Source organism: Pseudomonas sp. MWU13-2100, from assembly GCF_023242365.1.
GTDB lineage: Bacteria > Pseudomonadota > Gammaproteobacteria > Pseudomonadales > Pseudomonadaceae > Aquipseudomonas.
The window spans coordinates 114547-171197 of sequence record NZ_JALLIX010000006.1 but is presented as its reverse complement, the minus strand read 5'-3'; the positions used below and the strand labels follow the sequence as shown (position 1 = coordinate 171197).

The 56651-nt window shown below is 61.6% G+C and carries 51 protein-coding genes and 1 riboswitch (1 of these 52 running past the window's edge); of the genes, 32 read left to right on the top strand and 19 right to left on the bottom strand.

What is annotated here, in order from left to right; translation table 11 throughout:
• Positions 1-261: 261 nt before the first annotated feature.
• Positions 262-846, top strand: a complete 585-nt coding sequence (locus tag M5B99_RS06950; RefSeq protein ID WP_248803328.1) for a YajG family lipoprotein — start codon at positions 262-264, stop codon at positions 844-846.
• Positions 847-910: 64 nt separating this feature from the next.
• Here M5B99_RS06950 and M5B99_RS06945 read toward each other — a convergent pair whose 3' ends face one another.
• On the bottom strand, positions 911-1117 hold the full coding sequence (locus M5B99_RS06945) for a hypothetical protein (RefSeq protein ID WP_121134733.1): 207 nt from the start codon (positions 1115-1117) through the stop codon (positions 911-913).
• A gap of 133 nt (positions 1118-1250) precedes the next feature.
• Positions 1251-2417 carry a 1-acyl-sn-glycerol-3-phosphate acyltransferase gene (locus M5B99_RS06940; protein ID WP_248803327.1) on the bottom strand — a complete coding sequence of 389 codons (1167 nt, stop codon included), beginning with the start codon at positions 2415-2417 and terminating at the stop codon, positions 1251-1253.
• 143 nt (positions 2418-2560) lie between these two features.
• Here M5B99_RS06940 and M5B99_RS06935 point away from each other — a divergent pair, with 143 nt between their 5' ends.
• The 4 genes from M5B99_RS06935 to M5B99_RS06920 all read left to right on the top strand — a co-directional run bounded on the left by M5B99_RS06935 (position 2561) and on the right by M5B99_RS06920 (position 4633).
• Positions 2561-2743: a CPXCG motif-containing cysteine-rich protein gene (locus M5B99_RS06935; RefSeq protein ID WP_248798845.1), complete on the top strand. Its 183-nt coding sequence runs from the start codon at positions 2561-2563 to the stop codon at positions 2741-2743.
• Between the two features lie 13 nt (positions 2744-2756).
• Positions 2757-3017 (top strand): putative signal transducing protein, encoded by a 261-nt coding sequence (locus tag M5B99_RS06930; protein WP_100941256.1) that lies wholly within the window; start codon positions 2757-2759, stop codon positions 3015-3017.
• A gap of 69 nt (positions 3018-3086) precedes the next feature.
• Entirely contained in the window at positions 3087-3707 is a 621-nt protein-coding gene (locus tag M5B99_RS06925) for an SOS response-associated peptidase (protein WP_248803326.1), read from the top strand.
• A 107-nt stretch (positions 3708-3814) separates the two neighbouring features.
• The gene (locus M5B99_RS06920) at positions 3815-4633 is read left to right on the top strand and encodes a M48 family metallopeptidase (RefSeq protein WP_248803325.1); all 819 of its coding nucleotides are present in this window, start codon (positions 3815-3817) and stop codon (positions 4631-4633) included.
• Positions 4634-4821: 188 nt separating this feature from the next.
• Here M5B99_RS06920 and M5B99_RS06915 read toward each other — a convergent pair whose 3' ends face one another.
• The 3 genes from M5B99_RS06915 to M5B99_RS06905 all read right to left on the bottom strand — a co-directional run bounded on the left by M5B99_RS06915 (position 4822) and on the right by M5B99_RS06905 (position 7651).
• The gene (locus M5B99_RS06915) at positions 4822-5406 is read right to left on the bottom strand and encodes a TMEM165/GDT1 family protein (RefSeq protein ID WP_248803324.1); all 585 of its coding nucleotides are present in this window, start codon (positions 5404-5406) and stop codon (positions 4822-4824) included.
• 109 nt (positions 5407-5515) lie between these two features.
• Positions 5516-5614, bottom strand: a riboswitch (yybP-ykoY riboswitch).
• Between the two features lie 39 nt (positions 5615-5653).
• A complete protein-coding gene (locus M5B99_RS06910) occupies positions 5654-6652 on the bottom strand; it encodes a class I SAM-dependent methyltransferase (protein WP_248803323.1) in 999 nt (332 codons plus the stop codon).
• A gap of 33 nt (positions 6653-6685) precedes the next feature.
• Positions 6686-7651 (bottom strand): 2-hydroxyacid dehydrogenase, encoded by a 966-nt coding sequence (locus M5B99_RS06905; protein ID WP_248803322.1) that lies wholly within the window; start codon positions 7649-7651, stop codon positions 6686-6688.
• An 89-nt stretch (positions 7652-7740) separates the two neighbouring features.
• Between M5B99_RS06905 and M5B99_RS06900 the strand changes: the two genes are divergently transcribed.
• Complete coding sequence (locus M5B99_RS06900) at positions 7741-8370, top strand: LysE family translocator (protein ID WP_248803353.1); 630 nt, start codon at positions 7741-7743, stop codon at positions 8368-8370.
• Here M5B99_RS06900 and M5B99_RS06895 read toward each other — a convergent pair.
• Complete coding sequence (locus M5B99_RS06895) at positions 8354-9127, bottom strand: AraC family transcriptional regulator (protein WP_248803321.1); 774 nt, start codon at positions 9125-9127, stop codon at positions 8354-8356. The genes M5B99_RS06900 and M5B99_RS06895 overlap by 17 nt on opposite strands.
• A 106-nt stretch (positions 9128-9233) precedes the next feature.
• Here M5B99_RS06895 and M5B99_RS06890 point away from each other — a divergent pair, with 106 nt between their 5' ends.
• The 11 genes from M5B99_RS06890 to M5B99_RS06840 all read left to right on the top strand — a co-directional run bounded on the left by M5B99_RS06890 (position 9234) and on the right by M5B99_RS06840 (position 30434).
• Complete coding sequence (locus M5B99_RS06890; RefSeq protein WP_248803320.1) at positions 9234-10418, top strand: MFS transporter; 1185 nt, start codon at positions 9234-9236, stop codon at positions 10416-10418.
• A 148-nt stretch (positions 10419-10566) separates the two neighbouring features.
• Positions 10567-12249, top strand: a complete 1683-nt coding sequence (locus tag M5B99_RS06885) for a fatty acid--CoA ligase (RefSeq protein ID WP_248803319.1) — start codon at positions 10567-10569, stop codon at positions 12247-12249.
• Positions 12250-12585: 336 nt separating this feature from the next.
• Positions 12586-14445, top strand: a complete 1860-nt coding sequence (locus M5B99_RS06880) for a DUF1302 domain-containing protein (protein ID WP_248803318.1) — start codon at positions 12586-12588, stop codon at positions 14443-14445.
• Between the two features lie 29 nt (positions 14446-14474).
• Entirely contained in the window at positions 14475-15839 is a 1365-nt protein-coding gene (locus M5B99_RS06875; RefSeq protein ID WP_248803317.1) for a DUF1329 domain-containing protein, read from the top strand.
• A gap of 607 nt (positions 15840-16446) precedes the next feature.
• On the top strand, positions 16447-19194 hold the full coding sequence (locus tag M5B99_RS06870; RefSeq protein WP_248803316.1) for a LuxR C-terminal-related transcriptional regulator: 2748 nt from the start codon (positions 16447-16449) through the stop codon (positions 19192-19194).
• 344 nt (positions 19195-19538) lie between these two features.
• The gene (locus tag M5B99_RS06865; protein WP_248803315.1) at positions 19539-21233 is read left to right on the top strand and encodes a putative bifunctional diguanylate cyclase/phosphodiesterase; all 1695 of its coding nucleotides are present in this window, start codon (positions 19539-19541) and stop codon (positions 21231-21233) included.
• A 118-nt stretch (positions 21234-21351) separates the two neighbouring features.
• Positions 21352-25638, top strand: coding sequence for a PAS domain S-box protein (locus M5B99_RS06860; protein WP_248803352.1), 4287 nt, complete (start codon positions 21352-21354; stop codon positions 25636-25638).
• Positions 25639-25680: 42 nt separating this feature from the next.
• Positions 25681-26970, top strand: coding sequence for an MFS transporter (locus M5B99_RS06855; RefSeq protein WP_248803314.1), 1290 nt, complete (start codon positions 25681-25683; stop codon positions 26968-26970).
• A 254-nt stretch (positions 26971-27224) separates the two neighbouring features.
• On the top strand, positions 27225-28415 hold the full coding sequence (locus tag M5B99_RS06850) for a DUF262 domain-containing protein (RefSeq protein ID WP_248803313.1): 1191 nt from the start codon (positions 27225-27227) through the stop codon (positions 28413-28415).
• On the top strand, positions 28408-29508 hold the full coding sequence (locus tag M5B99_RS06845) for a DUF3696 domain-containing protein (protein WP_248803312.1): 1101 nt from the start codon (positions 28408-28410) through the stop codon (positions 29506-29508). The genes M5B99_RS06850 and M5B99_RS06845 overlap by 8 nt, the downstream gene beginning before the upstream one ends.
• 275 nt (positions 29509-29783) lie before the next feature.
• Positions 29784-30434, top strand: a complete 651-nt coding sequence (locus tag M5B99_RS06840; protein ID WP_248803311.1) for a hypothetical protein — start codon at positions 29784-29786, stop codon at positions 30432-30434.
• Between the two features lie 124 nt (positions 30435-30558).
• Here M5B99_RS06840 and M5B99_RS06835 read toward each other — a convergent pair whose 3' ends face one another.
• A complete protein-coding gene (locus M5B99_RS06835) occupies positions 30559-31101 on the bottom strand; it encodes a tyrosine-type recombinase/integrase (protein WP_248803310.1) in 543 nt (180 codons plus the stop codon).
• A 191-nt stretch (positions 31102-31292) separates the two neighbouring features.
• On the opposite strand from M5B99_RS06835, the gene M5B99_RS06830 reads away from it, so the two are divergent.
• Both M5B99_RS06830 and M5B99_RS06825 read left to right on the top strand, forming a co-directional pair.
• Positions 31293-31937, top strand: coding sequence for an MBL fold metallo-hydrolase (locus M5B99_RS06830; protein ID WP_248803309.1), 645 nt, complete (start codon positions 31293-31295; stop codon positions 31935-31937).
• A 97-nt stretch (positions 31938-32034) separates the two neighbouring features.
• The gene (locus M5B99_RS06825; RefSeq protein ID WP_248803308.1) at positions 32035-32850 is read left to right on the top strand and encodes an OmpA family protein; all 816 of its coding nucleotides are present in this window, start codon (positions 32035-32037) and stop codon (positions 32848-32850) included.
• 80 nt (positions 32851-32930) lie between these two features.
• Here the strand turns inward: M5B99_RS06825 and M5B99_RS06820 are convergent, their stop codons facing one another.
• Positions 32931-33365, bottom strand: a complete 435-nt coding sequence (locus M5B99_RS06820) for a YhcB family protein (protein WP_248803307.1) — start codon at positions 33363-33365, stop codon at positions 32931-32933.
• 149 nt (positions 33366-33514) lie between these two features.
• Here M5B99_RS06820 and M5B99_RS06815 point away from each other — a divergent pair, with 149 nt between their 5' ends.
• From M5B99_RS06815 to zapE, 3 genes are all read left to right on the top strand, one after another.
• Positions 33515-34144, top strand: a complete 630-nt coding sequence (locus M5B99_RS06815; RefSeq protein WP_248803306.1) for an alpha/beta hydrolase — start codon at positions 33515-33517, stop codon at positions 34142-34144.
• 14 nt (positions 34145-34158) lie between these two features.
• The gene (locus tag M5B99_RS06810) at positions 34159-35514 is read left to right on the top strand and encodes a tryptophan--tRNA ligase (RefSeq protein WP_248803305.1); all 1356 of its coding nucleotides are present in this window, start codon (positions 34159-34161) and stop codon (positions 35512-35514) included.
• 91 nt (positions 35515-35605) lie between these two features.
• The gene (gene zapE / locus M5B99_RS06805) at positions 35606-36700 is read left to right on the top strand and encodes a cell division protein ZapE (protein ID WP_248803304.1); all 1095 of its coding nucleotides are present in this window, start codon (positions 35606-35608) and stop codon (positions 36698-36700) included.
• Between the two features lie 43 nt (positions 36701-36743).
• Here zapE and M5B99_RS06800 read toward each other — a convergent pair whose 3' ends face one another.
• Positions 36744-37529: an MBL fold metallo-hydrolase gene (locus tag M5B99_RS06800; RefSeq protein ID WP_248803303.1), complete on the bottom strand. Its 786-nt coding sequence runs from the start codon at positions 37527-37529 to the stop codon at positions 36744-36746.
• 89 nt (positions 37530-37618) lie between these two features.
• Here M5B99_RS06800 and M5B99_RS06795 point away from each other — a divergent pair, with 89 nt between their 5' ends.
• Positions 37619-38593: a GlxA family transcriptional regulator gene (locus M5B99_RS06795; RefSeq protein ID WP_248803302.1), complete on the top strand. Its 975-nt coding sequence runs from the start codon at positions 37619-37621 to the stop codon at positions 38591-38593.
• Between the two features lie 134 nt (positions 38594-38727).
• Here M5B99_RS06795 and M5B99_RS06790 read toward each other — a convergent pair whose 3' ends face one another.
• The 5 genes from M5B99_RS06790 to M5B99_RS06770 form a co-directional block, all read right to left on the bottom strand.
• Positions 38728-39714 carry an asparaginase gene (locus M5B99_RS06790; protein WP_248803301.1) on the bottom strand — a complete coding sequence of 329 codons (987 nt, stop codon included), beginning with the start codon at positions 39712-39714 and terminating at the stop codon, positions 38728-38730.
• A 111-nt stretch (positions 39715-39825) separates the two neighbouring features.
• A complete protein-coding gene (locus tag M5B99_RS06785; RefSeq protein WP_412548698.1) occupies positions 39826-40992 on the bottom strand; it encodes a hypothetical protein in 1167 nt (388 codons plus the stop codon).
• Positions 40993-41003: 11 nt separating this feature from the next.
• On the bottom strand, positions 41004-41900 hold the full coding sequence (locus tag M5B99_RS06780) for a nitrilase family protein (protein WP_248803300.1): 897 nt from the start codon (positions 41898-41900) through the stop codon (positions 41004-41006).
• A 112-nt stretch (positions 41901-42012) separates the two neighbouring features.
• Positions 42013-43992, bottom strand: coding sequence for a flavin monoamine oxidase family protein (locus M5B99_RS06775; protein ID WP_248803299.1), 1980 nt, complete (start codon positions 43990-43992; stop codon positions 42013-42015).
• Positions 43993-44129: 137 nt separating this feature from the next.
• Positions 44130-45026 (bottom strand): GlxA family transcriptional regulator, encoded by an 897-nt coding sequence (locus M5B99_RS06770; RefSeq protein WP_248803350.1) that lies wholly within the window; start codon positions 45024-45026, stop codon positions 44130-44132.
• Positions 45027-45288: 262 nt separating this feature from the next.
• Between M5B99_RS06770 and M5B99_RS06765 the strand changes: the two genes are divergently transcribed.
• Positions 45289-46425: an acyl-CoA dehydrogenase family protein gene (locus M5B99_RS06765; protein WP_248803298.1), complete on the top strand. Its 1137-nt coding sequence runs from the start codon at positions 45289-45291 to the stop codon at positions 46423-46425.
• 188 nt (positions 46426-46613) lie between these two features.
• On the opposite strand, the gene M5B99_RS06760 is transcribed toward M5B99_RS06765, so the two are convergent.
• Positions 46614-47654: an NADP(H)-dependent aldo-keto reductase gene (locus M5B99_RS06760; RefSeq protein ID WP_248803297.1), complete on the bottom strand. Its 1041-nt coding sequence runs from the start codon at positions 47652-47654 to the stop codon at positions 46614-46616.
• A gap of 245 nt (positions 47655-47899) precedes the next feature.
• On the opposite strand from M5B99_RS06760, the gene rplM reads away from it, so the two are divergent.
• The 7 genes from rplM (at position 47900) to M5B99_RS06725 (ending at position 52830) form a co-directional block, all read left to right on the top strand.
• The gene (gene rplM / locus M5B99_RS06755; protein WP_191486125.1) at positions 47900-48328 is read left to right on the top strand and encodes a 50S ribosomal protein L13; all 429 of its coding nucleotides are present in this window, start codon (positions 47900-47902) and stop codon (positions 48326-48328) included.
• Between the two features lie 14 nt (positions 48329-48342).
• Positions 48343-48735: a 30S ribosomal protein S9 gene (gene rpsI / locus M5B99_RS06750; protein ID WP_103494515.1), complete on the top strand. Its 393-nt coding sequence runs from the start codon at positions 48343-48345 to the stop codon at positions 48733-48735.
• Positions 48736-49012: 277 nt separating this feature from the next.
• Positions 49013-49609 carry a ubiquinol-cytochrome c reductase iron-sulfur subunit gene (petA, locus tag M5B99_RS06745; RefSeq protein ID WP_248803296.1) on the top strand — a complete coding sequence of 199 codons (597 nt, stop codon included), beginning with the start codon at positions 49013-49015 and terminating at the stop codon, positions 49607-49609.
• Entirely contained in the window at positions 49609-50820 is a 1212-nt protein-coding gene (locus M5B99_RS06740; protein ID WP_248803295.1) for a cytochrome b, read from the top strand. The genes petA and M5B99_RS06740 overlap by 1 nt, the downstream gene beginning before the upstream one ends.
• The gene (locus M5B99_RS06735; RefSeq protein WP_248803294.1) at positions 50820-51602 is read left to right on the top strand and encodes a cytochrome c1; all 783 of its coding nucleotides are present in this window, start codon (positions 50820-50822) and stop codon (positions 51600-51602) included. Before M5B99_RS06740 ends, M5B99_RS06735 begins: the two co-directional genes overlap by 1 nt.
• A 185-nt stretch (positions 51603-51787) precedes the next feature.
• Positions 51788-52405, top strand: coding sequence for a glutathione S-transferase N-terminal domain-containing protein (locus M5B99_RS06730; protein WP_248803293.1), 618 nt, complete (start codon positions 51788-51790; stop codon positions 52403-52405).
• 11 nt (positions 52406-52416) lie between these two features.
• Entirely contained in the window at positions 52417-52830 is a 414-nt protein-coding gene (locus tag M5B99_RS06725) for a ClpXP protease specificity-enhancing factor (protein ID WP_121134656.1), read from the top strand.
• A gap of 75 nt (positions 52831-52905) precedes the next feature.
• Here M5B99_RS06725 and M5B99_RS06720 read toward each other — a convergent pair whose 3' ends face one another.
• The 4 genes from M5B99_RS06720 to M5B99_RS06705 all read right to left on the bottom strand — a co-directional run bounded on the left by M5B99_RS06720 (position 52906) and on the right by M5B99_RS06705 (position 56394).
• Positions 52906-53484, bottom strand: a complete 579-nt coding sequence (locus tag M5B99_RS06720; protein ID WP_248803292.1) for a BON domain-containing protein — start codon at positions 53482-53484, stop codon at positions 52906-52908.
• Positions 53481-54074: a phosphoheptose isomerase gene (locus tag M5B99_RS06715; RefSeq protein ID WP_100941292.1), complete on the bottom strand. Its 594-nt coding sequence runs from the start codon at positions 54072-54074 to the stop codon at positions 53481-53483. The genes M5B99_RS06720 and M5B99_RS06715 overlap by 4 nt, the downstream gene beginning before the upstream one ends.
• 137 nt (positions 54075-54211) lie before the next feature.
• A complete protein-coding gene (locus tag M5B99_RS06710; protein WP_248803291.1) occupies positions 54212-54583 on the bottom strand; it encodes a YraN family protein in 372 nt (123 codons plus the stop codon).
• Positions 54583-56394, bottom strand: a complete 1812-nt coding sequence (locus M5B99_RS06705) for a penicillin-binding protein activator (protein WP_248803290.1) — start codon at positions 56392-56394, stop codon at positions 54583-54585. Before M5B99_RS06705 ends, M5B99_RS06710 begins: the two co-directional genes overlap by 1 nt.
• Positions 56395-56630: 236 nt before the next feature.
• On the opposite strand from M5B99_RS06705, the gene rsmI reads away from it, so the two are divergent.
• Positions 56631-56651 carry the 5' end (the start) of a 16S rRNA (cytidine(1402)-2'-O)-methyltransferase gene (gene rsmI / locus M5B99_RS06700; RefSeq protein ID WP_248803349.1) on the top strand. It continues 834 nt past the right edge of the window, so only the first 21 of its 855 coding nucleotides appear in the window; the start codon lies at positions 56631-56633; the stop codon falls past the right edge of the window.

Here is a 56651-nt window from a genome sequence, read left to right as displayed (position 1 = left end):
TCGGGGGGAGATTGTAACTAAGAAACGGGGGGAAATGGTCGTGTTTAATGACTTTTATTCGACATCTGGTCAGATGCCGGGCGACGGCGTCGATCAGAGCCCGTGCTCAGGGTCGCAGGCCACTGTGACAGGTGTGTGACAGGAACGCCGGCCGGGCGTGCTTGTCAGACTTTTCAGCAGCCGGTGGTGGTGCTGGTGACCGACGCCCGGCCCCCGCTATACTCAGCGCCTGAATGATGCCTGGTCCTTGGAGAGATGAGCATGTTGCAACGCCTGTTGTTCGGTTTGATCACTGTAACCAGTTTGACGCTTGTCGGCTGTGCCAACAGCCCGCAACAACTCAGCCCGCAGCCCACCCTCACCACTCAACTGGCGCCGGTCGGCCATGGTCAGCCGGTGGTGGTTCGGGTGGTGGACGGTCGTCGCTCGCCGGTATTGGGCACGCGCGGCGGCCTGTACCCTGAAACCAGCGCGATTACCGTGCAAGGGGCCGACCTGATCCCGAAACTGCAGGCCCAGGCCGATGCGGCCGTGCGCCTGCTGGGCTTTACCCCTTCGCCCAACGGCATGAATGCGCCGACCCTGACCGTGACGTTGTCCGATCTGACCTATCAGTCGCCGAAAGAGGGTGTCTACGTGACCGAGGCGACCATCGGCGCCAACTTCCGTTCTGACGTGACCAACGCCAACCGTCATTACAGCGGTAGTTATGGGGCGTCGTTGAACCAGCGTTTCGGCATGGCGCCGAACGAAGAGGCAAACACCAAGTTGATCAGCGACGTATTGAGCGATGCGCTGACCCGGGTGTTCAAGGACCCGAAAATCGGCCAGGTGCTGGGCGAATAACCTATAGGAGCCGGCTTGCCGGCGATGGGGTCCCAAGGGCAGCCAAAGGTTTGGCGTGGCAACCTCACGCCGCTTCCACATAAAGATCCAGCATGCTGACCCCGGTCAGCAGGTCGGCTTCCGGCAGGTCGGCGTGCTGATGCCCTCCCAGGGCGCAATACACCAGCCAATGGCGGTCCTGGACGTTGAACGACATGGCGTCCACCAGGGCCTCCTGTTCGTCGCTGGGGGCGATCAGATAAAGACGATCCTGGTTCTCTGCGTGCAACATGACAAGCTCCGTGGGCTATCGAGGGGCGACAGACTGGCTTGTTAAGGTGACGTTCCGGTGACAATGGAAATTAACCCGACCAACAGAAACGACAACGGCGCCCGTGGGCGCCGTTGTCGTTTACAGATTGTGGCTATGGCAGTGCCAGGCCGGCCTTGACCCGGTACTGATTGCGCACTGGCGTGGCATATTGCTGCACCAGGTACGGACGGTGCTCGGCCGGGCAGGCCACCAGGCGGCTCTGCCATTGCGCCTCGGCCTTGGCCAGTTCGTCGGCGGCAAACACCTGGGCGGCACCCGGCACCTGCAACTGCGGATCGGCGCCGCTCCACTGGGCATACGCCAGGTAGTGCACCGGGAACAGGCGATAACCTTCGAGAATCTGCCGGTCCATTTCCGTGGCCAGGACCTTGGTGTCCTCGAATTCATCGGTCAGGGGCGCGGCGAAGTTCACATGTACCCGGCCCTTATAGCCGGTGATGCCCTTGGCGATGCTGACGTCATCCTCGCCCGGCGCCTTGGTGTAGCTACCGGTGGTGGCGCGGATATACAGTTCGCGGGCCTTGGCCTGGTCGCAGGGGTCATATTCGTAGCTGATGGACACCGGCGTCAGGTTCAACGAACGGATGACTGCGGCGAATGGCTCGTCCTTGCGGCTCATATGGAACATTTTCAGGATCGCCGATTCGGTACGGTCGTCACCGTCCTTGGCCCGTCCTTCGGCCTGGGCGATCCAGATTGACTGGCAATCATGGCGGATCGAATGGTTGATGTAAGCCGAGAGCAGCTGATAGGCGGCCATCTTTTCCCGTCGTCCGGCGATCGAGCGGTGCACGATAAAGCTCTTGTTCAGGCGCATCAGATCGCTGACAAAGGGCTTTTGCAGCAGGTTGTCGCCAATGGCGATACGCGGCGTGGGCAAACCGGCGTGATACACGGCATAGTTGACGAAAGCCGGGTCCATCACGATGTCGCGGTGGTTGGCCAGGAACAGGTAGGCCTGGCCTGACTTGAACTGTTCGACGCCGGTGTAGGTGACACCGTCGGTGGCGCGCTCGATGGTCTGGTCGACATAGACCTCGACCTTGTCCTGCAAGGTGGCGACCGACGTCACACCGGCGAACTCACGGCGCAGGCGGTAGGCGATCAAGGGTCTGAGCAGCCAGCCGAAGGCGCCGGCCAGGCGCGGGAAGCGGAAGTGGGTGAGGATATCTAGAAACGCCTGGTCGCCGAACAGCCGGGCCAGGACGGCCGGTACTTCACTGTCGTCGTAAGGTCGGATGGCATCGAATTCGCCCATATGCTCTCTTGTTGGAAACGGCTAGGGTAAGTAGAGGTTTGAGTGATAAATAACAAAGCCCGGTCTGGAAAATAAAGCCCAGACATAAAATAGCCTTGCAAATAGACCGGCGATTATACGCACAAGTCACTTCGGAGGCCGCGATGCTGGAAACTGAGCGTTACGAATGTCCTTATTGTGGTGAAATCGGTGAGGCGGTACTGGATCTGTCCGGCGGCGACCAGACCTATATCGAGGACTGCGCGGTGTGCTGTCGACCGATTACCTTTGTCCTGCAGACCGATGGCGAGGAATGGATGCTCGACGTTTACAGCGAGAACGAGTGATGAGGGCCTCCCTATGCAGCGTATCTACGAGCCGGAAAACCTGATGGAAGGCGAGTTGTTGCAGGGCATGCTCGCCAGCGAAGGGATTCAGGCACACCTGGTGGGGCGTGACCTGCTGGGCGGAGTGGGAGAGTTGCCGGTCTTCGGCTTGTTGGCCCTGGCGGTGGACAATGATCAGGCGCAATGCGCGCGGGAGCTGATCGCCGCGTACAATGCGGCGCTGCCGCTGGCCGGCGATGAGCCGGAGAGTTTCCCGGACGTGCTGGTCTGTTAGCCTGTGTGCGCTGCAAAGGAGCGCGTTTGTGCTGCTTGCCCGAGTTTTTGAAAAGAGCCGTATTGCCCCATGTGTGGACGTTATGCCCTGTTTCGCTGGAACCCCACCTTCGCGGCCTTGCCCGGCTTTCCCGCCGACCAGCAGGCGCAGTGGAACATTTCACCGAATGATTCGGTGCTGATCCTGCGTGCCGTTGACGGTCAGCGCGAGCTGGCCCGTGCCCGTTGGGGGCTGACTCCGGCCTGGTTGACCGACCTGTCGCGCACGCCGGCCCATGCCCGCGCCGAAACCCTGGCCGAGCAGCCGATGTTTCGCCAGGCGTTCCGTGAGCGGCGTTGCCTGCTGCCGGCCAACGGTTTCTACGAATGGCGCGGTACGCAACGCAAGCGGCCTTACTGGCTGACCCCGGCCGAAGGTTCGAGCTTGTTCTTTGCGGCAATCTGGGAGGCCTATCCGGTGGCGGGGCATGTCTGGTTGAGCACCGCCGTGGTGACCCAGGCGGCGGCCGGTCAGCGCCGTCCGCTGATCCTGGATGCGGCGGGGCAGACGGCGTGGTTGTCCGAAACCACCGCGATGGCGGATTTGCAGGCGTTGCTGGCCAGTCCCCAGGCGCCCCTGCGCGAGCGGGTGCTGGCCAACCTGGTGAACGATCCGAAGCTCAATGCACCGGAGTGCCTGACGCCGGGTTGAGGTACGGCGCGGTTCAAAACCGGCTGAGGTCCCGCGATGCGTCATTTGTATCTGGATTTGATACAAATCCCGGCCTAGGATAGCTGCAGTTTTCAGGGAGACTGTTCATGGCTAGAGCTTGGGTGTTGGGCGCGTTGAGCGCGAGTTTGCTGTTGGGTGGGTGCCAGGCCGTCAATACCACCAACGGTGGTGCGGTCGGGGTCGAGCGCAAGCAGTACATGTTCAGTATGTTGTCGAGCCAGCAAGTCGACCAGATGTACGCGCAGTCGTACCAGAAGACCCTGGGGGAGGCGAGTGGCAAGGGCGTGCTGGACAAGACCAGTGCCAATGCCAAGCGGGTCCAGGCGATTGCCAATCGCCTGATTGCCCAGGCACCGATCTTCCGTCCGGATGCGGCGCAATGGCAGTGGGAGATCAATCTGATCAAGAGTGACGAGCTCAATGCCAACTGCGGTCCTGGCGGCAAGATCATCTTCTATAGCGGTTTGATCGACCAGCTCAAGCTGAGCGACGACGAGATCGCCGCGGTGATGGGGCATGAAATTGCCCACGCCTTGCGCGAGCATGGTCGCGAGGCGATGTCCAAGGCTTATGGGATCGAGATGGCGAAGCAGGGCGCGGGGGCCTTGTTCGGCCTGGGGCAGGACAGCCTGGCGCTGGCCGATACCGTGGCCAACTACGGCATGACCTTGCCCAATAGCCGGGCCAACGAGAACGAGGCGGACCTGATCGGCCTGGAACTGGCGGCCCGTGCCGGCTACAACCCGAACGCGGCCATCAGCCTGTGGAACAAGATGAGCAAGGCGGCGGAAGGTGCGCCGCCGGAGTTCATGAGTACCCACCCGGCGTCCGCCAGTCGGATTGCCTCGCTGGAGGCGGCGATTCCGAAGGTGATGCCATTGTACCAGCAGGCCAGGAAGTCCTGAGTCACTACGTGCCTATCGGTGATGCAGCTTGTGGCGAGCGGGCTTGTCGGGACGCCGCAGCGCCCCGTTCGGCTTAAAACCAGCGACGGTGTTCTACCTGGCACTATGAAGTTGCTGATTTTAGGGCTGCTTCGCAGCCCAACGCGGGCAAGCCCGCTGGCCACACAAACCTACTCATCCAGACGGATCTAGATCCAGCCGCTGCTCTGCATCGCCTTGTACACCGCGACCAGCGCGAGGATGAAGAACGCCGTCGCCGCCAGGCGGCGGATCAGGGTCAACGGCAGCTTGTCGGCGGCGAAGTTGCCCGCCAGCACCACCGGGACGTTGGCGATCAACATGCCCAGGGTGGTGCCGATGATCACCAGCCACAGCTCCGGATATTGCGCCGCCAGCATCACCGTGGCGATCTGGGTCTTGTCACCGATTTCGGCGAGGAAGAATGCGATCAGGGTGGTCAGGAACGGGCCGAACTTGCGCGCCGTGGTGGTCTCGTCGTCGTCGATCTTGTCCGGTACCAGGGTCCACAGGGCGGTGGCGGTAAAGCTCGCCGCGAGGATCCAGTGCAGCACCGCATTGGAGAAGAAACTGCCGAACCAGGCCCCCAACGCACCGGCTGCCGCATGGTTGGCCAGGGTCGCGGCGATGATGCCGGCAATGATCGGCCAGGGTTTGCGAAAGCGTGCGGCCAGAATGAGCGCGAGCAGTTGCGTCTTGTCGCCGATTTCGGCCAAGGCAACGATCGCGGTGGGGACGAGCAGGGAATCCAGCATCAGGTTTTCCTAAGGGGCGGGTCGACACGGCTATGACACGTACAGCCTTCCCGCCCCGGGTAAGGTGTGCGTGTCATAGGTCTTGTCAAACCTCGGATCCGTCTGTGCGGACCCTGGGTCGCATGCGCCATGGTCTGTTGACCAAGTATGTTGACGCATGCCGGACGAGCGTGGCGCTCGTGGGAGACTACTCCCCTAGGACGGAGCGGATTCTGCCTAGGCAAAATCCATTGCGCAAGCCTTCTTTTCAGCCGCGTTTGGCGCTGTAGATCCGGAAACCCTGCCCCTCGGCCTTGGTCACGCAGCGTCCGAGATGCTCTTCGATCAATGGTTGGTAACGCAGGAAACTGTTCGCCACCAACCGAAGTTCGCCGCCGTTTTTCAGATGTTTGGCCGCTTTTCGCAGCAGATTCTCCGTCGCCAGGTAGTCGGTGTGGACCCCGACATGGAACGGTGGATTGCTCAGGATGGCACTCAAACCCATGGGGGCGGCATCGATACCGTCACCGGTCAGCACTTCGGCGTCGAGGCCATTGGCGGCCAGGGTCAGGCGACTGCTGGCAGTGGCAAAAGCGTCGACGTCGAGCAGGATCACATGGTTGTGCGGGTAACGCCGTTTCACGGCGGCGCCGAGGACGCCGGCACCGCAACCGAAGTCCAGCAGGTTGCCGCTCGGCAGTTTGTCCAGGTGCTCCAGCAGCAGGGCGCTGCCACGATCCAACCGGCCGTGGCTGAACACCCCGGGCAGGCTGACCACCTTGAGCGGCCCTTCGGCCAGGTCCAGTTCGTAATGTTGCGCCAGGCTTTCCAGCGACTTGGCAACCGGCGCTTCGGCCACGGTGACCTGCCACAGTTGGCAATGCCGGGCACTGTCGAGCTTGCGCGGCTTACCTAAGGGGTTGAGTTGCTTGGCCGCGCCTTCGATGCCGCTACGTTTTTCCCCGACCAGGAACACCTCGCCGCCGGGCAGGCGCGAGGCGACGGCGTTGAGCAGGTAGTCGGTCAGGTCCTTGGACTTGGGCAGGAACACCACGGCGCTGTCGAACGGGATCTCGGGGATATTCACGCCAAAATGGCTGCGCCCTTCGAAGCGCGCCTCCAGTGCCGCCTGATCGCCAGCATGCCAGCACCAGCCGTGGGCGTTGGGCAGGCGTCCGAGCAGGTCGTCGGCGGGCAGCCCGGCGAGCAACAACTTGCCCTGGAAATAATCGGCCTGACGAAGCAGTACTTCACTGCGCGGATCCATGGTCTGCTCCCTGAAAAAAAGTGCCGCAGTCTATCAACTGACAACCCGCAACGCTGCTCCGTTGAAGAATCCCAGGGCGTTTTCCGCCAACTGGCCGACAATTCGTTGTCGGGCTTCACGGCTGCCCCAGGCATTGTGCGGGGTGACGATCAGGCGTGGAATGTCGCCGGCCAGCAGCGGGTTGCCGTTGCTCGGCGGTTCGACGCTCAGCACATCGCTGGCGGCTCCGCCCAGGTGGCCGCTGCGCAAGGCATCGGCCAGGGCCAGTTCGTCGATCAGGCCGCCGCGGGCGGTATTGACCACAAAGGCCCCGGGCTTGAGCAACGCCAGTTCGGCGGCGCCGATGAAGTGGCGGGTGTATTCGTTGAGCGGGCAGTGCAGGGTCAGCGCATCGACTTGCGGCAGCAGTTGTTCCAGCGGCACGCGATCGGGTCGAGCCGGGCGCCCGGGAATCTGCCCGAGCAACACGCGCATGCCAAAGGCTTCGGCGAGCCGGGCGACCGCGCCGCCGAGTTCACCATGGCCGAGCAGGCCGAGGGTCTTGCCTTCCAGCTCGACAATCGGGAAATCCAGCAGGCAGAACTGTTTGGCCTGTTGCCAGCGGCCTTCGCCCACGGCTTTCTGGTAGTCGGTCAGGCGAGTGGCCAGGGCCAGCAGCAACATCAGGGTGTGCTGGGCCACCGACGGCGTGCCGTAGCCCTGGCAGTTGCTCACGGTAATACCCTGGGCACGGGCGGCAGCCAGGTCGACATTGTTGGTGCCGGTGGCGCTGATCAGGATCAGCTTCAACTCGGGGCAGGCGGCCAGGGTGGCGGCGCTCAGGGGCACCTTGTTGCTGATGGCGACACTGGCACCTTTCAGGTGTTCGATAACAGCCTGCGGCGCGGTGCTGGCGCACAGGCGCAATTCATCGAAGCAGGCCCGCAGCGGATCGAGGTCCAGATCGCCGAGATCCAGGGAGGGGTGATCGAGGAATACCGCGCGACGGGAGTTGCTCATCAACTGTACCTTTTGTGCTGTCGGGTGAAAGCGTAAGGTGGAAAGCCTAACAGACATATTCAGTTACCGAGGAGCCCATCGCCGTGTCCATCTACCTGGCGGAATTCTTGACCGTTGCCCTGATTCACCTGCTGGCGGTGGCCAGCCCCGGCCCGGACTTTGCCGTGGTGGTGCGCGAGAGCGTGACCCATGGTCGACGTGCCGGCACCTGGACCGCGCTGGGCGTCGGCACGGCAATTTTCCTGCACGTCGGCTATTCGCTGCTGGGTATCGGCTTGATCGTGTCGCAATCGATCGTGCTGTTCAACGCCTTGAAATGGCTGGCGGCAGCCTACCTGCTGTATATCGGTTTCAAGGCTATCCGTGCCAAACCGGCCAAGCCTGTGAGCGACGACCTGGCCTTGCAGGTGGGTGAGCGCACCGCTCGCGGCGCCTTCACCTCGGGCTTCGTGACCAATGGCCTGAACCCCAAGGCCACGCTGTTCTTTCTCTCGCTGTTCACCGTGGTGATCAATCCGCACACGCCGCTACTGGTCCAGGCCGGCTACGGCGTTTACCTGGCCGTGGCCACTGCCCTGTGGTTCTGCCTGGTGGCGATGCTGTTCAGCCAGCAGCGTGTACGCGCCGGTTTTGCGCGCATGGGGCACTGGTTCGACCGGACCATGGGCGCGGTGTTGATCGCCATCGGTGTGAAGCTGGCCTTCACCGAGATGCATTGATCGCGCTGAACTGATTCAAGGCATTCAGGTAGTCCCGCGGGTTGTCGCCAAGCAGGCGACGAAACATCGAACTGAAGGCCCGGGCGCTGCCATAACCCAACATCTTGGCCACGTGCTGTACGCTTTCCCCGGCGATCAGGCGTGGCAAGGCTTCCATCAGGCGCAACTGCTGGCGCCAGGCATTGAAGTTCATCTGCACTTGCTGCTGGAACAGCCGTGCCAGGGTCCGGGTGCTGGCGCCGACCTGTTGTGCCCAGTCTTCCAGGCTGTTGGGGTGATCCGGGGCTTCCAGCAGGGCCAGGCAGATCCGTTGCAGGCGCCGGTCGGTCGGCATCGGGATGTGCAGCGGCAGGTTCTCCAGGGCGGCCAGCTCCTCCAGCATCAGTTGCTGGATCAGCGGGTTTTTCGCCTGCTCAGGCCCTTGTACCGCACGCACGATCAACTCTCGCAGCAACGGCGTCACCGCCAGCACACAGCAGCCGTGCAGGTTGCTCGGCGAATACTCGGCGGCGACAAATAACGACCGCATGCGCACCTCGCCGCTCATGAAAATCTCATGCTCGACCCAGGGTGGAATCCACACGGCACGGGTCGGCGGGATGATCCACGCACCTTCGGCGGTGACCAGGCGCATCACCCCACACACGGCATAGAGCAACTGCGCTTCCTGATGGACGTGCAGTTCCTGGTGCGCGCCGTCGACGTAGTCGCGGGGGTAGGCGCTGATAGGGCCGTGTAGGAAGTGGCTGATTAACATATCCGATTCTACAAGTCTGTCTGGTTTGATGAGTTTGTTGGCAGAAATGCGTTTTGTCGCCAATTTAGCATAACGGACCGATAACAATCCTGACGTGTGTGCCGTGATGAACCAACCCCGAAACGTAATCCGCTACATCAATGCCGCCCATGTGATCGATCACATGTTCATGCTGATTTTTCCCGCCGCCGTACTCGGTATGGGCCAGACCTTCGGCCTCGACTTCGCCCAGATGATTGGCCTGTCCCTGGGCGGTTTCATTGCCTTCGGCGCCTGTTCGCTACCGGCCGGCTGGCTGGGTGACCACTGGAGTCGACGGAGCATGATGCTGCTGTTCTTCTTCGGGATCGGCGCCGCGTCGATCTTTACCGGCCTGAGCAGCACGGCGCCGATGCTGACCCTGGGGCTGACCCTGGTCGGTGTCTTCGCGGCGATCTATCACCCGGTGGGCACCGCGATGCTGGTCAGCTACGCACAGAACCGTGGTCGCGAAATCGGCGTCAACGGCATGTGGGGCAACCTCGGCGTGGCATTTTCAGCACTGGTCACCGGTTTTCTGGTGGCGCAATTCGGCTGGCGTTCGGCGTTTATCCTGCCGGGGGCGGTAGCGATCGTGCTCGGTGTGCTGTTTGCCTGGCAGGTGCGTGAAGAACCGATTCCGCAGCAGCCCCATGTGAAACTGCGCAACGCCAGCGGCCAGCAGATTTCCATGGTCATGGTGTTCAGTGTGCTGGCGCTGGTCACGGCCACGGGCGGGGTGGTGTTCAACGCCACCACCATGACCTACCCGAAGCTGTTCCAGGAGCGCCTGCACGAGTGGCTTGCCTCGCCGCAGTTGCTCGGTGTGATCGTCAGCCTGGCCTACGCCTTTGGCGCGGTGGCGCAGTTGAGCATCGGCCGGATGCTCGACCGCATGAGCCTGAAATGGCCGTTCGTGGTGCTGACCCTGTGCCAGGCGCCCTTGTTGTTCGGCCTGGCCTACGTCGATGGCCTGGCGGTGATGGTCCTGGGCGCGGCGCTGATGTTCGTGGTCTTCGGCCAGGTGACGGTGAATGACGCGATGGTCGCCAACTTCGTCGCGCCGCAGTGGCAATCGCGGGTCTTTGCCCTGCGCTACTGCCTGTCGTTCGGGGCCAGTGCGACGGCTATTCCGTTGATCGCCTTTGTCGAGCCACGGCAGGGGTTTGCCGGCCTGTACCTGATCCTCGCGGGCTTTGCCGCGCTGACGTTTGTCGCCGCGCTGGTGTTTCCGCGCACCCCGGCCCAGCAGCCCGCCGGGCAGCCGGCCTGAGCCTTGGCGGAGGTTTGCGTGGGTGCTGGCTGTGAGCTAGCACTCACGTTCGTCTGCAAATCATTCCTTTGGGTGATTTAGTCAGTGCGCGACGGCTCTAGAGTGCCTATCTTTAGCCACGACCGTGCAGACAGACCAAGGAAGCTCCATGTTGCAGACTCGTATCATTCCGCCCGCCGAAGGGGCTTATCAATACCCACTGTTGATCAAGCGCTTGCTGATGTCCGGCAGCCGCTACGAGAAAACCCGTGAGATCGTCTATCGCGACAAGCTGCGCTACAGCTATCCGACCTTGAGCGAGCGGATCGCCCGCCTGGCCAACGTGCTGACGGCGGCGGGGGTCAAGGCCGGCGACACCGTCGCGGTGATGGACTGGGACAGCCATCGCTACCTGGAGTGCATGTTCGCCATCCCGATGATCGGTGCGGTGATCCACACCATCAACGTGCGGCTCTCGCCCGAGCAGATCCTCTACACCATGAACCACGCCGAGGACCGCTTCGTGCTGGTCAACAGCGAGTTCGTCGGCCTGTACCAGGCGATTGCCGGGCAACTGACCACGGTGGACAAGACCCTGCTGCTCACCGACACCACGGACAAGAGCGCCGAGCTGCCGAACCTGGTGGGCGAATACGAGCAACTGCTGGCGGCGGCGAGCCCGCTCTACGACTTCGAGGATTTCGACGAGAATTCGGTCGCCACCACCTTCTACACCACCGGAACCACCGGCAATCCGAAGGGCGTCTACTTTACCCATCGCCAGTTGGTGCTGCACACCCTGGGTGAGGCGACCATCATGGGCAGCATCGACAGCGTGCGCCTGCTGGGCACCAACGACGTCTACATGCCGATCACCCCGATGTTCCACGTGCATGCCTGGGGCTTGCCCTATGTGGCGACCATGCTCGGACTCAAGCAGGTCTATCCCGGCCGTTATGAGCCGGAGCTGCTGGTGGAGCTGTGGCGCAAGGAAAAGGTCACCTTTTCCCATTGCGTGCCGACCATCCTGCAGATGGTGCTCAACGCCAAGGCGGCCCAGGGCACCGACTTCAAGGGTTGGAAGATGGTCATCGGCGGCAGTGCGTTGAACCGCACGCTGTATGAGAACGCCAAGAGCAAGGGTATTCAACTGACCGCCGCCTACGGCATGTCGGAAACCGGCCCGCTGGTGTCCTGTGCCCACCTCAGCGACGAGTTGATGGCCGGCAGCGAGGATGAGCGCACCAGCTACCGGATCAAGGCCGGCGTGCCCGGGCCATTGGTGGACGCGGCGATTGTCGACGAGGACGGCAACTTCCTCCCGGCGGACGGCGAGACCCAGGGTGAACTGGTGCTGCGCGCGCCCTGGCTGACCGAGGGGTATTACAACGAACCGCAGAAGGGCGCCGAGCTCTGGGCCGGCGGCTGGCTGCACACCGGTGACGTGGCAACCCTCGACAGCCTGGGGGTGATCGACATCCGCGACCGGATCAAGGATGTGATCAAGACCGGCGGCGAATGGATCTCCTCCCTGGCCCTGGAAGACCTGGTCAGCCGCCACCCGTCGGTACGTGAAGTCGCGGTGGTGGGCATTGCCGATCCGCAATGGGGGGAGCGTCCGTTTGCCCTGCTGGTCCTGCGCGAAGGCCATGCGATCGGTGCCAGGGAACTCAAGGAACACCTCAAACCGTTCGTCGAGCAGGGGCACTTGAGCAAGTGGGCGATCCCGAGCCAGATCGCTCTTGTTACGGAAATTCCCAAGACCAGCGTCGGTAAACTGGACAAGAAGCGCATCCGCATCGATATCGTCCAATGGCAGGCCAGCAACAGCAGTTTCCTCTCGACCCTTTGAGGTGTCCCCGCCACGCTCGAAAGGGCGTGGCAGCCCCGCCAGGCAAATGCCTGGCTTGTCGAACCCGAATTTTCAGTCATTCTTGCCCGCCGCGTTTCAGCGGCTTGGCGAACCCATTGTTTGTGCAGTGGCCCCAGGGTGCAAATCACACTTTAGAGGGATCAAGCGGTACTGGCTGCTGGCTATAGTCCGCTGACGGATTTTCAGGAGTGGGGCCGGCCGGCGATACGCCGCGCCGCCACCGCGGGCGATGGATGGGAGTGTCTGCTTCCCTTTCGCCCGGGGCGTTCCTGGAGGTACTCACTGCCATAACAATAAAGCACATGGAGTATGTCGATGATCGCGTTAAACCCGTTCTGGCGCCGGGCGAAACTGCCCTTGGCCGTCAGTCTCGCCTCTACGCTTGCCGGACCCGCCTTTGGCGTCAGTTTCAATGTCGGTGAAATCGAGGGCAGCTTCGACTCGTCTCTGTCGCTGGGGGCCAGTTGGTCGACGCAGAATCCCAACAAGAACCTGATCGGCGTCAACAATGGCGGCGCGGGGTTGTCGCAGACCTCCGATGACGGGCACTTGAACTTCAAGGCCGGCGACACGTTTTCGAAGATCTTCAAGGGCGTGCATGACCTTGAACTGAAATCCGGCGATACCGGCGTGTTCGTGCGTGGCAAGTACTGGTACGACTTTGCCTTGCAGAACCAGGACCTCGACTTCAAGAACGTCAGCAACGACGGCCGCCAGGAAGGCGCCAGGTCTTCCGGGGCGCAGATCCTCGACGCCTTCGTCTATCACAACTACAGCGTTGCCGACCTGCCGGGCACCGTGCGCCTGGGCAAGCAGGTGGTGAGCTGGGGCGAAAGTACCTTTATCGGTGGCGGGATCAACTCGATCAACCCGATCGATGTGTCGGCGTTCCGTCGTCCAGGGGCCGAGATCAAGGAAGGTCTGATTCCGGTCAACATGTTCTACATGAACCAGAGCCTCACCGATAACCTCTCGGCGGAAGGCTTCTACCAGATCGGCTGGGATTCGACGGTCACCGATAACTGCGGCACCTTCTTCTCGCAGTCGGATATCTCCTCGCATGGCTGTGATAATAACCTGCGGGTCTTGAATTCGACCGCCACGATCAGCCCGGCCCAGCAAGCGGCGCTACGGCCGTTGGGTGTCGATATCAACGGCGAAGGTGTCCTGGTTCGACGTACCCCCGACCAGGATCCCAGTAGTGGCGGCCAGTTCGGCTTGGCCATGCATTACAACTTCGAGCCGCTGGACACCGAGTTCGGCGCCTATTTCATGAACTACCACAGTCGGGCGCCGATCTTCAGTGCCAAGGGCGCCTCGCAGGCGGTCTTCAATAGTGCTCCGTTCCTCGGTACGGCGGCCCCCCTGGTGGTGGCGGGTAATTCCAGCTACTTCATGGAGTACCCGGAGAACATTCGCCTGTATGGCTTGAGTTTCTCCACCACCTTGCCCACCGGTACCGCCTGGAGCGGTGAATTGAGCTACCGGCCGAATGCGCCGGTGCAGATCAGTTCCACCGATATCCTGTATGCCGGTGTCACGCCATTGCCCGGCCTGGGGAATGCTTCGATCCTCAAGGGCTCGCCAGGTCAGACGATCAACGGCTATAACCGCAAGGAAATCACCCAGTTCCAGACCACCTTCACGCATTTCTTCGACCAGGTCATGGGCGCCAGTCGCCTGACCCTCGTCGGTGAGGCCGGGATCACCTATGTGGGCGGCCTGGAAAGCCGCGACAAGGTTCGCTACGGCCGGGATCCGGTCTATGGGCCCGGCACCTTGCCCAACGGTTTTTGCCCCGCCCTCAATGGCAGCACGATCGCTGGCGCGGGTCCCGGCGCGGATGCCAGCAACCGCAGCAGCAACTGCAACAACGACGGTTTCACCACCGCCACTTCCTGGGGCTATCGCGCCCGGGCGATCTGGGAATACCCGGATGTCTTCGCCGGGGTGAACCTCAAGCCCAACGTGGCCTGGTCCCATGATGTGAAAGGCTATTCGCCGGGCCCTGGCGGCAACTTCGAGCAGGGGCGCAAGGCCGTCAGCCTGGGCCTCGATGCCGAATACCAGAACACCTACACCGCGAGCCTGAACTACACCAACTTCTTCGGTGGCGACTACAGCACGGTGGACGACCGTGACTTCGTGGCACTGAGCGTTGGCATGAACTTCTAAGTACGCTGAATTTCAGGAAGAACAATAAGATGAAAATCACCAAGAATCTGTTGCAGGTCGGTGTACTCGGATTGTCGTTGCTGGCCAGCGGCGTGATGGCGGCGGTGTCCGCCGACGAGGCGGCGAAACTGGGCACGAGCCTGACCCCGATGGGCGCGGAAAAGGCCGGTAACGCCGCCGGCACTATCCCGGCCTGGACGCCGATGGCGAAGACCATCGGCACGGTCGACAGCAAGGGCTTCCTCTCCGACCCGTACGGCAGTGAAAAACCGCTGTTCATCATCACCGCGCAGAACGTCGAGCAGTACAAGGACAAGCTGTCCCCGGGGCAATACGCGATGTTCAAGCGTTACCCGGAGACCTTCAAAATGCCGGTCTATCCGTCCCATCGTGGCGCCACCGTGCCGGATGACGTGTTCGCCGCGATCAAGGAAAACGCCACCAAGACCAACCTGGTCAGCGGCGGCAACGGCCTGGAAAACTTCAAGACCGCGGTGCCGTTCCCGATTCCGAAAAGTGGCGTGGAAGTGATCTGGAACCACATCACCCGCTATCGCGGTGGCAGCGTGACCCGCCTGGTAACCCAGGCCACGCCCCAGGCCAACGGCTCCTACAGCCTGGTGTACTTCCAGGACCAGTTCGTCTTCCGCGACAAGATGAAGGACTACGATCCGGCCAACCCGGGCAATATCCTCTTCTACTTCAAGCAGAAAGTGACCGCGCCGGCGCGTCTGGCCGGTGGCGTGCTGCTGGTTCACGAAACTCTCGATCAGGTCAAGGAACCGCGTTCGGCCTGGGTCTACAACGTTGGCCAGCGCCGTGTACGACGGGCGCCGCAAGTCTCCTATGACGGCCCGGGTACCGCTGCCGACGGCCTGCGCACCTCTGACAACCTGGACATGTACAACGGCGCGCCGGACCGCTATGACTGGAAGCTTGAAGGCAAGCAGGAGATGTACATCGCCTCCGACAGCTACAAGCTCGACTCGCCGCAACTCAAGTACGCCGACATCATCAAGGCCGGGCACATCAACCAGGACCTGGCGCGTTACGAGCTGCGCCGTGTCTGGCACGTGGTGGCGACCTTGAAGGAAGGCCAGCGGCACATCTATGCCAAGCGTGACTTCTATATCGACGAAGACACCTGGCAGGCGGCGGTGATCGACCACTACGACGGTCGCGGTCAGCTCTGGCGTGTCGCCGAAGCCCATGCCGAGAACTACTACGACAAGCAAGTGCCGTGGTACGCCCTGGAAACCCTCTACGACCTGCAGTCCGGCCGCTACCTGGCACTGGGCATGAAGAACGAAGAAAAGCAGGCGTATGACTTCGGCTTCACCGCCACCACCAGCGACTTCACCCCGGCCGCCCTGCGCCAGGACGGCGTTCGCTGACACTGTGGAAGCAGAGCTTTTGTGGGGCGGTGCTTGTGTGGAAGCAGAGCTTTTGTGGGGCGGTGCTTGTGTGGAAGCAGAGCTTTTGTAGGGGCGGTGCTTGTGTGGAAGCAGAGCTTTTGTAGGGGCGGTGCTTGTGTGGAAGCAGAGCCTTTGTGGGGGTGGTGCTTGTATGGAAGCAGAGCTTTTGTGGGGGCGGTGCTTGTGTGGAAGCAGAGCTCTTGTGGGGGCGGTGCTTGTGTGGAAGCAGAGCTTTTGTGGGAGCAGAGCTTGCTCGCGAAGGCGCCCTTGAGGTCGCTAAAAGCTTCGCGGCGGTGCGGCGATCTGACAAGCGCCGCTCCCACAAGCACCGCTCCCACAAGCACCGCTTCCCCGCACAAGCATCACTCCCACTGAAACACCGCTTTCACTAGCGCAGGCCGCATCCTGCGTTGAAACGCCCCGGCTGATTCGGGGCGTTTTTTTGCTTGCGGGATATGTGTCGCTAAATATTTCAGAATCGATGCTTTTCGGCAAAATTACGACAATAAGCCTTCATTACGGCGCTTTTTACCGCTAGTCTGCGGACATTCGCCTGCCGATAACAGCCTTTCAACAAGAGCCGGCCATGACTGATCTGTCCCGTATGCAAGGTCCCGTGGGCCCGGCCATACCGGCCCTGGAAGGACGCTTCTACCGTCCGCCACTGCCGGACGGCTATGTATTGCGACCCCGCCTGTGCGAACGCCTCGGCGCCGGGTTGCATGGGCGTCTGTTGCTGGTCAGCGCTCCGGCCGGTTTCGGCAAGAGCTCCCTGGCGGTGGAGTTCTGCCAGGGCCTGCCCGGGCACTGGCAGAGCCTGTGGCTGGGGCTCAGCCCGCGGGACAACGATCCGGGACGTTTCCTCGAGCGCCTGCTCGACGGTCTGCAACATTACTTCCTGGGCGTCGGCAGCCAGGCGTTGGGCCTGTTGAAAATGCGCCAGCGCCATCAACCCTTTGCCTTCGAGGAATGGCTGGACGGCCTGCTCGACGAACTGGCAGAGCATCTTTCCAGCGCCACGCCACTGTTACTGGTGCTCGACGACTACCACCTGGCCCAGGGCCCGGTGCTGGACCGCAGCCTGCAGTTTTTTCTCAACCACCTGCCCGCCGGTCTGCTGGTGCTGGTCACCAGTCGGCAGCGGCCGGAGTGGCACCTGGCGCGCCTGCGGTTGTCGCGACAGTTGCTGGAGCTGAACGAGCAGGACTTGCGCCTGACCCACGACGAATCCCTGGATCTGTTCGCGCGCCACAGCAGTTCCTTGCATGGCGAGGCGCTGCACACCCTGATCGAACGCAGCGAGGGCTGGGTGGCCGGCTTGCGCTTCTGGCTGCTGGCCGCGGCGCAGGCCAGCAGCGATACAGCGTTGCCCCAGGTCTTGCAAGGTGGCACTGGGCTGATTCGCGACTACCTGCTGGAAGAAGTGATCGACTGCCTGCCGCCCGAGGTCCAGGCCTTTCTCTATGACACCGCGCCCCAGGAGCGCTTTTGCAGCGAGCTGTGCGATGCCATTCGCGAGTCCCACGACAGCGCGCAGATCCTCGGCTACCTGCAATCGCACCAGGTGTTCCTCGTGCCCCTGGACGAACACGGTCACTGGTTCCGTTATCACCACCTGTTTTCCGATCTGCTGCGCAGCCGTCCGCCGAGCAATGCCCTGGTCCCCAGCGCCAGCCTGCACCTGCGTGCCTGCCGCTGGTTCAGTACCCAGGGCTTGCTCGATGAAGCGGTGGAACAGGCCCTGCGCGCCGGGCATCTGGATGTGGCGGCCAACCTGGTGCAGAACCTCTCGGAAGAGCAACTGCTGGCCGAGCAGAACGTCGGCATGTTGCTGCGTTGGAAAACCGACTTGCCCGACCGCCTGCTGGTCAGCACACCACGCTTGATCGTGCTCTACGCCTGGGCCTTGGGGTTGGCCTGCCAGTTGGATGCGGCCGAAGAACTGGCCAGTCATCTGAGTCGCTTCCTGCCCGCACCCTCGGCCACGGCGCAGAAGTCCATGCTCGCGCAATGGCTGGCCCTGAGCGGGATCATCGCTCGCGGCAGGGGGGATCGCCAGAAAACCCAGGCCTATTGCGGCGAAGCCTTGCTCAGCCTGCCGCATAAACGCTATGGCCAGCGCCTGGTGTGCCTGTCGACCCTGTCCAACCTGGCGATTGCCGATGGCGATCTGTGGCGCGCCCGTGGCCTGAATCGTGAGTCGCTGGAGCTTGCCCAGCGGGTCGGCAACCCCTTGTTCGAGGCCTTGGCCCATTACGACCGGGCGCGCGTGCTCCAGGCCCGTGGCGAGGTGCTGCGAGCGCTGGATGAGGTCCGCCAGGGCTTGCAGCGTCTGGAGGGTTTGTCCGCCCAGCGGTTGTACGCCGCCCGTGCCCGGCTGACTTTGTATGAAGGGTACCTGCTGACCCTGCGTCTGCAACCCGAAGCCGGACGCCTTCGCCTGCTCGCCGGCCTTCACGAGGCGCGGGCCTGCCGGGATATCAGCGTGTTGCTCGGGCATTGCGTGATTGCCAGCCAGGACGGGCGCAACGGCGAGTTCGCCAAGGCCTTTGCCGAACTGGCCGAGGCCGAGCGCTTGATGCATATCTGGGATGTGCCGCCGATCTACTACCTGGCGATGATCACCCTGATGAAATGCCAACTGTGGCTGGCCCAGGGCCGTATCGACCTGGCCGAAGCCTGGCTGGGGCGCCTGGAGCAGACTTATAACGGCGATCAACCGGCCGCGGCGCCGGAGTTCCACCTGCAACTGCCCCTGCATATCCAGTTGCAGCAGGCGCTGCTCGAAGCGTTGCGCGGCAACCCGGCGGCCGCGCAGCAGCGCTTGGCGAGACTGGTGGAGCAGGGCCAGGCCAGTGGTAGCCAGTTGCTCAGCGTGATGGCCTGGAATCAGTGGGTGCTGGTGTTGCTGGCGACAGCGCGGGAGGCCGAAGCCCGGCCGCTGTTCGCCCGCGCGGTGGAGGCCACCACGGGCGGCGCGCTGTTGCCGTTCCAGGCCCTGGCGAAGGCGCATCCGCTGTGGATGCGCGAACAACTGCTGCTCGGCCCCGACACGCCGCTGCGGCAAAGCCTGCTGGCGCTGCTGCCGGCCCAGGGCGGGCGCGAGGCGGGGGAGTTGGCGCAGCCCATCGACAGCCTGAGTACCCGCGAACTGGCCGTCCTGCACCTGATCGCCCAGGGCTGTTCGAATCAGGAGATCAGCGACCAGTTATTCATCTCCCTGCACACAGTGAAAACCCACGCCAGCCATATCAACAGCAAACTGGGGGTCGAGCGGCGTACCCAGGCCGTGGCGCGGGCGCAGGAGCTGGGATTGCTGGGCGATTCCCGCTGAGCGGCTTGAACAGGGCACTGGAAAACGCCGCGATCCCTTGTAGGCGTCGGCCCGCTGGCGATGGCAATGTATACGGCGCAGATGATGTTGCGGATGTTCCGGCCTCATCGCTGGCAAGCCGGCTCCTGCGGGTTCGTGTTTGCCTGGATGCCGACCGTTGGGTCAATGCACCGCAGAAGAAGCTTCGGCGGGGTGGCTATGTGCCTTGCGTCAGCTATAACCAATAGACGTCCGCGCTCCCTTTCAACGCCGTGAACGACTGAAGGTTGGCGGGGGTGTAAGGAGCGACGCCACGTCAGCGCTCTTTGGTCATGAATTACAAAGGAATTGCCTGGGAGCAAGGAATGCGTGAGTCCACATTTAGCCCCGCTCCAGTCGTACTGATCGTTGACGACCAAGCGACCGACGCGATGATTCTCCGCGAGTCAGTGCGGGATCTGGCCCAGGTGCATGTCGCCACCAGCGGCGAAGAAGCGCTGCGAGTGGCGCGTCAATACCGTCCCGATGTGGTCCTGCTCGATATCGAGATGCCCGGCATGAACGGCTTCGATGTCTGCAAGGCGCTAAAGGCCGACCCCAAGCTGTCCGACGCGGCGGTAATTTTCGTCACCTCCCATGCCCAGGCTGACTATGAGCTCCAGGCCCTGGGCTACGGCGGCATCGATTTTATCCAGAAACCGCTGAATATCCCGGTGGCCCGGGCCCATATCAACGCCCATATCACCCTGCGCAATGAAGCCAAGCGTCTGGCCAACCATGATGCCCTGACCGGTTTGCCCAACCGCATGTTGTTGCAGGACCGTGCCGAGCAGGCGCTGAAAATGGCCCGGCGCAATCACGGGCGGCTGGCGATGCTGTTGCTGGACCTGGACAACTTCAAGGCCATCAACGATTCCATGGGGCATTCGCTCGGTGACCAGATGCTCAAGTATGTGGCGACGCGTCTGTCGATGCTGCTGCGTGGCATGGATACCCTCAGTCGCCAGGGTGGCGACGAGTTCATCATCCTGTTGTCGGAGGTGGATGGTTTCGAGGCGGTGGGTGACTTTGCCGAGCAGGTGCTGACGGCCATTTCCAGTCCCTTTTCGTTGCAGGGCACTCGCTACGACCTCAGTGCCAGCATCGGCATCGGGGTTTTCCCGGAAGACAGCGACGACCTCGAGTCGCTCTACCGGCACGCCGACGCCGCGATGTATCAGGCCAAGCAGGCGGGGCGCAACCGCTACCTGTTCTTTTCTCCCGGTATCGAAAGCGGCATGCGCGCCCGCCACCTGCTTGAACGGCATATGCGCGCGGCCATCGAGGACGGGGTGTTCGAGGTGTTCTACCAGGCCAAGGTCGATGCCCGGGACCACTGCGTGGTCGGCATGGAGGCGCTGATCCGCTGGCGCAATGGCGACGGCAAGCTGGTCTCGCCGGCGGATTTCATTCCCCTGGCCGAAGAAACCGGGTTGATCATCCCCATCGGCAAATACGTGTTGCTCCAGGCCTGCAAGGACACCTGCAAACTCCACGAACTGGGGCATCGGATCTGTGTGAGCGTGAACATCAGCGCGGTGCAGTTTCGCGAAGAGTCGTTCCTCGGGATGGTCAAGGGCATCCTGCGTGACTCCGGCCTGGCGCCGCAATGGCTGGAGCTGGAAATCACCGAAGGGGTCCTCGCCCGGGACATCGACAACGCCCGGGAAACCCTGATGGCACTCAAGGAGTTGGGTGTACATGTGGCCATCGACGATTTCGGCACGGGTTATTCGAGCCTGGCCTACCTCAAGCGTTTTCCCATCGATGTGCTGAAGATCGACCAGAGCTTCGTACGCGACATGCTCCTCGACAAGAGCGACCTGGCCATCGTCGAGGCGATCATCAAGTTGGGGCAGGCGCTGGGCCTTGAGCTGGTGGCCGAAGGTGTGGAGACTCAGCAACAGGCCGACCTCCTGCTGGAGCAGGGTTGTCGGATCATGCAGGGCTTTTTGTATTGCCGTCCGGTTCCGTTTACCCAGATATGCACCGTGTTGTCGTCATGGCCGCGAATGGCATGAGGGCAACAAACACGGCGAGTCGCCGAAGATCGACATCCTGACCCAGGGATAGCCGCATTGCTCAAAGGAGTCTGTATTGAAACGAAAGAGCCTGTCTGCCCTGAATGGGCGCGCTGCGATGATCCTGGCCCTTGGGGTGGTGGTGACGGTCATTGGATGTCTGATCCTGCAGAACATCAATGAGCAACGCGCCCGCGAAGCTCTCGGCGTCACAGCCGAAAGAGCGCTGCAGTCGGTGGTGACCCGGTTGGAGTTGTATCAATACGGGTTGCGTGGTACCCGTGGCGCGATTGTCACTGCCGGCGAGGATGGCATGACGCGGGAGATTTTCCACCGCTTCAGCCAGATGCGCGACGTGTCCAAGGAGTTTCCCGGTGCCCGCGGCTTCGGTTTTATCCGCCGGGTGTCGCCTCAGGACCTGGGTGCATTCCTGCAGCGCGCCCGGGCCGATGGTATGCCGGATTTCAGCATTCAGCAGTTTGCGCCCCATGAAGGCGACCTCTATGTGGTCCAGTACCTGGAGCCCAACACCGACCACTCCGCGGCGTTCGGCCTGGACATTGCTTCGGAGGCCGACCGGGCCGAGGCGGCACGGGCGGCCGCGCGCACGGGTGAAGCGCGGCTCACGGCGCCGATTACGCTGGAGCGGGCGCTGGACAAGCCGGAGCAGGCGTTCTTGATTCTGTTGCCGATCTACAAGCACGGTATTGTGCTGCCCACCGAGTCGGAGCGAGAAGCGGCGATTGTCGGTTGGGGCTTTGCGCCGTTGCAGATCGAGAATGTCCTGGAGGGGTTGGTGCCGCAAGGCGAGGCAGTCAACCTGCGGCTCAAGGACATCACTGTGCCGGGGAGCCCTGAGCAGTTTTACCAGACGACTTATGAGTCGGGCGCACAGCCAGCGGCCTTGATGACCCATACCCTGGAGCGGGATGTCTTCGGTCGGCGCTGGCAGATTGAAGTGCAGGCACTGCCGCTGTTCGAGCAACGCCTGCACCTGGTGTCGCCGATGCTGGTGTTTTTCCTTGGTGTCCTGGCCAGCCTGCTGCTGGCAGCGCTCGCCGCCATTGCCAGGGTCAGTTCCCAGCGGCGTCTGCAGGTGATCGCCGAGCAGGCCCGGTTGGCCTCGATCGTCGAAGGTTCGGCGGATGCGATCATCGGCAAGACCCTGGAGGGAGTGGTAACCAGCTGGAACCAGGGCGCGCAGGACCTGTTGGGGTATACCGCCGAGGAAGCGGTGGGCCAGTCGGTGGTGAAGTTGATCGTACCGCCCGAGCTGGCCTCGGAGGAGGTCGATATCCTGGCTCGGATCGCCCTCGGTGAGACGGTCACCAACTTCGACACCTTGCGACATCGCCAGGACGGTAGCAGCATCCATGTCTCGGTGAATGTTTCGCCGATCCGCGACGCCAATGGCCGGGTGATCGGCGCATCGAAGATTCTGCGTGACATTACTTCGCAGAAGGCCGCCGAGGCGCGGATTCTCGAGCTCAATTCGAGCCTCGAAGAGCAGGTGGCCGCGCGGACCTCGGAACTGCGGCGGATCAACCTGTTGTTCAGCAGTGTGCTGCGTTCGGCCTCCGAAGTGTCGATCATCGCTACGAATCTGGAGGGGGTGATCAGTGTGTTCAACGAGGGGGCCGAGCATATGCTCGGCTATCGCGCCGCAGAAGTGCTGGGCAAAGCCACCCCGGCGATCTTCCATCTGGAGCAGGAAGTCATCGAGCGTGCTGCCGAACTCAGCGCGGAGTATGGGCAGGTCATCGAGGGTTTCAGGGTGTTTGCCCACAAGCCGGAGTTCGAACACTCGGAAACCCGCGAGTGGACCTATGTGCGCAAGGATGGCTCCCAGGTGCCGGTCAGCCTGGTGGTGACCGACCTGCGTGATGACGAGGGGCAACTGAGCGGATATCTGGGCATCGCCGTCGATATCACCCAGCGCAAGGCCGCCGAGCATCAACTGGAAGTGAGCCTGCAAGCGAGCCGGGTGATTCGCGACCAGTTGCTGATGGCCGCCGATGTCGCCGAGTTGGGCATCTGGACCTGGACCCTGGCGGACAACGGGTTGCAGTGGAACGATCGGATGTTCGAGTTTTACAGCCAGCCGCTGAGCTTGCGCGATCACGGCCTGAACTATGCGCACTGGTATGAACGGGTTCACCCTGAGGATGTCGAGGTGGCTGCCGCACAGTTGGCGGCAGCCGTCGCCGGGGAGGGCGTGTATGACCCGATTTTCCGTGTGCTGGGGCCGGATGGGCGGATACGTTTCATCCAGGCCGGTGCCCAGGTTGAGCGTGATGCCCAGGGCCAAGCCCTGCGGGTGACTGGTATCAACCGCGATATCACCGCCCAGCGCGAGTTGGAATCGCACCTGCTGCGGGCCAAGAACCGTGCTGACAGCGCCAGCGCGGCCAAGTCGTTCTTCCTGGCCAACATGAGCCACGAAATTCGCACGCCGATGAACGCGGTGCTGGGGATGTTGCAGTTGGTCCAGCACACCGACCTCAACGCCCGCCAGCGCGACTACGTGGTCAAGGCCCAGACGGCGGCCAAGTCATTGCTCGGTCTGCTCAACGATATCCTCGACTATTCCAAGATCGAGGCCGGCAAACTGCGCCTGGACCCGCACCCCTTCGAGCTCGAGCCGCTGATGCGCGACCTGGCCGTGGTGCTGTCGGGCAACCAGGGCAGCAAGGAGGTCGAGGTGATGTTCGATCTCGATTCCAACTTGCCCGGCAGCCTGGTGGGCGACAGCCTGCGTTTGCAGCAAGTGCTGATCAACCTGGCCGGCAACGCCCTGAAGTTCACCCAGCAGGGCCAGGTGGTGGTCAGTATCCGGCAGTTGCAGCGCTTGCCGGGCGCGGTGAATGTTCGGGTCGAGATTTGCGATACTGGCATCGGTATCAGTGCCGAACAGCTGCAGCGCGTCTTTGACGGCTTCACCCAGGCCGAGGCCTCGACCAGCCGCCGTTTCGGCGGTACCGGGCTGGGCCTGGTGATCTGCAAGCGTCTGGTGGGCCTGATGGGCGGCGAGTTGCGGGTGGAGAGCGAGGTGGGGGTCGGCAGCCGGTTCTGGTTCGATATCAACCTGGACGTGGCTCGTGAGGAAGCCTTGCGGCTGTCCTGCCCGGGTGTCGATTCGACGATGCGCCTGCTGGTGGCCGACGACAACTCCATGGCCTGCGAACTGCTGCTGCGAACCGTGCGTTCCCTGGGTTGGAGCGCCGACACGGTGAGTGGCGGCACGGCGGCGGTCGAGTGCGTGCGCAAGGCGCAATTGCGCGGCGAGCCCTACGACGTGGTGCTGATGGACTGGCGCATGCCGGACATGGACGGCCTCAGTGCTGCCCGGTTGATCAGCTTGCAGGAACAAGCCGCGCCGCCGCCGATGGTGATCATGATTACTGCCTACGGGCGTGAGGTCCTGGCGGATGTGCATCACGAAGGTGATGCGCCCTTTGTGGGCTTTCTCACCAAACCGGTGACGCCGCGGCAGTTGGCCGATGCGGTCCAGCGCGCCTTCAGCACCAGCGAGTCGCTGCCCGAAGCCTTGCCCGGCCCCGCACGACCCCGGCGCCTGGCCGGCTTGCGCTTGTTGGTGGTGGAAGACAATGCCCTCAATCGCCAGGTCGCCGACGAGCTGCTGAGGGGCGAGGGCGCCCAGGTCAGCCTGGCGGAAGGCGGATTGGAGGGCGTCAGCCAGGTCCTGTCGGCTTCGACACCGTTCGATGCGGTGCTGATGGATATCCAGATGCCGGACATCGATGGCCTGGAGGCGACGCGGCGGATTCGCCGCCACCCGCATTTTGCCCTGTTGCCGATCCTGGCGATGACCGCCAATGCCTCCAGCAGCGACCGTGAAGCCTGCATGGCGGCGGGGATGAACGACCATGTGAGCAAGCCCATCGATCTTGAGCAACTGGTGCAGACCTTGCGTGTCCAGACCGGGCGCGAGGCGCCTCAGCCACTGATGATGAGCGAGGTGCGCAGTCATTCGACGGATGCGGTGATTGAACCGCGCCATTCGATCATGAGCCGCTTCGGTGGCAATCTCGAGCTGATCTGTACCGTCTTGTACTCCTTTGGCGCGGAGCTGGAAAAACAGCTGGCGTTGCTGCCGGAGCAACTGAGGGACCGTGACGGGCCGGCGGTGGCGGCGGTGCTGCATGCGATCAAGGGCAGCGCCGGCACCGTCGGCGCGCAAGCCTTGTCGCAGCGCGCCGGTGCCTTGGAACGCGAGCTTTTGTATGGTGATGCGGCGGCGGTGAGGCGCGTGCTGGAAGACCCGCAATGGTTGCCGGAGCTCAAGGAGTTGCTGGGACGAAGTATCGAGCAACTGAAGGCGACGTTTGGCACCGGGTATCGAGGGGATTCGCCCCGGGAGGCGGCTTCGGGGCCGTTCTCTTGACACCTGGCCTTGGTTTGGAGAGGGATCGGAGCCGCATGCTCGATGAAACTGTTTAAACCCTTGCTTCAGCGGCCGGTTGCGTTGTTGTGGGGAGGGTTGGCGCTCTCGGCGATTGGCGATGAGCTGTTTGCGATCGCCGTGGCCTGGATGGCGGTGCAGGTTGCCGGCAGCGATGCCAGTTGGCTCGGTGCCTTGCGCGGTGCCGCCGCCTTGGCGGGCGCCTTGCTGGGCGGTATCTGGGCCGAGCGCTGGGACCATCGCCGCACCATGATCGGCGCCGACCTGGTGCGCGCCGGGTTTGCCCTGGTACCGATGCTGGCCTGGGTGCTGGGCTTCATGAACCTGTGGACCCTGGCGGTGCCGGTCATGCTGATGATGATCCTCAACTCCTTGTTCGAACCGGCCTTGCGCGCCAGCCTGCCACGCATTGCCGCGGCGCCTGACCAGTTGCAGGCGCTCAACGCGCTGTTCGACGCGATCATCCGGGTGGCGCGGGTGATCGGGCCGATGCTGGCGGCGGCCATCACCCTGCTGATTCCACTGGAACAGCTGTTTACCCTCAATAGCCTGACGTTTCTGATCTCGGCCTGGGCGCTGATGAAGCTGGGCAAGGCCCTGCCGCGTCAACCGCTCAAGCTGACCAGCCGGCGTGCCGCCTTCAGCGCCGGCTGGCGCAGCCTGGTCGGCCGGCGGCGGATGCAGGCGGTGTATGTGTGCGCCGGGTTGGGCAACGTCGCCTGGAGCCTGGGTGTTTCCATTGGCATGGCGTTGGCCGTGACCCGCTACGACATCCAGGGCTTTGGCGTTCATGGTTTTGCCGTCTACGGCCTGATCATGGGGACCTATGGCATGGGCAACCTGATCGGCATTTTTGTCGTCGGCAACCTGCAACTGCGCCGCCTGTATGGTGGTTTCAGCTTTGGCTCGGTGCTCAACGGCCTGGGCATCGCGATCATCGGCGCGGCGGTGCTGTACCTGCCGACGGAGCACATCCTGGCCGGTATGATGTTCGGCGCCGGGTTGGCCGCACTCGGCGGTCCGGTGATCGACATCTCGTTTATCCTGCTGATTCAAACCACCTTCAGGCAGAGCGAAATCGCCGGCCTGGCCCGGCTGCGTTTTGCCGCGCTGGGGGCTTCGATCCTGATTGCCGGCGCCTGCGGTGCGGCGCTTTATGCCCGCTTCGAACCGGGCAGGGTGATTGTCGCGAGTGGGATTCTTGAAGTCATCGCTGGTGCGCTGGTATTGCTTGTTCCCAAGAGCCGTGACCGTGCCGGTGTCAACCACGATGAATCAAGCCAGGCACAGTATTGTTCCCAGTCGCCGGAATGAGCCTCAGGCTGATTCACACCCTATCAACTTCACAGTGAACACCTATGGACGTGCATCGCAGCACGATCACCGGGCCTCTTGACCACCCACCCTTTGCCCTGCGGAATGACTGTCGAAAAAGCGGCCAGATTGTTAGAATCACCCATCAGTTTATCAGCGCCTGGTAACTACTCAATGAACTTAGCGATCAGGTGATTCACGCTAACGTGCCGCTAGCCCGTACGGTAGGGTGACAGCCTAACGCAGGAATTACGATGACGACCGTTGATGTCCCCAATGTACCCACGCCGGCGATTTCCGAGGAGCGAAACCAGCTCGGCGAGAACATTGGTGTGGAGCTCGAGCGTGAGGACCAGTCCGGTTCTCCAGTCGATATTGGCGAACCATTCGATCCGGAGCTGATCGAGGTTCAGACTCGATCTATGACGATCGGACTGATGATTTCTCGACTGCGCCATAAGGCGGTTGATCTCGACCCAGAGTTCCAGCGTCGCAGAGGCATCTGGACAGACGTTCGCCAAAGCCGACTAATCGAATCCATCTTGCTTAAGATACCTCTGCCAACCTTCTACGCAGCCGAGGACGAAGAGGAGGGGTGGGCGATTGTGGATGGCATCCAGCGATTAACCGCTATCGCTCGCTTTATCGACCCGAGCACGATAGACGATGGCCAACTCAATCTAACTGGCCTTGAGTACCTCGGGCCGCAGTTCGGCGGAAAGACGTTCAACGACCTCACGCCCAAAATGATGCGGCGTTTGGAGGAAACTGAAATCGTCGTCCATGTGATCCGTCACGGCACCCCGGAGGTGGTGAAGCACAACATCTTCGCGCGGATTAACACGGGAGGTATTCCACTATCCGCGCAGGAGCTGCGCCATGCCCTCATTGGCGGTCAAGCCCGAAAACTCTTAAAGGACTGGGCCAAAGACGAGCGCTTCCTCAAGGCTACCGCCCACGCTATCAGCGATGACCGAATGAGCGACCGAGAACTGGTTCTAAGGTTTATCGCTTTCAGGCTGACCAAGGCCGTCAACTTCCGACCGACGGACTTTGATCGTTTCCTGGGGCAGGCAATGCGAGCGGTCAACACTTGGGACGAGAAGGAGCTTCTGTTGCAGAAGGAAGCCTTCGACAGGGCAATGGAGGTCGCTACCGAGATCTTCGGCGATGACGCATTTCGGAAGCGGTACAGGAAAGGTGATGGTCGCTTTCCTATCAACAAAGCCTTATTCGAAGCCGTGGCCGTTAACTTGTCAGAATTGTCAGCCCATAAACAGAACCTGCTAATTGCGCGGAGCGATCAAGTGAAAGATCGCTTCATTGAATTGATGAGTGATCGTGAGTTCGAGCGCGCGATTTCGCAGGGTACGGGTGACCAAGCGAAAGTGCGGCTCCGCTTTGATCGGATCGAACAGATATTCCGGAGCGTGGCAAATGCTTGAGGCGGTGACTCTGACGAATTTCAAAGGATTCAAGTCTACTGAAATCCCGCTTGCCCCACTCACCTTGCTTTCGGGACTGAATAGCTCCGGCAAAAGTACGGTGCTGCAGTCGTTGGGGATACTTCGACAGTCTGTAGACGCTGGCTTCTTAAGCACTGGAAGCTGGCTATTAAATGGACCCTTTGTCGAGCTTGGGGTAGGGTCCGATGTCCTACATGAAGACAGCGATATTGAAGAGCTCGGTATTGGCTTTGTTCAAGACGGTGTCCGGTTTACTTGGACTGTAGCTTACAGTCAGCAGGCCGATGTCCTAGAGGCGAGCACGGCCTCTACGGAAAGTGACTTGTCTGTGGTCCCGTTCTCGGATCGCTTTCAATTCCTTCGCGCAGACAGGGTCAATCCTCAGACCATTTCAGCCAAATCTCGCCACGCTGTAAGCCAGAATAAGTCGCTAGGCGCCAAAGGGGAGTTCGCAGCCCATTTTCTGGCCATCTTCCGTGATGAACCAGTGCCGGCCAATATCCGTTACCCGGAAGATTCTGAGGCTACACCGGGTTTACTGAGTCAAGTAAACGCGTGGATGCAGGAGTTTAGCCCCGGAGTGCGCGTCGATGTCCATGATGTCGCTGGAACTGACTTCGTTCGGCTAAGCTTCGCGTTCGGCTCGGGAATCAGCGAGTCCAACGCGTATCGTTCCACCAACGTGGGATTTGGCCTCGCTTACAGCTTACCCATTGTCATTGCGTGCTTAGCTACGCCAGCAGGCGGCCTCGTCCTCATCGAGAACCCAGAAGCTCACCTCCATCCGCGTGGTCAGATGGCGATGGGACGACTTGTGGCCCTAGCCGCATCTGCTGGGATTCAAATGATCGTAGAGACACACAGCGATCACCTTCTCAATGGAGTGCGACTGGCGGTGAAGCATGGCGAGCTCAATTCTACGGATGTGAACATGCACTTCTTCAGTCGGGACCCAGCGCTTCGTCGAAGCACATTCGTTAGCCCTGGCATACAGCCAGACGGAAGACTCACCTTCTGGCCCGAGGGTTTCTTCGACCAATGGGATAATGCATTGATGGATCTGTGTAGCTAATGCCGTTACTCGGGTTTTTAAATGAGCTCTCCACACCTACTGATGACTCTCCACGTGAGTTGGTGATTGAGCAGCTCGTTCTGCTTGCCAGATCAGTCCAATCGGTGCGTCGTTGGCGCCAAGATTTTGCTCTACAAACCCCAAATCCGATCCCGAGTTGGCGGTTTGGGGGAAATTATGGGTTTGGCGACTTTCTGCGCGACGCACGTACCAGAGAGGAAGCACGCTCGCTACTAAGTGCGGTGAATCGGGCACCACTACGACATGGGTTGGCGATGGCGCGCGACGCCGATGGTGACCTTGAATTCCGGTGTGGCGAGCAAGTCACCGAGGCTTTGGGGCTTGCCGACTTATTCGACGGTTTAGTGCTGAGCTTTAGCGATCCGCGCTGGCGACAGCGCCTCCTCAGTGTTGAGCGCACTGAGGTCGTGGAAATGCCTGAGGGGCAGTTGGAGCTTGTAACAACAAGTATTGAGGTGCGCAACGCATGTACTCCTGATGACGTTGATGCGCACCGGCCTTGGCTGGACACCGCAGGAAAGCCCCCTTTTGAAGACTTCGATAACTTCGAGGTCGATCGGGCCGACCGGCTCGCAAATCTAGACTTTCTCGGACGTGCGCTTGATCAGCTCAGAGCAATTGAGCCGACCCACCCTTGGTGGAGCGCTATCTGTGGCAGGCTTGACGAATTGCAGGAGGCAATGGTGGAGTGGGACCCGACTACATCACCAGAGCCACAGTGGCGAAGCCGCGTGACTGGCGAACATCAGCAACGTCGACGCCTATGCGATTTTACCGACCTTGATGGTGAGACGCGGTGCTTCGACCAACATGCTCGGTTCACACCTCACGCAGGCCGACTTCATTTCCGGCTGAACCCCGTGGGGCCTCGACTGATCGTAGCGCACATTGGCCTGAAGCTATGAAGCATCAAGATGTTGACAAGACTTGGCTTCCTCTGCGGTGGATAACCTTGTAGGGGAAAAATGAATGCCACGCACCGCTAATCGATTAATAGGGTTTGTTGAGGCTGCCAACGAAACAGGTCTTTCATGGGGCTCGTTCATCCACCAAGAGCCGATCGGCCTTGATACGTTTGTCGATCTTGTCCTGTGAGAGTTTCTTGTGTTTGAGGTGAATGTATAGACCTTCCGTGTAGGCGTTTCGTGCATCGGCGATAGCATTCGCAAATGCTTTGGTGATTGAGTCAGGCCTGCTCCGAAAACAGCGACCATCCTCTCGCTCAGTAAGATTGCTCAATATGTCCACTGCCTTGCTGGAGAGAGGAGCGCCGCGGGAAGAGCCGTTCTTGGTCATCGGCAGCAGAGCAACTCGTTTGTCTAGATTGACGTTAGTGCTTTGCAAGCCAGTTATTTCACTGCGGCGCATCCCTGTTTCTACAGCGAAGGTTATGATTTTGGGTAACTCGGTTGAGCGAGCGTAGCGGCAAATCATTTCGAGCTCGTCCACATGCTTGTACAACAGATTCCCGCCTTTTTGCGTCCAAACATCAGCGCTTAGAATCCGTCGCTCGCGTGCGTCGTCAACGTTTGGTTGGCGGATGAGTTCGACCGGATTGGTCAGAAACTCCATGCGCCACTCTTTTCGGGCGATGGTGAATACGTGAGAGATCAAGGCGAGTTCGCGGCGCACCGTGGAGGGGGCCTTCGATTAGTTCAGTTACACCACTTCCTGGGACACGATCGGGGGGCCTTTCTTCCTAAACGTCGTCATCGCTTTTCGTACTGTGCCAAAAATGTGCCATTAACTTTACAGGAACACCCATGGAAGCCGCAAAGCCCGCGCTAATACGAGAAACCTTCCCCGTCGGCCCGTTGCAATGCAACTGCACCCTGATCGGCGACCCGGTCACGAAGAAGGCCATCGTCGTCGACCCGGGCGGCAACCCGGAACTGATCCTCGCCCGGCTGGAAGCCCACGGGCTGAAACTGGTCAGCATCATCCACACCCACGCGCACCTGGATCATTTCCTGGCCTCCGGCCAACTCAAGGAAAAAACCGGCGCGACCTTGCATCTGCACAAGGAAGACCAGTTCCTCTGGGACAACCTGGAAATGCAATGCAACCTGTTCGGCGTGCCTTACGTGCCGGTGCCGGCGCCGGACCAATGGCTGGCCGACGATGAAGAACTGGCCTGCGGCTGTGGGGTGGCACTGCATACACCGGGGCATACACCGGGGTCCATGAGCTTCTGGTTTGCCGAGGCCAAGCTGTTGATCGCCGGTGACACGCTGTTCCGTCGCGGGGTGGGCCGCACCGATTTGTGGGGCGGCGACCATGCCACCCTGGTGCGTTCGATCAAGCAGCGCCTGTACACCCTGGACGAACAGGCGATCGTGGTCACCGGGCATGGTCCCGAAACCCGCCTGGGCGAGGAAATGCGCGAAAATCCGTTTATTCGCGCCTGAGAAGTTTCATGGAATTTTTGCCATTCGTCATGTTCCAAGGCAAGCAGGAGTCTATTGTCAACGACTGTTGCACCTTAAATGAGTAGGAGCTTGATTCATGTTCACCTCGCGTCGCTTGATTATCGTCGCTACCGCCGTCGCCCTCGTGTCCGGCTGTGCGTCGCAAAACCCGTATGACAGCCAGGGACAGGCACAACAGCCACCGAGCTCGGGGGGCATGAGCAACACCGCCAAGTACGGCGGTATCGGTGTGCTGGCCGGTGCCGCGGCCGGTGCGTTGATCAACCACAAGAACCATGGCCAAGGGGCGATGGTCGGTGGCGCCCTGGCCGGTCTGGCCGGTGCCGGTTACGGCTACTACGCCGACCAGCAGGAAAAGAAACTGCGCGAGAGCATGGCCAATACCGGGGTCCAGGTGCAGCGCCAGGGTGATCAGATCAAGTTGATCATGCCCGGCAACATTACCTTCGCCACCAACTCCGATGCGATCGCCAGCAGCTTCTATCAACCGCTGAACAACCTGGCCAACTCCTTGAAGGAGTTCAACCAGAACCAGATCGAAATCGTCGGCTATACCGACAGCACCGGCAGCCGCCAGTTGAACATGGATCTGTCCCAGCGTCGTGCCCAGAGCGTTGCCAACTACCTGACCTCCCAGGGCGTCAGCGGTGCCAACCTTTCGGCTCGCGGTGCCGGCCCGGACAACCCGGTGGCCAGCAACGCCGATGTCAACGGTCGGGCGCAGAACCGTCGGGTCGAAGTCAACCTGAAGGCGATTCCCGGCCAGCAGTACGGCCAACCCCAAGGTCAACAGCCCTATCCGCCACAAGGCCAGCCGCAATACCAGCAGCAAGGTCAACCGCAATACCAGCAGGGCCAGCAGTATGGTCAGCCGGTGCAGCAGTACCCTTGATCGCCTGACTGAACCCCAGGCGTAAAAAAGCCCGCCCGATCACTGATCGGGCGGGCTTTTTAATGACGTTGGAAACCGGCTTACTTTTTCAGGCCGTAGTGCTCATCCAGCATGCCGGGGGCATTCGGTGCCTTGGGCGCGTAGTCGCGCGGCGGCTCCTGGCTGCGCGGTGGCGTCAGGCGTTCCCGTGGGCTCTGTACCGCGTCGGCGTGCAGGGCGGCGAGCAGGCGTTGGCGGGTCTGTTCGTCGAGAGCCAGGCGGTTGGCGCCCTCGGCGAGATGGTCTTGCACTTCCTGATAGCTCTGGGTGAGCTTTTTCACCAGGTTCGCGGTGCTGTTGAAGTGGGTGACCACTTCGTTCTGATAACGGTCGAAACGTTCCTGGATATCGTCCAACTGGCGCTGCGTGCTGCTCGGGGCGGCACTCGGTACCAGACGGGCGACCAGGAAACCAATGGCGACACCGGCAACCAGGGCAAGAGTCGGCAACAACCAAACTAAGAGCGAGTGTTCCACGAGTCCTTCCTCTATAAACGGCTTTGCTTTACGTTAACGGCTCGGGCCTGCGCTGTATACCGCGATCTTAAGGTCGCGGTCATGTCAGGCACAGACTTTAAGCTAGACGAGTCGACCCCTTGAGAGGTCACGGAGTTCTTTCCTTGCTGATGCGTGAAACCCCTGTAATGATCGATGGCCCTGTCGGCCAACTGGAAGCCTTGTACCTGGACATGCCCGAAGCGCGTGGCCTGGCGCTGATCTGCCACCCCAACCCGGTGCAGGGCGGCACCATGCTCAACAAGGTCGTTTCGACCCTGCAGCGCACCGCCCGCGATGCCGGCCTGATCACCTTGCGCTTCAACTATCGCGGCGTTGGCGCCAGTGCCGGCAGCCACGACATGGGCCATGGCGAAGTCGATGACGCCCAGGCCGCCGCGCAATGGCTGCTCGAACGGCACCCGGACTTGCCGCTGACCCTGTTCGGTTTTTCCTTCGGCGGTTTCGTCGCGGCGAGCCTCGGCGGCCGCCTGGAAGCCCAGGGCCGGAACTTGCGGCACCTGTTCCTGGTGGCGGCGGCGGTCATGCGTTTGCAGGCGGTTGACCGCCTGCCGGAAAACTGCCCGCTGACCCTGATCCAGCCGGAAACCGACGAAGTGATCGATCCGCAGCTTGTCTATGATTGGTCCGCCGCGCTGGAACGTCCCCATGAGCTGCTGAAAGTGGCAGAATGCGGACACTTTTTTCACGGCAAGCTGACCGATCTCAAGGATCTGATCCTGCCGCGCCTTTCGAATTGAACAAGCGATCATCCATGACCACACGTACGCGCATCCTCACCGGTATCACCACCACGGGCACGCCGCATCTGGGCAACTACGCCGGCGCGATCCGCCCGGCGATCCTCGCCAGCCGTGACAGCAATGCCGATTCGTTCTACTTCCTGGCCGACTATCACGCCTTGATCAAGTGCGATGACCCGCTGCGCATCCAGCGCTCGCGTCTGGAAATCGCCGCGACCTGGCTGGCCGGTGGCCTGGATGTGGACCGCGTGACCTTCTATCGCCAGTCGGATATCCCGGAAATCCCCGAGCTGACCTGGCTGCTGACCTGCGTCGCGGCCAAGGGTCTGCTCAACCGCGCCCATGCCTACAAGGCCTCGGTGGACAAGAACGTCGAGAGCGGCGAAGACCCGGATGCCGGGATCACCATGGGCCTGTACAGCTACCCGGTGCTGATGGCCGCGGACATCCTGATGTTCAACGCCCATCAGGTGCCGGTTGGGCGCGACCAGATCCAGCATGTGGAAATGGCCCGGGATATCGGCCAGCGCTTCAACCACCTGTTCGGCCAGGGCAAGGAATTCTTCGTCATGCCCGAGGCGTTGATCGAGGAAAGCGTCGCCACGCTGCCGGGCCTCGATGGGCGGAAAATGTCCAAGAGCTACGACAACACCATCCCGTTGTTCAGCAGCGCCAAGGACATGAAGGACGCGATCTCGCGGATCGTCACCGACTCCCGCGCGCCAGGCGAAGCCAAGGATCCGGACAACTCGCACCTGTTCACTCTGTACCAGGCGTTTGCCACCCCGGCACAGGCCGCCGAATTCCGTGGCGAACTGCTGGCGGGCCTCGGTTGGGGCGAAGCCAAGAATCGCTTGTTCACCCTGCTGGACAATGACCTGGGCGAGGCCCGCGAGCGTTATCAGGAGCTGATGACCCGCCCGTCGGACCTGGAAGATATCCTCCAGGCCGGGGCGAGGAAGGCCCGCAGCGTGGCCACCCCGTTCCTCGGCGAGCTGCGCGAGGCGGTGGGCCTGCGCTCGTTCGTCAACCAGACCCAGGTGGCCGCGAGCAGCAAGAAGAAAGCCGCCAAGGCCGCGCGTTTTGTCAGCTTCCGGGAAGACGACGGCAGTTTCCGTTTCCGCCTGCTGGCCGCCGATGGCGAGCAACTGCTGCTGTCGCGGCACTTTGCCGATGGCAAGGCGGCGGGCGCGGTGACCAAGCAATTGCAAGCCGGCCAGGCCCTGGATATTCGCAGCGAGGCCGGGAGTTTCAGTATCTGGCTGGAAGGCGAGTGCGTGGCCGACAGCGCCGAGTTCGCCGACGAAGTGTCGCGTGATGCGGCCATCGCGGCGTTGCGGGTCGCGCTGACCCCGGCGCAGGATTGATTCGAGGCCTTCCCCGACCAAGGGTTGATTGCCATTCCCCCGGGCCGTCGCTAAAGTGACGGCCCGTTTTTGTTACCTTGCTAACGAAATTATGACGCCCCTAGAACGATATCAAGCTGATCTGAAACGCCCCGAGTTCTTTCACGACGCGGCCCAGGAAACGGCAGTGCGCCATTTGCAGCGCCTGTACGATGACCTGATCGCGGCCTCGCAGAACAAACCGGGCCTGCTCGGCAAACTGTTCGGCAAGAAAGACCAGGCGCCGGTCAAGGGCCTGTATTTCTGGGGCGGCGTCGGTCGCGGCAAGACCTACCTGGTGGACACCTTCTTCGAAGCGCTGCCGTTCAAGGAAAAGACCCGCACGCACTTCCACCGCTTCATGAAGCGGGTGCATGAGGAAATGAAGACCCTGACCGGCGAGAAGAACCCGCTGACCCTGATCGCCAAGCGCTTTGCCGCTGAGACCCGGGTGATCTGTTTCGATGAGTTCTTCGTCTCCGACATCACCGATGCGATGATTCTCGGCACCTTGATGGAAGAGCTGTTCAAGAACGGCGTGACCTTGGTGGCCACCTCGAACATCGTGCCGGACGGCTTGTACAAGGATGGCCTGCAACGTGCGCGGTTCCTGCCGGCGATTGCCCTGATCAAGCAGAACACCGAGATCGTCAACGTCGACAGCGGCGTCGACTATCGCTTGCGGCACCTGGAGCAGGCCGAACTGTTCCATTATCCGCTGGACGAAGCGGCCCACGAGAGCTTGCGCAAGAGCTTCCGCGCGTTGACGCCGGAGTGCACCCAGGCCATCGAGAACGACGTACTGATGATCGAGAATCGCGAGATTCGGGCGATCCGCACCTGTGACGACGTAGCCTGGTTCGACTTCCGCGAACTGTGCGACGGTCCGCGCAGCCAGAACGACTACATCGAACTGGGCAAGATTTTCCATGCCGTGTTGCTCAGCGGTGTCGAGCAGATGAGCGTCACCACCGACGACATTGCCCGCCGATTCATCAACATGGTCGACGAATTCTACGACCGTAACGTCAAGCTGATCATTTCGGCGGAAGTGGAACTCAAGGACCTCTACACCGGCGGGCGTTTGAACTTCGAGTTCCAGCGCACCTTGAGCCGTTTGCTGGAAATGCAGTCCCACGAGTTCCTGTCGCGGGCGCACAAGCCCTAAGCGCGATAGCTGGCGCGGCCCTCGCACCGCGCGGTGTTCGCGGTTACCCGGTGGTGGGGAAGGTCAGGACTTCTCCGTCCCGGGGAATCAACAGGCGTGCTTCGACGCCGGCCAACTGCGCCGCGTCGGCCAGCGCGCGGCGTGTCACCGGGCAGTGGCTGAGGGCTTCCAGGTGATTGGCGATCACCAGGCCTGCTGACAGCTGGGTGAATTCGATCACCTCTTCAACCCCCATGATGATGTCCCCGCCCAGATCGAAACGCGCGCCGCCCGCCGGTACGACGGACAGCTGTGGCCGATGCTCGGCGATGAACGCCTTGACCGTCGCGGTGAGCAGGGTATCGCCACTCAGGTACAGACTGGGTTCGCCCGGCATTTCGATCAGATAACCCACCCCGTGTTCCATCAGCTTGCCCACCAGCCCTTGCCCGTGGGTGCAGCGCACTGTGCGGATCTGCCCATCGAGGAAGGGACTGGGCTGTTCATGGTCGCTGGGCAATGGCTGCACATTCAGGTCGTGGCTGGTCAGATAGGCCGCGTCGTGGGGCGTGCAGATCACCGGCGTGCCGGTTTCGCGTAGCCATTTCTTCGCGGCGCGATCCAGGTGATCGAAGTGACCTTTCTGGCAGTGGGTGATCAGGCAATGGGTCACCGACTCGAGCGCTGCCGTTGCCGACGCCGGCAAGTCGACCAACGGGTTGCGTTGCCTGGCGCTGAATACCCGGAGGGACGGCAAGGAAAGTTTTCGCGCCAGCATCGGGTCGACCAAAATACGATGGCGGCCGAACTCCAGGATAATCGTCGCATTGCGTAGCTGATGGATGTGCATGCTCATACCTCGGGGAAGAGGTTGCATTGTGTTCGACCGGACGGTCACGCAGAATGGCAGGATTGGACATAATGGATTCTGTTTCTGCCATGAGCCGCCCTCTTCGAATCGGTTTGCTGCTTTACCCGGGTTGCCTGCCGGCGGGGCTGCTGGCCTTTGCCGACTTGTTGCACGCCGCCAATCGCCGCGCGGGGCAAACGCTCTTCGAAACGCTGTTTGTCGCCTTGCAGGTCGGCACGGTGGTGTGCGCCCAGGGGGTGTCGTTGCAGGTGTCCAAGGCTTTGCCGGAGGCCGACGTCGATGCGCTGCTGATCGCGGGTTTCTGGGCCGAGTCGTCGCGGCAGGTCGAGAAGGCCGTAAGCGATAACAAGGCCTTGGTGTTGGCCTTGGCGGCGTGTGCTAAACAGGTGCAGTTGTGGAGTTACTGCACGGGTGTCTGCCTGATCGCCGCGAGTGGCAGGCTGGAAGGGCAGGTGGCCACGGTGACCTGGTGGCTGGCGGGCGCCATGGCCCAGCGTTATCCCAAGGTGAACTGGCAGAGCCAGCGTCACTGGGTGATCAATCCGTCGACCGCGACGGCTTCCGGGGTCAATGGTTATTTGCCGATTGCGCAGGCGCTGATCGAGCGGGCGGTTGGCCAGGACCTGTTTCACGACCTGGCGAAACTGATGGTGCTGGCGCGTCCGGTTCAGACGCATCCGGCTTTTGCGGCCATGAGTCTGATCGAGCAGTCCAGTTCGCTGCTGCGGCAGTTGCACCGCTGTGTCGAGCAATTGCCGGCGGAGCAGATCACCGTGCAGCGGCTGGCGGAGCAGTTGGGGTTGTCCCCGCGTACGTTGGCGCGCAGGGTGAGTGCGCAAACGGGGGTTGCCGTGGCGGCTTATGCGCGTTGTATCAAGCTCAATCAGGTCAGTGAGCGGCTGATGCTGACTACCACTGCGGTCAATACCATCAGCGTCGACCTGGGTTTCAGCAGTGATTCGAACCTGCGGCGCATGTTCAAGGAGCTGACCGACCTGACCCCGCTTGAATACCGGCAGCAGTTTGGGCGGCGCTGGGGATAAAGTCGGCTGCGTATCAAGGCCCGTCAGTTGATGACGTGTGCAGCCGAGCGCGGTTTTGTGGCGTTCCGACAAGCCCGCTCGCTACAAAAAATGCGCCAGACTTGAGGGGCGGTAGTGGACAAGCGTCTTCTCGCTTACTTGCCAAAGTGCTGAAGATAGTCGGGCAGCTCATTGCTTCGCTGGCAGCCGATCAGTAGCCACAACAGAATCCTTGCCTTGCGCGGGCACAGCAAACCGGTCATCTGCGCCCCACGCTGGATCAGGTCGATTTCGCTGCCAATAAAGCCATAGGAGTGGCTAGCCGTTGAGCCCGCCCCAGTGCGTGTGCCGATCACCACCGGGATCTGCAACGCCAACGCCGTAATCGCCTCGGCCCAACCTTTGCTGACGTGACCCGCGCCGAAACCGGCAATCACCAGGCCGTCGTAGCCCAGCTCCAGCAGCTTCTCCAGCAGCAGCGTATCGGCCGACAGCGCCGCTTCGAGCAGGGCCACCCGTTGCCCGCTGCGCCTCGGTGGCGGCAAGGTTTTTCTCGCGGACGGGGCATGCAGGTAGCGCACCGTGTTTTCGATGATCAGGCCGTTGGCGCCGAACACCGGTGAGCTGAAGGCTTCCAGTGCCAGGGCATCGCTCTTGCGCACACGGCTTGCGCCATGGACCTGGCCATTGATCACCACCTGTACACCACGCCCGCGACTGGTGCTCGCCAGGGCGACGATCCCCGCGTGCAGCAGGTTCGCCGGGCCGTCGGCACTGATCTCGGCGGCCGAGCGCATGGCGCCGGTCAGCACCAGCGGCTCATCGCGGTCCCAGAGCAACTCGAAAAAGAACGCGGACTCCTCCAGGGTGTCGGTGCCCTGGGTGATCACCACACCGCTGGCGCCTTGTTCGACTTGCCGTCTGGCCCAGTCGAACACGCCAAGCAGAAAGTCGAAGTCCAGTGAGGCGCTGGGTTGCAGGCACAAGGTCTCGACGTGGATCCGGGCCTGGGTCGTCAGTCGCGGCACCTGCTCCAGCAGGGCCTGGCCATTGACGCTGGGGACCACGCCCTGGTCCGGGGAGGCGGCTTGCATGCTGACGGTGCCGCCCAGGGCGGCGATGGAAAGTCGGGGCAGGGACATGGAGCTCTCGCTGATAAAGGTCGGGAAGAGGCGATGCCGGCGGTACCAGAGTACCGCCGGGTGGAGGGAAAAGCGCGCTCGATGCTGGCGCTGAAGCTGGCATCGCCATCGCTACAGGAACCGTGTCAGCCAGCCGATCATCGGCACGATCAGCAGCGTGCTGAGCGCCATCGACAGCACATTGCCGATATACGGGTGCATATGCCCGGGGACCCGTCGCGACAGGGCCGCGGCCAGCGGCGGTGCGATCAAGGCACCGAGCAGGGCGCTGGCGATCACCACCAGCGTTGCGCCGCCATGGATCAGCACGGCGGCCGGGGCGACCGAGACAATCGGGATATAGGTCGGGTACCAGCCCCGCGCAATCCATTGCCGCCGCCAGACGATCACGCCGATGGCCGACGCCAGGGCCTGAGCGGCGAGTATCGGCAACAGCAGGTCCGAACCGTAGACCGGCCCGGCCGGGTTGAGCCCGTAGGCCAGCAATACCCCCAACAGCAATCCCAGGCTCGCCCACTCGTTTCCGAAGAACGGTGCTTCGGAAAAGTCGGCGAGTACCCGCCGCATGCCCCAGATCAGCCCGTGATTGCCGGTTTCCGGTGCAGGGGCCGGCTCAGCGGCCATGGGCGCTTCAGGTTTCACCAGCGCCGGCCAGCGTCGACAGAGGGTAAAGGCCATCACGCTGCCGATAGCCATCCCCAACACATTGCCGATCACCGCTGGCAGGTTCAACGGATTGCAGACAAAGTTGACCAGCAACAGACACAACGGTGTCACCAGCAGCGCGCCCATGACTGCACCGTTGACGGCGATCCTCATCCCCGCGCCAAACAGCAGGACGGTGGCGGCCGGAACGGAGACGAAGGCGGCGAAGGTCGGTTGCCAGCCATAATGCGGTACGCTCCAGCCCCACAGCAGGTTGCTCAGCAGCAGGCCCAGCAGCGAACTGCCGATCAGCCAGGGCCACAGGCCGCTGCCATAACAGATGGCAAAGCCCTGCCAGGCCTTGCCCCGGCGGTGGGCCCAATGGGCCAGGCCGGCACCGGCCAGCAGGCCCAACGAAGCCAGCTCATGTTTGTAGAAGACCATTTCGCTGATATCGCCAAGCACCCAACGTAGCCAGGCGCTGGGGGCAGGCAGGTTTTCCATCATATGCAGGTAGCCGGACCCACCGAAAGGTTTGCCGGGCATGTTCAGCCAGGTCAGCAGCAGGGCCGGCACGATCAGACCGAGGCCGAACAGGCCGGCGAGCCGGCCCGGATTGGAGGCATTGTTCATCTCGACCCCCTTCAGCGCGGCAGACCGGGGTGTCGGGTATAGCCGAGCATGTCGTCGTAGAGGTCGGTCCGGCGGTCCCTGGGCAGGTCATTGAGGTTGTTCCAGATCGGCGCGCTGCGGGCGCTGACCAGATCGATATCGGCAAACAGCACGGCCTCGTCGATGGGCGAGGCCACCTCGCAGAGCGGCCAGCCGTTGGTCCCGGCGATCAGCGAGCAGCCCAGGAAGCGTTCGCCGCGATCGCTGCCGACGCGATTGGCGGCGGCGATAAACACGTTATTGACGTGGGCGGCGGTGATGGTCAGGTACGAGGCCATGCATTTGCCGGTTTCGTCGAACAGTGGCGGTGGAGTCCAGACCCAGTTGTTCAGGCTGCAGATGATGTCCGCTCCTTGCTGGCTCAACAGGCGCGGTACTTCGGGAAACCAGATATCCCAGCAGATCAGCAGGCCGATCCGCCCGATGTGCGTGTCGAAGACCGGAAAACCCAGGTTCCCCGGGGTGAACCAGAGTTTCTCCTCGTTCCATAAATGCGCCTTGCGGTACTTGCCGATAAACCCGTCAGGCCCGACCAGCACGGCGGTGTCGAACAACTGCACCCCGTCACATTCGGCGACGCCGGCTGCCAGGTAAATCCGATGTTCTTGTGCGAAATTTACCCAGGCTTGCACGCTAGGACCTTCCGGTACTGCTTCGGCGTGGACGAAGGCTTCCTGGCGGCTCTGGAAGCTGTAACCGGTGTTGGCCAGTTCCGGCAGCACGATCAGGTCGGCACCGCCGCGCACCGCCTGATCCGCCAGCGCAAGGCTGCGGTCCAGGTTGTAGGGGGTGTGGGCAACGCCGGCCTGGGGATCGAATTGCACGACGGCAACGCGGACGGGACTGATAGCGGGGCGAGATTCATTCATTTGAGCTGCTCTCATTCTTGTTATTCAATCCGAATGGATTGATATGCCTATGAGAAGCCATTCAATGAGTTGTGTATGTCGGTGTCCCTCCGGTAAGTCAGTCGGGTATTTCCTAGAACAACCTGGGAATACCGAGTGCTGTCGGTGAGTTTTTGGCGGGCGGTCGTCCACTGTATTCGGGGTAGTGCTTCAAGCTGAACCCACCATTGAAGGTTGCGCCGGTGCGCTGGCACAGATGGATCGTGGCATCGAGTGCGCCCCGCAGGCAGGGCTCGGTCCAGCCGGCATCGACCGAAAAGGATTCGCCGCACAGGTAGAGCCCGGAACGGGCGGAATAGTGGCGGTTGTAGTTCATCAGGTCGATGGCTTCGTAATAGGTACCGGGGCGATAGAGCTTGGCGGCCCCCAGGGCATTGCGGTCGCTCATCCAGCGATGCACCGCGGCCTTTTGCGTGTCGATATAGGGCGAGATCCGTCGATTGATATTGCTCGCCTGCAGCAGTATCCGATCCAGCTCGCCGACGCATTTTTCGACCAGTTCCTGGTCGGAAAACAACGCGAGTTTGGTGGCATCGTCCTCCCAGGTGTAACTCAGCAGGATGCAGTCATAGGGGTAGCTGTCGTTGTAGCTGTAGGTGTACATGTCATGGATCAGGCTGTCGGTGACCAGCGCCTGGGGGATGCCGTGGGGCTCGCTGAAAAAGCTTTTTTTCAGCGGTGCAAACACCTTGCAACTGGTTTCCCAGTGGGCGGTCTTGTAGGCGCTGCGGATGTGGAACGGCAGCATCCGTTCGTCGAAACCCTTGAGCTCGACGGTGGTTTCGATCAGCCAGGACGGCAGGGTGAGAATCACCGAGTCGAACACTTCGCTGCGCAGCTCGCGGCGCTGCGGATCGCTCCATTGCCAGGCGTAGTCGACGCGAATCTGCTGATTGGGCAGTTTGCTCAGGCCGTTGACCTGGGCCTGGGTGGCGAACCCGGCGCCGCGCTGTCGGCAATGCTCGTAGAAGGACAGGCCACGCTCTTCGACCGGCATGAACAACAGGCATTCGTCCAGGGCGGCCACACCCAGGTAGCGCGGGGCGTCGAAGGCCAGGCCGTTGCAGTCGAACAGCGTGCCGGCCTGCAGATGTGGCGATGGCAGTGGGTTGCCGCGCTCATCGACGCGCCCGTGCATCAATTGCAGGCGATGGCTGAAACCAAAGATCGCGGTGCGGATCGGGTACAGGCAGCAGGCGTCATAGAAGGCGCCCCAACTGCCATCGCCGATGCCGATGGCATAGAAGATCGCTGACTCTTCGGCGCTCATGCCGACGCCGCCGAAATTGCCCGGGTCGTCTGCTTGCCAGTGACTGATGGCGGGCAGCGTGACGAGGTTGCGAAACGACAGGCTCTCATAGCGCTGGACAATCGCCGACCAGAGGCTTTCCCAGCCCTCGCTGGCGTAGTGGGTTTCGACCTGGCGGGTCATGCGCTCGGCAAAGAGCCGCCATTTTTCGTGGACCTGCTGCAACAGTTTTCCCGGTGGCGGGGTCTGCCCGTCGCGGTTGTCCCAGATCAGCATCCGCGGGATTTCCTGCCCCTCCAGCAGGCCCTCGCGGAGGAAAATCCCGGTGCTCCTGACCTGGGCGCTGCCCGGGTTGGCGAAATCCGAAAGGCGCAGGTTGAACTGCTCGGTGTAGTGCGCCAGCACGGAGCGCCCCAGCAGGGGCGCCTCGTCCTCGCGGTTGAAGTATGGCAGGCGCATCGCGCCCATTTCGAAGGGGGTGGAGCCGGTGGTGGCGGGCTGGCTTTTGTCGATCACGGTCAGGTGCCGGCCGCCGATCCGCCGGGACTGTTCGAGCAGGGTGATATCGGTGAAGCCGCAGCGCAGCAGCTCGCGGGCCGCGCTGAGGCCGGTGACGCCAGCACCGATAATGCAGATCCGGTGGGCGCTGTCGGTGGCGCGGGCGACGCCGCCGGGTTGCTCGACCAGGCGGCGATAGTCGAAGCACAGGTCCGGCGGGTTGGGGAAACGGGCGCGCCAGGCGTGGCGCGGCTCCACCGTCGGTGCAGGGCAAGAGGGCTGCTGTTGAGCCAATCCAATAGGCATGTACGACGCTCCTTGTCAGTGGCAATCGGTAGTGATCGCCGGAGCGAGTCTACGAAGGCGAGGGCAGGGCGCTGTGGTAATTAGTTATGCAAGGTCGCGCGCCTGTTTCAGCTAGTGTCGAAACAGGCACGCGGGCTTCATGCCGCTTGCTGGAACTGCTGGCGATACTGGTTGGGAGACAGCGCGGTGTGCTGGCGGAACAGGCGGGCAAAGAAGCTGGCGTCGTCGTAGCCGACTTCGTAGCTGATGGTCTTGATGCTCTTGCGGGTGCCCGACAGCAGGCCCTTGGCGGTCTCGATACGCAAGCGTTGCAGGTAGTGCAACGGCTTGTCGCCGGTCGCGGTCTGGAAGCGGCGCATGAAATTGCGAATGCTCATGCCGTGTTCCCGGGCGACATCCTCGAAGCGGAACTTGTCGGCGAAATGCTCTTCGAGCCATTGCTGGATCTGCAGGATGATCACGTCCTGGTGCAGCTTCTGGCCGCCGAAACCGATACGCCCCGGGGCGTAGCTGCGCTGGACCTCATAGAGGATATCGCGGGCCACGGCCTGGGCGACGTTGGCCCCGCAGAAGCGTTCGATCAGGTAGATATAGAGGTCGCAGGCCGAGGTGGTGCCGCCGGCGCAGTAGAGGTTGTCGGCGTCGGTCAGGTGCTTGTCCTGGTTCAGCTGGACATTGGGGTAGCGTTCGCTGAAGGTGTTGAAGAAGCGCCAGTAGGTGGTCGCCTCCTTGCCATCGAGCAGGCCGGCTTCGGCCAGCCAGAACACCCCGGTGGCCTCGCCGCAGAGCACGGCGCCGCGGGCATGCTGTTCGCGTAGCCAGGGCATGACTTGCGGGTAGCGCCGACAGAGGGTTTCGAAGTCGTCCCAGAAGGCCGGCAGGATGATCACATCGGTATTTTCCAGGCCGCCGTCCACCGGCAGGATCACATCGCTGAAGCTGCACACCGGTTTGCCGTCTGGGCTGACCAGGCGGGTCTCGAACGCCTTGGTGAGGCCTTGGCCGAGTTGTTTGCCGTAGCGCAGGCTGGCCAGGTGGAAGAAGTCCTTGGCTTGCATGAGGGTGGAAGCGAATACCCGGTCGATAGCCAGGATGCTGACGCGCCGCAAGGGCGTGGAGAGTGGATTAGCCATAATTCCATTGTTCTTATTAGCGGAAAGTTCTTATAGGGGAAAGTGGTCAACAGACGGCTGGATCGTCTTATTTTTTGGCGCATGTGTCCAGTGTTACCCGGCAAAACACTGGCATAGGCTCTACAGGCCAATCCCGGCGTCAGTGTCCTTGCAGGTAGCCCCGATGATTCCCAGAACCCTGTTCAGTTCCGAGCACGAGCTGTTTCGCAGTAGCGTGCGCAAGTTTCTCGAGCAGGAGGCGGCGCCCTTCCATGCGCAGTGGGAGAAACGCGGTTATATCGATCGCGAGCTGTGGAACAAGGCGGGCGCGCAGGGGATGCTCTGCTCCCATCTGCCGGAGGCCTACGGTGGCATGGCGGCGGATTTTCTCTATAGCGCCGTGGTGATCGAGGAGATCAGCCGGCAGGGCTTGAGCGGCATCGGTTTCTCCTTGCATTCGGACATTGCCGCGCCTTACATCCTGCATTACGGCAGCGAGGCGCTGAAGCTCAAGTACCTGCCCAAGCTGGTGTCCGGCGAGATGGTCACGGCCATTGCGATGACCGAGCCGGGTGCCGGCTCCGATCTGCAAGGGGTGAAGACCACGGCGGTGCTGGACGGTGACGAGTATGTGCTCAACGGCTCGAAGACTTTTATTACTAATGGCTTTCTCGCGGACCTGGTGATCGTCGTCGCCAAGACCGATCCGCAGGCCGGGGCCAAGGGCACCAGCCTGTTCCTGGTCGAGGCGGATACGCCGGGGTTCGCCAAGGGCAAGCGCCTGGAAAAGGTCGGCATGAAGGCCCAGGACACCTCCGAGCTGTTTTTCCAGGATGTGCGGGTGCCCAGGGAGAACCTGTTGGGGCAGGCCGGGATGGGCTTCGCCTATCTGATGCAGGAGTTGCCCCAGGAGCGCCTGACGGTGGCGATAGGCGGCCTGGCCTCGGCCGAGGCGGCGTTGCAGTGGACGCTGGAATACACCCGTGAGCGCAAGGCCTTCGGCAAAGCCATTGCCGACTTCCAGAACACTCGCTTCAAGCTGGCTGAAATGGCCACCGAGATCCAGATCGGCCGGGTGTTTGTTGATCGCTGCCTGGAGTTGCACCTGCAAGGGCAACTGGATGTGCCGACGGCGGCGATGGCCAAATATTGGGGGACCGACCTGCAATGCAAAGTGCTCGACGAGTGCGTGCAGTTGCACGGCGGCTATGGGTTCATGTGGGAGTACCCGGTGGCCCGGGCCTGGGCGGATGCGCGGGTGCAGCGCATCTATGCCGGGACCAATGAAATCATGAAGGAGATCATTGCCCGGTCGCTTTGACGTCTTGGATGGGGTTGCGACGTGTGGTGATAGCCTTAAGGGCCTCTTCGCGGGCAAGCTCCGCTCCCACAATGTCCGGGGCGTGCTCAAGATCTGTGCACGACGGAAAACCGGTGGGAGCGGAGCTTGTCGGGACGCCGCACCGCCGCGAAGGCGCAGGAACAGGCGCCGCCTGATCCGCAGGCCAGTTACGGCGCCGGGTTCGGGTGATCCTTGTGGATCGCCTCGATGCCCGCCAGCACTTCGTCCGATAGTTTCAGGTCGGCGCTGGCAATGTTGCTGTCCAACTGCTCCAGCGTTGTCGCACCGATGATGTTGCTGGTGACGAACGGTTGCCGGGTGACGAACGCCAGGGCCATCTGCGCCGGGTCCAGGCCGTGTTCACGGGCCAGGGCGACATAGCGGCTGCACGCCGCTTCCGATTGCGGATTGAAGTACCGGCTGAAGCGGCTGTACAGGCTCAGGCGCGCCTTGTCCGGCCGCGCGCCGCCTTCATACTTGCCCGAGAGGAAGCCGAACGCCATCGGCGAATAGGCCAGCAGGCCGCATTGCTCGCGCAGGGCGACTTCCGCCAGGCCCACTTCGAAGCTGCGGTTGAGCAGGTTGTAGGGGTTCTGGATCGACACCGCCCGCGGCCAGCCGCGGCGCTCGGCCTCGAGCAGGAATTTCATGGTGCCCCACGGGGTTTCGTTGGACAGGCCGATATGACGGATCTTGCCGGCCTTGACCTGCTCGTCCAGGGCTTCGAGGATCTCCTCGATCGGCGTGAAACTTTCATCGGCCTTGTGCTTGTAGCCGAGTTGGCCGAAGTAGTTGGTGTTGCGCTCCGGCCAGTGCAGTTGGTAGAGGTCGATCCAGTCGGTCTGCAGGCGCTTGAGGCTGGCATCCAGGGCGTCGACGATATGCTGGCGGTTATGCTTGAGCTGGCCGTCGCGGATATAGTGGATGCCATTGCCGGGACCGGCGATCTTGCTGGCCAGGATCCAGTCGGCGCGATCGCCGCGCTGCTTGAACCAGTTGCCGATCATGCGCTCGGTGCTGGCATAGGTTTCGGCCTTGGGCGGCACCGGGTACATCTCGGCGGTGTCGATGAAATTGATCCCGGCGCCTTTCGCCCGTTCGATCTGGGCAAAGGCCTGATCCTGGGTGTTCTGCTCGCCCCAGGTCATGGTCCCCAGGCAGATTGCGCTCACATTCAGATCGGTCTGACCTAGCTGACGGTATTCCATTGGCGGCTCCTGTGGGAAAGCACCCATAAAAGCAGGTTGAAATTTTTTTCGCAATCTGCATAATTACGCACCTCTTTATGCAGTGGAAGTGATGCGCCGCCGCCAAAGAATCTTGCCGTTGAACGGACGCGCCGACCCGAGCCCCCGAAAGCGTCTGTATCCGGCTGCCTTTGACCTTGTCAAAGTACGCACTATTCAGTAAGATCCGCCGTCTTATTTACAGGCGGCCCCTGAGGCTATAAAGAATGAAAACTTTTACTGCTAAACCGGAAACAGTTAAGCGCGACTGGTTTATCGTCGACGCTGCTGGTCAGACCCTGGGTCGTCTGGCCACCGAAATCGCGAGCCGCCTGCGTGGCAAGCACAAAGTCGAATACACTCCGCACGTTGACACCGGTGACTACATCGTTGTTATCAATGCTGAGCAAGTACGCGTTACCGGTGCTAAAACCACCGACAAAATGTACTACTCCCACTCCGGTTTCCCGGGCGGCATCAAGTCGATCAACTTTGAAAAGCTGATCGCCAAGGCCCCTGAGCGCGTGATCGAGACCGCGGTCAAAGGCATGCTGCCTAAGAACCCGCTGGGTCGCGACATGTACCGTAAGCTGAAAGTCTATGCGGGCGCTGTCCACCCTCATACTGCTCAGCAGCCCCAAGAACTGAAGATTTAACGGAATAGTTCATTATGTCGGCGACTCAAAATTACGGCACTGGCCGTCGCAAGACTGCAACCGCACGCGTTTTCCTGCGTCCGGGTACTGGCAACATCTCCATCAACAACCGCACCCTGGACACGTTCTTCGGTCGCGAAACTGCCCGCATGGTAGTTCGCCAGCCGCTGGAACTGACTGAGACTACCGAGAAATTCGATATCTACGTCACTGTCATCGGTGGTGGTGTGAGTGGTCAAGCTGGCGCAATCCGCCACGGCATCACTCGTGCTCTGATGGACTACGACGAGACTCTGCGCGGTGCTCTGCGCAAAGCCGGCTTCGTAACCCGCGATGCTCGTGAAGTTGAACGTAAGAAAGTCGGTCTGCGTAAAGCGCGTAAGCGTCCGCAGTACTCGAAGCGTTAATTCGGTCCTCGTACCGTTTTACGTTTCAGTTCTACGTTTTAAAAAAAGCCCGGTTTCCTTGTGGAATCGGGCTTTTTTGTGGGCGAAATATTTTCATGTGACAACTTGCCACATCCGTAGACCCCCTATACTACAAGGCTTGGGGCAGGGTAGGGCTGGTAATTACCTTGTCATACGTGGGGCTTTTCATTACCATTCGGCAAAATTTATAAGTACAAAGTTTTACTTAGTAGACGCCTGATTTAACAGGCCACAAAAGCTGATGGGAGAGGACTGAATGAGTAGCAATGACGGCGTGAATGCAGGCCGGCGTCGCTTCCTCGTAGCAGCCACATCCGTGGTAGGAGCTGCAGGAGCGGTGGGGGCTGCGGTCCCGTTCGTGGGGTCATGGTTTCCCAGTGCCAAGGCGAAAGCCGCGGGGGCACCGGTGAAGGTGAATATCAGCAAGATCGAACCCGGACAGCAGATGATTGCTGAGTGGCGAGGTCAGCCGGTCTTTATCGTTCACCGTACCCCGGAGATTCTGGGAAATCTGGCCAAGATCGAGGATCGATTGGCCGACCCCAACTCCAAGGAATCTACACAGCCCCCCTATGTCGACCCCAAGAACCGTTCGATCAAGCCGGAGCTGCTGCTACTGATCGGTATCTGCACGCACCTGGGCTGCTCGCCGACCTTCCGTCCGGAAGTTGCGCCCGCTGATCTGGGCGCCGACTGGGTCGGTGGTTATTTCTGCCCTTGCCACGGTTCTCACTACGATCTGGCTGGCCGTGTCTACAAGTCGCAACCCGCGCCTTTGAACCTGCCGGTTCCGCCGCATTCCTATGAGTCCGACACGATTATTGTGATTGGCGTCGATACGGAGAAAGCGTGATGAGCAAGTTCATGGATTGGGTTGATGCGCGCTTTCCCGCCACCAAGATGTGGGAAGACCATCTCAGCAAGTATTACGCTCCGAAGAATTTCAACTTTTTCTACTTTTTTGGCTCCCTGGCGCTGCTGGTGCTGGTCAATCAGATCGTCACCGGCGTTTGGCTGACCATGAGCTACACCCCGTCGGCGGAAGAGGCGTTTGCTTCCGTCGAATACATCATGCGTGACGTCGAGTACGGCTCGATCCTGCGCCTGCTGCACTCCACCGGCGCTTCGGCGTTCTTTATCGTCGTGTATCTGCACATGTTCCGCGGCCTGCTCTACGGTTCGTACCAGAAGCCCCGTGAGCTGGTGTGGCTGTTCGGCATGCTGATCTACCTGGCGCTGATGGCCGAGGCCTTCATGGGCTACCTGCTGCCATGGGGGCAGATGTCCTACTGGGGCGCCCAGGTGATCATCTCGCTGTTCGGTGCGATCCCGGTCATCGGCAACGACCTGACCCAGTGGATTCGCGGTGACTACCTGATTTCCGGGATCACCCTGAATCGCTTCTTCGCCCTCCACGTAGTGGCCCTGCCGATCGTCATCCTTGGCCTGGTGGTGCTGCACGTACTGGCGCTGCACGAGGTCGGTTCGAACAACCCGGACGGCGTCGATATCAAGAAGCACAAGGACGAGAACGGCGTACCGCTGGATGGCATCGCCTTCCATCCGTACTACACCGTGAAGGATATCGTCGGTGTGGTGGTGTTCCTGTTCATCTTCTGCTCCATCGTGTTCTTCTTCCCGGAAATGGGGGGGTATTTCCTCGAAAAACCCAACTTCGAAATGGCCAACGCCTTCAAGACGCCGCCGCACATTGCGCCTGTCTGGTACTTCACGCCGTTCTACGCGATCCTGCGGGCCGTTCCGGACAAACTCATGGGGGTCATGGCCATGGGCGCGTCGATCGCCGTGCTGTTCGTGCTGCCGTGGCTGGATCGCAGTCCGGTCAAGTCGATGCGCTACAAGGGTTGGCTGAGCAAGATCTGGTTGTGGGTGTTCTGCATCGCCTTCGTCACCCTCGGCTGGCTCGGCGTGATGGCGCCGACGCCGGAGCGCACGCTGCTGTCGCGGATCTGTACGGTCCTGTATTTCGCCTACTTCATTCTGATGCCGTTCTATACCCGGCTCGAGAAGACCAAACCGGTTCCGGAAAGGGTGACTGGCTGATGAAAAAATTATTCGCAGTATTGATGCTAGTGGCTTTGCCGATCCTGTCCTTCGCCGCTGAGTCTGAGGGGCCGGAGCTCGAAGCTGTCAATATCGACGTTTCCGACAAGGCCGCCATGCAGGATGGCGCACGGACCTTTGCCAACTATTGCATGGGTTGCCACAGTGCCAAGTTCCAGCGCTATGAGCGTGTTGCCGACGACCTGGGGATTCCCCATGACGTGATGCTCAAGAGCCTGGTATTCACCGGCGCCAAGATCGGCGACCACATGACCATCGGCATGCAGCCGGCCGACGCCAAGGCCTGGTTCGGCGCGGCGCCGCCCGACCTGACCCTGGTGGCCCGGGTGCGTGGTACCGACTGGCTCTACGGCTATCTGCGGTCCTTCTACGAAGATCCGGCACGTCCCTGGGGCGTGAACAACAAGGTCTTCCCGAACGTCGGCATGCCCAACGTGCTGGTGGGGCTGCAGGGACGTCAGGTCGTCGGCTGCAAGCAGGTTCAAATCGTCGAAGACGGCAAGAAGCAGTATGATCCGCTGACCGGCACGCCTTTGACCCATGAAGCGTGCGACCAGTTGACCATCGTGCCGAAAACCGGTGCCTTGAACGAAGAGCAATTCGACGAGAAGGTCAAGAATCTGGTGACCTTCCTGGCCTACTCGGCCAACCCGGTGAAGCTGGAACATCAGCGCATCGGTACCTACGTTTTGCTGTACCTGGCCTTCTTCTTCGTGTTCGCTTATCTGCTCAAGCGCGAATACTGGAAGGATGTGCATTGATAACGTTGTAACATAGCTGTCAATCGTGCGCGCCCAAGGGTGCCTCTGAAGATGTAGCCAGCAGGGACGGGCGGGGTGAACCGGCAACGGTCTCACCCCTGTTCTGTTTCGTGGCTGCGGGAGGCTTGTCTTGGGCGCGCTCGTTTTTCCGTTTTCAATAATTTCAACAAGCGAGGAGGACCGCCATGGGCGTGACCAACCGGTTGGCCTGTTACTCCGACCCCGCCGACCACTATTCCCATCGGGTGCGCATCGTGCTCGCGGAGAAGGGTGTCAGCGCCGAGATCATTACTGTTGAGCCGGGGCGTCAACCGCCGAAGCTGATCGAGGTGAATCCTTACGGCAGCCTGCCCACCCTGGTCGATCGTGACCTGGCGTTGTGGGAGTCGACCGTGGTGATGGAATACCTGGATGAGCGTTACCCGCATCCGCCGCTGCTGCCGGTTTATCCCGTGGCGCGGGCCAACAGCCGTTTGCTGATCCATCGCATTCAGCGTGACTGGTGTGCGTTGGTGGATTTGATTCTGGATTCGCGCAGCAAGGAGTCGGCGCGGGTGCAGGCGCGTAAGGAGTTGCGTGAGAGCCTGACAGGGGCGTCGCCGCTGTTTGCCGACAAGCCATTTTTCCTGAGTAATGAGCAAAGTCTGGTGGACTGCTGTCTATTACCGATACTCTGGCGTCTGCCGATTATGGGTATTGAATTGCCGCGGCCCGCAAAGCCGTTGCTCGATTATATGGAGCGCCAGTTTGCGCGTGAGGCTTTCCAGGCAAGCTTGTCTGGTGTCGAACGCGATATGCGCTAAGGAGCCGTTTTATGAACTCCAGTCGCCCTTATTTGGTTCGTGCTCTGTACGAATGGATAGTGGATAACGATTGTACGCCGCACATACTGGTCAATTCCGAGTATCCCTCGGTCCAGGTGCCGCAAGGTTTTGCCAGCGACGGGCAAATTGTCTTGAACGTTTCGCCCAGTGCGGTGCGTCACTTGCACATGGACAACGAGGCTGTCAGCTTCGAAGGGCGTTTCGGTGGTGTACCGCATACGCTTTACGTGCCGATCAGCGCCATTCTCGGGATCTACGCCCGGGAGAATGGCCAGGGCATGGTGTTCGAGCTGGAAGCGCCCCTGGAGGGCGATGATGGGGTCGAGCCGGATGACGACGGTCCGCCGCCGGGTTCCGAGCCGCCGCGTCCCAGCGGTCGGCCAAGCTTGAAGGTCGTGAAGTAATAAAAAAGGCGCCACGAATGAGGCGCCTTTTTTACGTCTGTATTTCAGCGGGGCCGCAATTCCGTAGGAGCCGGATCAGTCGATGTACTCGAACAGTTTGACGATCTTCTGCACGCCGCTGACGCTCTGCACCAGGTTGCTGGCGCGAGTGCCTTCTGCCTGGGTGACCAGGCCCAGCAGGTAAACGATGCCGTTCTCGGTCACGACCTTGATGCGCGAGCCGGGAATGGCGTTGTCGGTCAGCATCTGGGTCTTGATCTTGGTGGTCAGCCAGCTATCGCTGCTGCGGGCCGCCAGCGAGGACGGTTCGAGGACCTGCAGTTCGTTGTTGACCTTTTTCACCCGTTGGACCGCGGCGGCGGCCTGCTCGGCCTTGGCCTTGAGGTCTTCGCGCGGGGTCTGGCCGGCGAGCAGGACGATTCCGTTATAGCTGGTGACGACAATGTGCGAGCCGTTTTCCAGGCCAGGGTCGGCTTTGGCGACGTTGACCGCGACCTTGGTATCGATCAGCGAATCATCGATCTTGCTGCCCAGGGTGCGGGTTCCGCGATCGTCGTTGATCGGTTCGTCGCGGGTGGCGGTCAGTACCGAGCTGCAGCCGCTGAGGCCCAGGCACAGGGTCAAGGCCAGCAGGCTAAGGCGATTGATGGTCATTCTTCACTCCCGAACAATTGGCTGTCGATCAGATCGCAGAGGCAATGGATCGCCAGCAGGTGGACTTCCTGAATACGTGCGGTGACGTTGGCCGGGACGCGAATCTCGACATCCTCGGGCAGCAGCAGGGAAGCCATGCCGCCACCGTCGCGTCCGGTCAAGGCTACGACAATCATTTCGCGGTCATGTGCGGCCTGGATGGCCTGAATAATGTTGGCGGAGTTGCCGCTGGTGGAAATCGCCAGCAGCACGTCGCCCGGTTGGCCCAGTGCGCGGATCTGCTTGGAGAAGATTTCGTTGTAGCTGTAGTCGTTGGCGATCGAGGTCAGGGTCGAGCTGTCGGTGGTCAGGGCGATAGCCGGCAGGCTCGGCCGCTCGCGCTCGAAACGGTTGAGCAGTTCCGAGGAAAAGTGCTGGGCATCGCCGGCAGAGCCGCCGTTGCCGCAGGAGAGCATTTTGCCTTCGTTGAGCAGGGCATTGACCATGACCTGGCTGGCTTGCTCGATGTGAGGTGCAAGAACGTCCATCGCCTGTTGCTTGGTGTCGATACTGGCCTGGAAAAGCTGGCGAATTCGGGATTGCATGTCCATCTATGTGACCTTAAGTAGGGCGGCTGGTCGAGCGCAGACCGGGTCTTCCCGGTGGCTGCCCGGCACAAGAATGTGCAGCCCGCAAAGCAAAGAGCAAAATCGGTGGGTGAAAAGAGTAACCGGGCCGACAGCCTGGATCAGCTGTCGAAGGCATTCCGTAGCCAGTTCAGCTGGGGTGTCGCCTCGACCGGGCCGTCTATGGCCACCACGTCGAAGCGGCAAGGGCAATGGGCCCAGCGTGACTCGCGTTGCAGGAAATACTGCGCGGCGAATATTACCTTCTTGCGCTTGCGGGCATCGATGCTGCCCAGTGCGCCACCCCATTGGGTGTTTTTCCTGTAACGAACTTCGACGAATACTACTGTATCGCCGTCGAGCATGACCAGATCAAGCTCGCCCCGTTTACATGTCCAGTTCTGCGCCAGCAGGCGCAGGCCCTGTTGTTCAAGATGCCGCCGCGCCAGGAGCTCGGCTTCCTTGCCGTGTTCCAGGTGGGCGGCGGGTGCCATCAGTGCTGCGTATCCGGCAGGCGCTGGATCTGACCGCTGACGAACTGGGCCCAAGGCAGCTGGCGTTCGACCCGTTGCCCCGGATCCATGCTCAGGCTGCCGGAGAGACCATCGATGCGGCTGTCGGGCAGGGCCTTGAGCTGACCCAGGCGTGGTGCCAGGCGATAGGCGTCGACACCCATGGCATACAGGCGACCGAGGGCGCCATTGGCTTGTGGCCATTGCGCGGTGACCTGCTTGCGCAGCGGGTCGTTGGCGTCCAGCAGCCAAGGGGTTTCGCAGAAGCGAACGCCGTTCATGTCGTTGTACTGGTTCTGGTCGCCGGTGGCACTGAATACGTGGGAGGTGGCATACACCGGTACATCACCGGCGTACTGGAAGTTCAGGGTCGGTTTGATCTGCTGCGCCTGCTGTGGTGTCGCGGCGAGGAAGATGAACTCGATATCCTGGCGCCGCGACGGCTGGGCGGCGACCTGGCCGCCTATGGTGCGCTGCAGGCTCTTGGCGCGGCCTTCGCTCTGGCGCAGTTGGAACAGCTCGGCAATCTGCTGGGCCAGGGCCACCGGTTGGTCGACGCGTTCGATACCGACCACGGTACCGCCGTTGGCTTCCCAGTCCTGGCGGAAGGCTTTGAGCACGCGGTCACCCCATTCGCCTTTCGGCACCATGGCGGCGGCGCGGTGCAGGCCGTCGGCGCGGGCGCGACGGGCCACTTCGCGGGCTTCGTCTTCGGCGGCGAGGCCGAACTGGAACAGTTGCGCCGGGTTCTGCGCGCTTTCGCTGTAGTTCAGCGCCAGGGTGGTGATCGGCAATTGCGCACGGGCGCTGAGCTGCTTGACCAGCGGCTTCTCCAGCGGGCCGATCACCAGTTGCACGCCAGAGGCCTGGGCCTTGCGATAGAAATCGTCCAGGGAGCTGAGACGCGAGCTGTCGTAGAACTCGATGACCGGCGGCTTCTGGCCGGCCTGCTGGGCCTGGAAGTGTGCGGCCATGAAGCCTTCACGCAAAGCCTTGCCGACCGAAGCGAGCGGGCCTTCCTGGGGCAGCAGCAGGGCGATCCTGCTCAGCGGCTGGCTGGCCAGCTCCTTGAGTTTCACCAGTGGCAGCGGCAATTGCAGCGCAGCCGGATGCTTGGGGTTCTGCGCGCGCCAGGTGTCGATGGCCGCCTGCTGTTGTTCCAGGGTGCCGGACGATTTCACCGCCAGGGCCAGGCTCAGCCAGCCGCTGAGGTCATCGTTGCCGGTGGGCTGCAGTTGGTCGGTCGGCAGGGCCGCGATCAGTGCCCAGATGGCTTCATGGTTGTTTTTCGCGGCATCGCCGCTGAGCAGCGGGGCGATGAAGATGCGCGCGCGCGCGGCGGCCAGGGTCTGGCCGTCGGCTTCAAGGGCGCGGGCACGCACGGTCTGGGTGCGAACCTGCTGCTCCACCGGCAGCTCACTGAGGCGTTCCAGGCTCGGATGGCTCAATGCAGTCAGCGCCGCCTTGGGCTGGTTGCGGGTCATCGCCAGTTCGGCCGCCAGGGTACTGGCGTACACCTGTTGCGCCGGCTTGAGGGTGTCCAGCGGTACCTGCGCAAGAATCTGCGAGGCGCGACCGTTGTCTTTCTGGCGGTAGGCCAGGTCGGCAGCGGTCAGGCGCAGCAAGGCGGCTTGTTCCGGCGTCTTGCTGGAAGCCGCCTGTTCGAGCAGTTGCTCGATGCTGGCATTCGGGGTCCGTGGGAGTTCGCCAAGGCTGGAAGAGGGCGAGCTGGCGCAAGCCGCCAGCAAGGCAGCGAGGCAGAGGGCAGAGAACAGCCGCAGGCAAGCGATCATGTAGTGTTCCTGATACTCGATCATATGAGCGTGGAATTGTACCCAAGCACTGGCCGGGGCGCGATGTTACTGGCGTGAAACGGTTAAATTAGGTCGTACAAAGCGTGTCACGGCGCTCGAATCGCTCGCCTTTGGGCCTCGTTCTCGCCGTTGTGAAGCATATCGGCAGGGCGGCTACGCGCTACAATGGCGTTTTCGTTCTTCTCGAGGTGTGCGCTTTGACTGCTCCAGGTGCTTTGAATTCCGCCGTCGGCTCG

Coding starts and splice junctions, on each gene's coding strand:
- M5B99_RS06950 (WP_248803328.1), top strand. CDS start 262: ATGTTGCAACGCCTGTTGTTCGGTTTGATCACTGTAACCAGTTTGACG.
- M5B99_RS06945 (WP_121134733.1), bottom strand. CDS start 1,117: ATGTTGCACGCAGAGAACCAGGATCGTCTTTATCTGATCGCCCCCAGC.
- M5B99_RS06940 (WP_248803327.1), bottom strand. CDS start 2,417: ATGGGCGAATTCGATGCCATCCGACCTTACGACGACAGTGAAGTACCG.
- M5B99_RS06935 (WP_248798845.1), top strand. CDS start 2,561: ATGCTGGAAACTGAGCGTTACGAATGTCCTTATTGTGGTGAAATCGGT.
- M5B99_RS06930 (WP_100941256.1), top strand. CDS start 2,757: ATGCAGCGTATCTACGAGCCGGAAAACCTGATGGAAGGCGAGTTGTTG.
- M5B99_RS06925 (WP_248803326.1), top strand. CDS start 3,087: ATGTGTGGACGTTATGCCCTGTTTCGCTGGAACCCCACCTTCGCGGCC.
- M5B99_RS06920 (WP_248803325.1), top strand. CDS start 3,815: ATGGCTAGAGCTTGGGTGTTGGGCGCGTTGAGCGCGAGTTTGCTGTTG.
- M5B99_RS06915 (WP_248803324.1), bottom strand. CDS start 5,406: ATGCTGGATTCCCTGCTCGTCCCCACCGCGATCGTTGCCTTGGCCGAA.
- M5B99_RS06910 (WP_248803323.1), bottom strand. CDS start 6,652: ATGGATCCGCGCAGTGAAGTACTGCTTCGTCAGGCCGATTATTTCCAG.
- M5B99_RS06905 (WP_248803322.1), bottom strand. CDS start 7,651: ATGAGCAACTCCCGTCGCGCGGTATTCCTCGATCACCCCTCCCTGGAT.
- M5B99_RS06895 (WP_248803321.1), bottom strand. CDS start 9,127: ATGTTAATCAGCCACTTCCTACACGGCCCTATCAGCGCCTACCCCCGC.
- M5B99_RS06890 (WP_248803320.1), top strand. CDS start 9,234: ATGAACCAACCCCGAAACGTAATCCGCTACATCAATGCCGCCCATGTG.
- M5B99_RS06885 (WP_248803319.1), top strand. CDS start 10,567: ATGTTGCAGACTCGTATCATTCCGCCCGCCGAAGGGGCTTATCAATAC.
- M5B99_RS06880 (WP_248803318.1), top strand. CDS start 12,586: ATGATCGCGTTAAACCCGTTCTGGCGCCGGGCGAAACTGCCCTTGGCC.
- M5B99_RS06875 (WP_248803317.1), top strand. CDS start 14,475: ATGAAAATCACCAAGAATCTGTTGCAGGTCGGTGTACTCGGATTGTCG.
- M5B99_RS06870 (WP_248803316.1), top strand. CDS start 16,447: ATGACTGATCTGTCCCGTATGCAAGGTCCCGTGGGCCCGGCCATACCG.
- M5B99_RS06865 (WP_248803315.1), top strand. CDS start 19,539: ATGCGTGAGTCCACATTTAGCCCCGCTCCAGTCGTACTGATCGTTGAC.
- M5B99_RS06860 (WP_248803352.1), top strand. CDS start 21,352: ATGATCCTGGCCCTTGGGGTGGTGGTGACGGTCATTGGATGTCTGATC.
- M5B99_RS06855 (WP_248803314.1), top strand. CDS start 25,681: ATGAAACTGTTTAAACCCTTGCTTCAGCGGCCGGTTGCGTTGTTGTGG.
- M5B99_RS06850 (WP_248803313.1), top strand. CDS start 27,225: ATGACGACCGTTGATGTCCCCAATGTACCCACGCCGGCGATTTCCGAG.
- M5B99_RS06845 (WP_248803312.1), top strand. CDS start 28,408: ATGCTTGAGGCGGTGACTCTGACGAATTTCAAAGGATTCAAGTCTACT.
- M5B99_RS06840 (WP_248803311.1), top strand. CDS start 29,784: ATGGCGCGCGACGCCGATGGTGACCTTGAATTCCGGTGTGGCGAGCAA.
- M5B99_RS06835 (WP_248803310.1), bottom strand. CDS start 31,101: ATGGAGTTTCTGACCAATCCGGTCGAACTCATCCGCCAACCAAACGTT.
- M5B99_RS06830 (WP_248803309.1), top strand. CDS start 31,293: ATGGAAGCCGCAAAGCCCGCGCTAATACGAGAAACCTTCCCCGTCGGC.
- M5B99_RS06825 (WP_248803308.1), top strand. CDS start 32,035: ATGTTCACCTCGCGTCGCTTGATTATCGTCGCTACCGCCGTCGCCCTC.
- M5B99_RS06815 (WP_248803306.1), top strand. CDS start 33,515: ATGCGTGAAACCCCTGTAATGATCGATGGCCCTGTCGGCCAACTGGAA.
- M5B99_RS06810 (WP_248803305.1), top strand. CDS start 34,159: ATGACCACACGTACGCGCATCCTCACCGGTATCACCACCACGGGCACG.
- zapE (WP_248803304.1), top strand. CDS start 35,606: ATGACGCCCCTAGAACGATATCAAGCTGATCTGAAACGCCCCGAGTTC.
- M5B99_RS06800 (WP_248803303.1), bottom strand. CDS start 37,529: ATGCACATCCATCAGCTACGCAATGCGACGATTATCCTGGAGTTCGGC.
- M5B99_RS06795 (WP_248803302.1), top strand. CDS start 37,619: ATGAGCCGCCCTCTTCGAATCGGTTTGCTGCTTTACCCGGGTTGCCTG.
- M5B99_RS06790 (WP_248803301.1), bottom strand. CDS start 39,714: ATGTCCCTGCCCCGACTTTCCATCGCCGCCCTGGGCGGCACCGTCAGC.
- M5B99_RS06785 (WP_412548698.1), bottom strand. CDS start 40,992: ATGAACAATGCCTCCAATCCGGGCCGGCTCGCCGGCCTGTTCGGCCTC.
- M5B99_RS06780 (WP_248803300.1), bottom strand. CDS start 41,900: ATGAATGAATCTCGCCCCGCTATCAGTCCCGTCCGCGTTGCCGTCGTG.
- M5B99_RS06775 (WP_248803299.1), bottom strand. CDS start 43,992: ATGCCTATTGGATTGGCTCAACAGCAGCCCTCTTGCCCTGCACCGACG.
- M5B99_RS06765 (WP_248803298.1), top strand. CDS start 45,289: ATGATTCCCAGAACCCTGTTCAGTTCCGAGCACGAGCTGTTTCGCAGT.
- M5B99_RS06760 (WP_248803297.1), bottom strand. CDS start 47,654: ATGGAATACCGTCAGCTAGGTCAGACCGATCTGAATGTGAGCGCAATC.
- rplM (WP_191486125.1), top strand. CDS start 47,900: ATGAAAACTTTTACTGCTAAACCGGAAACAGTTAAGCGCGACTGGTTT.
- rpsI (WP_103494515.1), top strand. CDS start 48,343: ATGTCGGCGACTCAAAATTACGGCACTGGCCGTCGCAAGACTGCAACC.
- petA (WP_248803296.1), top strand. CDS start 49,013: ATGAGTAGCAATGACGGCGTGAATGCAGGCCGGCGTCGCTTCCTCGTA.
- M5B99_RS06740 (WP_248803295.1), top strand. CDS start 49,609: ATGAGCAAGTTCATGGATTGGGTTGATGCGCGCTTTCCCGCCACCAAG.
- M5B99_RS06735 (WP_248803294.1), top strand. CDS start 50,820: ATGAAAAAATTATTCGCAGTATTGATGCTAGTGGCTTTGCCGATCCTG.
- M5B99_RS06730 (WP_248803293.1), top strand. CDS start 51,788: ATGGGCGTGACCAACCGGTTGGCCTGTTACTCCGACCCCGCCGACCAC.
- M5B99_RS06725 (WP_121134656.1), top strand. CDS start 52,417: ATGAACTCCAGTCGCCCTTATTTGGTTCGTGCTCTGTACGAATGGATA.
- M5B99_RS06720 (WP_248803292.1), bottom strand. CDS start 53,484: ATGACCATCAATCGCCTTAGCCTGCTGGCCTTGACCCTGTGCCTGGGC.
- M5B99_RS06715 (WP_100941292.1), bottom strand. CDS start 54,074: ATGGACATGCAATCCCGAATTCGCCAGCTTTTCCAGGCCAGTATCGAC.
- M5B99_RS06710 (WP_248803291.1), bottom strand. CDS start 54,583: ATGGCACCCGCCGCCCACCTGGAACACGGCAAGGAAGCCGAGCTCCTG.
- M5B99_RS06705 (WP_248803290.1), bottom strand. CDS start 56,394: ATGATCGCTTGCCTGCGGCTGTTCTCTGCCCTCTGCCTCGCTGCCTTG.